Source organism: Pseudomonas sp. FW305-7 (assembly GCF_058786735.1).
Map to the genome: position 1 here is coordinate 158,618 of NZ_JBYSZA010000005.1, position 56,708 is coordinate 215,325.

Annotated in this window: 56 protein-coding genes (2 of these 56 running past the window's edge); 28 read left to right on the plus strand and 28 right to left on the minus strand. The window is 60.4% G+C overall.

The genetic code is table 11. From position 1 onward, the window contains the following. Together AC3WMT_RS09245 and AC3WMT_RS09250 are read left to right on the plus strand one after the other, a co-directional pair. A protein-coding gene (locus tag AC3WMT_RS09245) for a hypothetical protein (protein WP_103303695.1) crosses the window boundary here: on the plus strand, positions 1-755 show its final stretch. The gene continues 1,024 nt to the left of window position 1, outside the view; only the last 755 of its 1,779 coding nucleotides appear in the window; its start codon lies beyond the left edge, outside the window; it ends in the stop codon at positions 753-755. A 163-nt stretch (positions 756-918) separates the two neighbouring features. Beyond that, complete coding sequence (locus AC3WMT_RS09250) at positions 919-2,877, plus strand: hypothetical protein (protein ID WP_103303696.1); 1,959 nt, start codon at positions 919-921, stop codon at positions 2,875-2,877. Between the two features lie 62 nt (positions 2,878-2,939). Here AC3WMT_RS09250 and AC3WMT_RS09255 read toward each other — a convergent pair whose 3' ends face one another. From AC3WMT_RS09255 to AC3WMT_RS09275, 5 genes are all read right to left on the minus strand, one after another. Then, entirely contained in the window at positions 2,940-3,518 is a 579-nt protein-coding gene (locus AC3WMT_RS09255; RefSeq protein ID WP_103303697.1) for a hypothetical protein, read from the minus strand. A 77-nt stretch (positions 3,519-3,595) separates the two neighbouring features. Next, positions 3,596-3,826 (minus strand): hypothetical protein, encoded by a 231-nt coding sequence (locus tag AC3WMT_RS09260; protein ID WP_103303698.1) that lies wholly within the window; start codon positions 3,824-3,826, stop codon positions 3,596-3,598. A 114-nt stretch (positions 3,827-3,940) separates the two neighbouring features. Then, positions 3,941-4,531 (minus strand): LON peptidase substrate-binding domain-containing protein, encoded by a 591-nt coding sequence (locus tag AC3WMT_RS09265; RefSeq protein ID WP_103303699.1) that lies wholly within the window; start codon positions 4,529-4,531, stop codon positions 3,941-3,943. 10 nt (positions 4,532-4,541) lie between these two features. Then, positions 4,542-5,258, minus strand: a complete 717-nt coding sequence (locus AC3WMT_RS09270) for an LrgB family protein (protein ID WP_103303700.1) — start codon at positions 5,256-5,258, stop codon at positions 4,542-4,544. Beyond that, entirely contained in the window at positions 5,258-5,620 is a 363-nt protein-coding gene (locus tag AC3WMT_RS09275; RefSeq protein WP_103303701.1) for a CidA/LrgA family protein, read from the minus strand. Before AC3WMT_RS09275 ends, AC3WMT_RS09270 begins: the two co-directional genes overlap by 1 nt. 180 nt (positions 5,621-5,800) lie before the next feature. On the opposite strand from AC3WMT_RS09275, the gene AC3WMT_RS09280 reads away from it, so the two are divergent. From AC3WMT_RS09280 to AC3WMT_RS09290, 3 genes are all read left to right on the plus strand, one after another. After that, complete coding sequence (locus AC3WMT_RS09280; RefSeq protein ID WP_034153755.1) at positions 5,801-6,256, plus strand: MaoC family dehydratase; 456 nt, start codon at positions 5,801-5,803, stop codon at positions 6,254-6,256. A gap of 110 nt (positions 6,257-6,366) precedes the next feature. Beyond that, entirely contained in the window at positions 6,367-8,094 is a 1,728-nt protein-coding gene (locus AC3WMT_RS09285; RefSeq protein ID WP_103303702.1) for a C13 family peptidase, read from the plus strand. 27 nt (positions 8,095-8,121) lie between these two features. Continuing rightward, the gene (locus tag AC3WMT_RS09290; RefSeq protein ID WP_103303703.1) at positions 8,122-8,763 is read left to right on the plus strand and encodes an oxidoreductase; all 642 of its coding nucleotides are present in this window, start codon (positions 8,122-8,124) and stop codon (positions 8,761-8,763) included. 135 nt (positions 8,764-8,898) lie between these two features. Here AC3WMT_RS09290 and AC3WMT_RS09295 read toward each other — a convergent pair whose 3' ends face one another. The 4 genes from AC3WMT_RS09295 to AC3WMT_RS09310 form a co-directional block, all read right to left on the minus strand. Further along, on the minus strand, positions 8,899-9,183 hold the full coding sequence (locus tag AC3WMT_RS09295; RefSeq protein WP_103303704.1) for a YceK/YidQ family lipoprotein: 285 nt from the start codon (positions 9,181-9,183) through the stop codon (positions 8,899-8,901). Continuing rightward, entirely contained in the window at positions 9,176-9,823 is a 648-nt protein-coding gene (ubiX, locus tag AC3WMT_RS09300; RefSeq protein ID WP_003228582.1) for a flavin prenyltransferase UbiX, read from the minus strand. Before ubiX ends, AC3WMT_RS09295 begins: the two co-directional genes overlap by 8 nt. Beyond that, positions 9,820-11,169, minus strand: a complete 1,350-nt coding sequence (gene mpl / locus AC3WMT_RS09305) for a UDP-N-acetylmuramate:L-alanyl-gamma-D-glutamyl-meso-diaminopimelate ligase (RefSeq protein ID WP_103303705.1) — start codon at positions 11,167-11,169, stop codon at positions 9,820-9,822. Before mpl ends, ubiX begins: the two co-directional genes overlap by 4 nt. Before the next feature lie 266 nt (positions 11,170-11,435). Next, positions 11,436-13,355, minus strand: a complete 1,920-nt coding sequence (locus tag AC3WMT_RS09310) for a sigma-54-dependent Fis family transcriptional regulator (RefSeq protein WP_103303706.1) — start codon at positions 13,353-13,355, stop codon at positions 11,436-11,438. A 302-nt stretch (positions 13,356-13,657) separates the two neighbouring features. On the opposite strand from AC3WMT_RS09310, the gene exaC reads away from it, so the two are divergent. From exaC to AC3WMT_RS09370, 12 genes are all read left to right on the plus strand, one after another. Next, positions 13,658-15,178, plus strand: coding sequence for an acetaldehyde dehydrogenase ExaC (gene exaC / locus AC3WMT_RS09315; RefSeq protein WP_103303707.1), 1,521 nt, complete (start codon positions 13,658-13,660; stop codon positions 15,176-15,178). A 369-nt stretch (positions 15,179-15,547) separates the two neighbouring features. Further along, positions 15,548-16,918: an ethanolamine permease gene (eat, locus tag AC3WMT_RS09320; RefSeq protein WP_103303708.1), complete on the plus strand. Its 1,371-nt coding sequence runs from the start codon at positions 15,548-15,550 to the stop codon at positions 16,916-16,918. A 265-nt stretch (positions 16,919-17,183) separates the two neighbouring features. After that, a complete protein-coding gene (locus tag AC3WMT_RS09325) occupies positions 17,184-18,578 on the plus strand; it encodes an ethanolamine ammonia-lyase subunit EutB (protein ID WP_103303709.1) in 1,395 nt (464 codons plus the stop codon). Positions 18,579-18,583: 5 nt separating this feature from the next. Next, on the plus strand, positions 18,584-19,408 hold the full coding sequence (gene eutC / locus AC3WMT_RS09330; RefSeq protein WP_103303710.1) for an ethanolamine ammonia-lyase subunit EutC: 825 nt from the start codon (positions 18,584-18,586) through the stop codon (positions 19,406-19,408). 115 nt (positions 19,409-19,523) lie between these two features. Then, positions 19,524-19,985: a GNAT family N-acetyltransferase gene (locus AC3WMT_RS09335; RefSeq protein WP_074691599.1), complete on the plus strand. Its 462-nt coding sequence runs from the start codon at positions 19,524-19,526 to the stop codon at positions 19,983-19,985. Between the two features lie 375 nt (positions 19,986-20,360). Beyond that, complete coding sequence (locus tag AC3WMT_RS09340; RefSeq protein ID WP_103303711.1) at positions 20,361-21,011, plus strand: DedA family protein; 651 nt, start codon at positions 20,361-20,363, stop codon at positions 21,009-21,011. Between the two features lie 4 nt (positions 21,012-21,015). Then, on the plus strand, positions 21,016-21,828 hold the full coding sequence (locus tag AC3WMT_RS09345; protein ID WP_103303712.1) for a M90 family metallopeptidase: 813 nt from the start codon (positions 21,016-21,018) through the stop codon (positions 21,826-21,828). A gap of 112 nt (positions 21,829-21,940) precedes the next feature. Next, positions 21,941-22,468 (plus strand): inorganic diphosphatase, encoded by a 528-nt coding sequence (gene ppa / locus AC3WMT_RS09350; RefSeq protein ID WP_008052339.1) that lies wholly within the window; start codon positions 21,941-21,943, stop codon positions 22,466-22,468. 223 nt (positions 22,469-22,691) lie between these two features. Then, complete coding sequence (locus tag AC3WMT_RS09355) at positions 22,692-23,438, plus strand: S24 family peptidase (RefSeq protein WP_103303713.1); 747 nt, start codon at positions 22,692-22,694, stop codon at positions 23,436-23,438. 474 nt (positions 23,439-23,912) lie between these two features. Continuing rightward, positions 23,913-24,335, plus strand: a complete 423-nt coding sequence (locus AC3WMT_RS09360) for a DUF4952 domain-containing protein (protein ID WP_103303714.1) — start codon at positions 23,913-23,915, stop codon at positions 24,333-24,335. A 310-nt stretch (positions 24,336-24,645) separates the two neighbouring features. Continuing rightward, a complete protein-coding gene (locus AC3WMT_RS09365; RefSeq protein WP_103303715.1) occupies positions 24,646-25,815 on the plus strand; it encodes a GGDEF domain-containing protein in 1,170 nt (389 codons plus the stop codon). 154 nt (positions 25,816-25,969) lie between these two features. Continuing rightward, positions 25,970-26,401: a hypothetical protein gene (locus AC3WMT_RS09370; protein WP_103303716.1), complete on the plus strand. Its 432-nt coding sequence runs from the start codon at positions 25,970-25,972 to the stop codon at positions 26,399-26,401. Positions 26,402-26,410: 9 nt separating this feature from the next. On the opposite strand, the gene AC3WMT_RS09375 is transcribed toward AC3WMT_RS09370, so the two are convergent. The 6 genes from AC3WMT_RS09375 to AC3WMT_RS09400 are packed head-to-tail and all read right to left on the minus strand — an operon-like array spanning position 26,411 to position 36,593. After that, a complete protein-coding gene (locus tag AC3WMT_RS09375; protein WP_103303717.1) occupies positions 26,411-27,223 on the minus strand; it encodes a YfaP family protein in 813 nt (270 codons plus the stop codon). A gap of 3 nt (positions 27,224-27,226) precedes the next feature. After that, positions 27,227-28,846: a DUF2300 domain-containing protein gene (locus AC3WMT_RS09380; protein ID WP_103303718.1), complete on the minus strand. Its 1,620-nt coding sequence runs from the start codon at positions 28,844-28,846 to the stop codon at positions 27,227-27,229. 1 nt (position 28,847) lies between these two features. Then, positions 28,848-33,422, minus strand: coding sequence for an alpha-2-macroglobulin family protein (locus AC3WMT_RS09385; RefSeq protein ID WP_103303719.1), 4,575 nt, complete (start codon positions 33,420-33,422; stop codon positions 28,848-28,850). After that, positions 33,419-34,069, minus strand: coding sequence for a DUF1175 domain-containing protein (locus AC3WMT_RS09390; protein WP_064589422.1), 651 nt, complete (start codon positions 34,067-34,069; stop codon positions 33,419-33,421). The genes AC3WMT_RS09385 and AC3WMT_RS09390 overlap by 4 nt, the downstream gene beginning before the upstream one ends. After that, positions 34,054-35,766, minus strand: a complete 1,713-nt coding sequence (locus tag AC3WMT_RS09395; RefSeq protein ID WP_103303776.1) for a DUF2138 domain-containing protein — start codon at positions 35,764-35,766, stop codon at positions 34,054-34,056. Before AC3WMT_RS09395 ends, AC3WMT_RS09390 begins: the two co-directional genes overlap by 16 nt. A 35-nt stretch (positions 35,767-35,801) precedes the next feature. Then, a complete protein-coding gene (locus AC3WMT_RS09400; RefSeq protein ID WP_103303720.1) occupies positions 35,802-36,593 on the minus strand; it encodes a YfaP family protein in 792 nt (263 codons plus the stop codon). 500 nt (positions 36,594-37,093) lie between these two features. Here AC3WMT_RS09400 and AC3WMT_RS09405 point away from each other — a divergent pair, with 500 nt between their 5' ends. The 4 genes from AC3WMT_RS09405 to AC3WMT_RS09420 all read left to right on the plus strand — a co-directional run bounded on the left by AC3WMT_RS09405 (position 37,094) and on the right by AC3WMT_RS09420 (position 42,265). Beyond that, positions 37,094-37,336: an exodeoxyribonuclease VII small subunit gene (locus AC3WMT_RS09405; RefSeq protein WP_003228627.1), complete on the plus strand. Its 243-nt coding sequence runs from the start codon at positions 37,094-37,096 to the stop codon at positions 37,334-37,336. After that, entirely contained in the window at positions 37,333-38,220 is an 888-nt protein-coding gene (gene ispA, locus AC3WMT_RS09410; RefSeq protein WP_103303721.1) for a (2E,6E)-farnesyl diphosphate synthase, read from the plus strand. The genes AC3WMT_RS09405 and ispA overlap by 4 nt, the downstream gene beginning before the upstream one ends. A gap of 91 nt (positions 38,221-38,311) precedes the next feature. After that, positions 38,312-40,210, plus strand: coding sequence for a 1-deoxy-D-xylulose-5-phosphate synthase (gene dxs, locus AC3WMT_RS09415; RefSeq protein ID WP_103303722.1), 1,899 nt, complete (start codon positions 38,312-38,314; stop codon positions 40,208-40,210). 171 nt (positions 40,211-40,381) lie between these two features. Further along, positions 40,382-42,265 (plus strand): TonB-dependent receptor domain-containing protein, encoded by a 1,884-nt coding sequence (locus AC3WMT_RS09420; protein ID WP_103303723.1) that lies wholly within the window; start codon positions 40,382-40,384, stop codon positions 42,263-42,265. A gap of 150 nt (positions 42,266-42,415) precedes the next feature. On the opposite strand, the gene AC3WMT_RS09425 is transcribed toward AC3WMT_RS09420, so the two are convergent. The 12 genes from AC3WMT_RS09425 to nrdR all read right to left on the minus strand — a co-directional run bounded on the left by AC3WMT_RS09425 (position 42,416) and on the right by nrdR (position 51,347). Further along, positions 42,416-43,216, minus strand: coding sequence for a cobalamin-binding protein (locus AC3WMT_RS09425; RefSeq protein ID WP_103303724.1), 801 nt, complete (start codon positions 43,214-43,216; stop codon positions 42,416-42,418). Next, positions 43,216-43,635, minus strand: a complete 420-nt coding sequence (locus AC3WMT_RS09430) for an MFS transporter (protein WP_103303725.1) — start codon at positions 43,633-43,635, stop codon at positions 43,216-43,218. The genes AC3WMT_RS09425 and AC3WMT_RS09430 overlap by 1 nt, the downstream gene beginning before the upstream one ends. Next, positions 43,632-44,249 (minus strand): GTP cyclohydrolase II, encoded by a 618-nt coding sequence (gene ribA, locus AC3WMT_RS09435; RefSeq protein ID WP_103303726.1) that lies wholly within the window; start codon positions 44,247-44,249, stop codon positions 43,632-43,634. The genes AC3WMT_RS09430 and ribA overlap by 4 nt, the downstream gene beginning before the upstream one ends. A 245-nt stretch (positions 44,250-44,494) precedes the next feature. Next, positions 44,495-45,241 carry a substrate-binding periplasmic protein gene (locus AC3WMT_RS09440; RefSeq protein ID WP_103303727.1) on the minus strand — a complete coding sequence of 249 codons (747 nt, stop codon included), beginning with the start codon at positions 45,239-45,241 and terminating at the stop codon, positions 44,495-44,497. Between the two features lie 37 nt (positions 45,242-45,278). Continuing rightward, entirely contained in the window at positions 45,279-45,782 is a 504-nt protein-coding gene (locus AC3WMT_RS09445) for a phosphatidylglycerophosphatase A family protein (RefSeq protein WP_103303728.1), read from the minus strand. Then, entirely contained in the window at positions 45,779-46,744 is a 966-nt protein-coding gene (gene thiL / locus AC3WMT_RS09450; RefSeq protein ID WP_103303729.1) for a thiamine-phosphate kinase, read from the minus strand. The genes AC3WMT_RS09445 and thiL overlap by 4 nt, the downstream gene beginning before the upstream one ends. A 27-nt stretch (positions 46,745-46,771) precedes the next feature. After that, positions 46,772-47,272 carry a transcription antitermination factor NusB gene (gene nusB, locus AC3WMT_RS09455; RefSeq protein ID WP_103303730.1) on the minus strand — a complete coding sequence of 167 codons (501 nt, stop codon included), beginning with the start codon at positions 47,270-47,272 and terminating at the stop codon, positions 46,772-46,774. Continuing rightward, positions 47,269-47,745: a 6,7-dimethyl-8-ribityllumazine synthase gene (ribH, locus tag AC3WMT_RS09460; protein WP_003228649.1), complete on the minus strand. Its 477-nt coding sequence runs from the start codon at positions 47,743-47,745 to the stop codon at positions 47,269-47,271. The genes nusB and ribH overlap by 4 nt, the downstream gene beginning before the upstream one ends. A gap of 186 nt (positions 47,746-47,931) precedes the next feature. Further along, a complete protein-coding gene (gene ribBA / locus AC3WMT_RS09465; RefSeq protein WP_103303731.1) occupies positions 47,932-49,023 on the minus strand; it encodes a bifunctional 3,4-dihydroxy-2-butanone-4-phosphate synthase/GTP cyclohydrolase II in 1,092 nt (363 codons plus the stop codon). Between the two features lie 16 nt (positions 49,024-49,039). Further along, positions 49,040-49,705 carry a riboflavin synthase gene (locus AC3WMT_RS09470; RefSeq protein WP_103303732.1) on the minus strand — a complete coding sequence of 222 codons (666 nt, stop codon included), beginning with the start codon at positions 49,703-49,705 and terminating at the stop codon, positions 49,040-49,042. Between the two features lie 47 nt (positions 49,706-49,752). Then, positions 49,753-50,886 carry a bifunctional diaminohydroxyphosphoribosylaminopyrimidine deaminase/5-amino-6-(5-phosphoribosylamino)uracil reductase RibD gene (ribD, locus tag AC3WMT_RS09475; RefSeq protein WP_103303733.1) on the minus strand — a complete coding sequence of 378 codons (1,134 nt, stop codon included), beginning with the start codon at positions 50,884-50,886 and terminating at the stop codon, positions 49,753-49,755. Next, positions 50,883-51,347, minus strand: coding sequence for a transcriptional regulator NrdR (gene nrdR / locus AC3WMT_RS09480; RefSeq protein ID WP_003228656.1), 465 nt, complete (start codon positions 51,345-51,347; stop codon positions 50,883-50,885). Before nrdR ends, ribD begins: the two co-directional genes overlap by 4 nt. 128 nt (positions 51,348-51,475) lie before the next feature. Between nrdR and AC3WMT_RS09485 the strand changes: the two genes are divergently transcribed. The 3 genes from AC3WMT_RS09485 (at position 51,476) to trxA (ending at position 53,651) form a co-directional block, all read left to right on the plus strand. Continuing rightward, positions 51,476-51,940, plus strand: coding sequence for a YbaY family lipoprotein (locus AC3WMT_RS09485; protein ID WP_103303777.1), 465 nt, complete (start codon positions 51,476-51,478; stop codon positions 51,938-51,940). Next, a complete protein-coding gene (locus AC3WMT_RS09490; RefSeq protein WP_103303734.1) occupies positions 51,937-52,590 on the plus strand; it encodes a class I SAM-dependent methyltransferase in 654 nt (217 codons plus the stop codon). Before AC3WMT_RS09485 ends, AC3WMT_RS09490 begins: the two co-directional genes overlap by 4 nt. 188 nt (positions 52,591-52,778) lie before the next feature. Continuing rightward, positions 52,779-53,651, plus strand: a complete 873-nt coding sequence (trxA, locus tag AC3WMT_RS09495) for a thioredoxin (RefSeq protein ID WP_103303735.1) — start codon at positions 52,779-52,781, stop codon at positions 53,649-53,651. Between the two features lie 74 nt (positions 53,652-53,725). On the opposite strand, the gene AC3WMT_RS09500 is transcribed toward trxA, so the two are convergent. Beyond that, the gene (locus AC3WMT_RS09500; protein WP_103303736.1) at positions 53,726-54,082 is read right to left on the minus strand and encodes a hypothetical protein; all 357 of its coding nucleotides are present in this window, start codon (positions 54,080-54,082) and stop codon (positions 53,726-53,728) included. A 216-nt stretch (positions 54,083-54,298) separates the two neighbouring features. Between AC3WMT_RS09500 and AC3WMT_RS09505 the strand changes: the two genes are divergently transcribed. From AC3WMT_RS09505 to AC3WMT_RS09520, 4 genes are all read left to right on the plus strand, one after another. Then, complete coding sequence (locus AC3WMT_RS09505; RefSeq protein WP_103303737.1) at positions 54,299-54,865, plus strand: hypothetical protein; 567 nt, start codon at positions 54,299-54,301, stop codon at positions 54,863-54,865. Positions 54,866-55,023: 158 nt separating this feature from the next. Then, positions 55,024-55,617: a DUF2796 domain-containing protein gene (locus tag AC3WMT_RS09510; protein WP_103303738.1), complete on the plus strand. Its 594-nt coding sequence runs from the start codon at positions 55,024-55,026 to the stop codon at positions 55,615-55,617. Between the two features lie 139 nt (positions 55,618-55,756). Beyond that, a complete protein-coding gene (locus tag AC3WMT_RS09515) occupies positions 55,757-56,467 on the plus strand; it encodes an ABC transporter ATP-binding protein (RefSeq protein ID WP_103303739.1) in 711 nt (236 codons plus the stop codon). A 1-nt stretch (position 56,468) separates the two neighbouring features. Beyond that, a protein-coding gene (locus AC3WMT_RS09520; protein ID WP_103303740.1) for an ABC transporter permease crosses the window boundary here: on the plus strand, positions 56,469-56,708 show its start. The gene runs 1,026 nt beyond the window's last position; only the first 240 of its 1,266 coding nucleotides appear in the window; its start codon is at positions 56,469-56,471; its stop codon lies beyond the right edge, outside the window.

The window sequence follows — 56,708 nt, forward strand, 5'->3', positions numbered from 1 at the left end:
GCAAGGGCAACCCGAGCGGCACAACCACCAAGCGCGCGTTCAGCGCGACCTTCGGCCTGAAAAACGCCGAGAGTTATGCTGCATCATATGGTGGTTACTTTCACGAGCGGCACTACAACTCGCAGGCCAACCGTTACCCCGGCATCGATCCGGACGCGGGGACAAGAAAAAGGCCTTCGGGCGACGACGACAATGTCTCGCAAAACGGCGACGGGTCCGATGGCTACGACTCTGATGCCAGTATCGCTTCCCGTGGAGAACGTGAAGGTAACGAATCCGACTCTGACAGTTCGTTCGTTTTCGATGACACGCAAAACTACACCTCCAATCGCCGCAAGCAGACAACTTCTTTTGTGTATGCCATAGACACACGTGGCGTAGAAGTCGTCCCGGGGCACGAGGAACTAGCCTTCAATAACAAGAACAGATTCTGGTTCGACGAACTGGAAGGGCATATATCAATGCCGACTCGGGGCGTGAGTGCCGAACGAATCTGGCTGGTGCGCTCGGACCTCAGACGGGCAGCCCGAGTGGACGACATTTACGCAATGGCGGAGAGCAACGACAGTCTCGAATATTACGAGGAGAGCATTTGGGAGGGGACCGACTTCGACAACTATCACCGAAGATCCCTCTGCGACGGACTTATCGACGAAATCGCCAGTTCTGGCGGCGTAGTGCTTGAACTGCCGAAAGGTGAACTCACCTTCGCCGACGACATCGTCTGGCCGGTGCCTGAGCACTACCGAACCTGACTGCAACACTGTCGACCAGGCTCGCGCCGGCCTCCGATCATCGAGCCGACAACGGCCCCCGACCTGTTTAACGCGAAACGCCCGATGTGACGTCCATCATCACATCGGGAAACGTCAGTCAGCCATTGGATCGGCTGACTCATCGACATGGAGTCACACCTTAATGCGCAACAAACCCAAAGCCCCTCGATTAACGCCTGAGGCCGATACAGCCACGCTTTCGACATCCCGCCCCGTCACACCTGACAAGGGGCTGGAACACCTGGATTTCAATCTGCCCGGTCGCAAAAGACCCGGGGGGGCAAACCCGCTCTCATCAGAGGGCGCAGTGGAAGGTTCATCAGGAAGGACAGTGCACCCCGAGCCTGCCGTGACGGTATCGGTCACGCCGCTATCGGACACTGCCCCGGCGGCGCATACGGCGCCGGTTTCGCCACTGCAACCCTACGTACAAAAGCCCGGACGCGAGCTATCCGCGCCAGATGCAGCCGGACTGAGATCCTACAAAGGCCGGCAATTCGCCGAGGTGGCTGGGGATCATGCAGAAAGCGGCACTCAGACAGTAATGGTGATGTTCGATGAAGTTATGAAAGCCTGGCGGGCAAAGCTGCCGTCCGAACGCAATCCCTCCGGGCCACCGCTTTATCGAATCGCCAACGGCAACACCTGGAGCCTGAAAAAACCGGTTGAGTATTACGATCACCTCGACTACTCCATCCATCATTTACCCGACAGCCAAGGCTACTACGGCGTTTCCAGGCGGGACTTTTTCAATGCCAATCGATGGTTACCCACTGACCTTTGGGCTTTCAGGGATTCTCGCAATGGCAATTGGGTCAAGGTCGTGCGGGTCACCGCGCTGGGAGATTCATCTGCCACACCGCTTGCACACTGGACCGATGGCGAAATCTGGAGTGCGTACCGCCTGCACGGTGCCGAAGCTCAAGTCTTTCGCACCGAAGCACAATCCCTTGGCAGGGCACCTGACTGGGCCCGCCGTTTCGACGAACCGGATGTCTCCCGGTATTTGACCGACTCGTTGAAATGGCTGCATCCGCACAAGTCCCTGAGCGAACGCTCGGACCTCCTGCGCAGCTACAACTTGACGGCGGCCCAGCAAACTCGTTTGCGGCAGGACCTGAAAAACGGACCGTTCCCCGAATGGGCCGAACAGCACAAGCAATTGACCCAGAGCAATGACGAGCAGCGGTTCAAGCACATTGCCGAGGAACTGGATCCGTATTGCCTGCGATTAAGAAATGAAGGCGAAAACTTCAGCGACTCATTACCCGACGTTGATAAACGCTATGACCGTCAGTTTCTGGAGAGCTATCTGCAGCAAGCAGGTTACAAGCGCAATGTGCATGACTCGCTGTATCGAACTGATATCCCGGGGATGTTTCGCGCTGATCTGCGCACACCTTTTGAACTGGCCAGGGACAAACGCCTGGTAAAGTTGCGGGGCAATCCCTCCGACACCACAACCAAACGGGCTTTAAGCGCGACATTTGGTCTGGCCAATGCCTTGTCCTACATGAGTTTTGATTACTACTCCAACCCTCGGCATTACAACAGCCAGGCCAATCGCTACCCAGGGCACTTCAGTGACAGTGATTCGTCGACCGGAAATCGACACAGCACGGACGGGGAATCGGATACATCGTTTGAAATGGACGACTCGCGCGACTATCCACTGCTAAGGCGCAACCAAAAACTTGGGTTTCTTTATGTCATCGACACCCGCGGCGTCGAAGTCGTACCCCGGGTGGAAAACATTTATCTGAACAACATGGACTTTGACGGCGATACGCTCGAAGGCCGGATATCAATGCCTACGCGGGGTATCAGCGCCGAGCGGATCTGGCTGGTGCACTCGGACCTGAAGCGAGCTGCCCGGGTGGAAGATATCTTTCGACAAGCGGGCGACGACGCCGAGGAAATCGAGAGCGCAACGTGGGCAGGCGTCGATGCCGACTCCGTAGAACGCGTTGGCCACACTCCTTACGATGCATTGATCAATCAAGTAGCCGACTCTGGCGGGGAAATACTGGATTTGCCGAAAGGTAACGGTACATTTGCCAATGACATTGTTTGGTCCGTTCCCGAACATCACAGAACCTGATTCACAAATAAGTTGAACATGTGAAATACGCCATTCATTGCACAAATGAATGGCGTATACCCTCAAGCATCGAGAGGCAGCTTATCAATAAGCTTGAACACAAAAACTACCGGTTTATTGTTATAGGCGATATGCCCGGTCACATTGGGATCTACACTCTTGAAAATATTCATTCGATTAACTGTGTCACGATACAACGGCTTTTTATTCGACTCGCTCGCCAGTTCAATATAAGTCGGGCCGACTTCAAGTTCACCCAGCGTGGCGCGCATCACTCCGGTTTTACTGATTGAAAAGAACTCACTCTGTTCGTGCCGACTGACCAGCAGATTGTGCGTACGACTCTCTATAACCAAACGTGCGCCATCATTCACACCGCGCAGCACAATGTTAATCGCATAGCTGTCACCCTGTGGCGTGAATTTAAGCAGCAGCGGTTTATCATCCTCATGGTCGGCGAGCGTAATAAAGCTCGATTCGCGCGCGTCCGCCAGTGCAACTTCAGTATCGAGTTTTTCACGCTGGGTTATCCGCGAGTCGCGCAAGCGCTGCTTCAAGCGTTGTTGATTAAGCACCACCGGCAGCCCGTTGACATAGAGATTTGCAGTGAATGCAACGTTGTCGCTTTTATTTGTAGACATAAAACCACCTCCTAGCAGAAGTCTTGCCGCTTATCCATTCGCAGCACCTGATCATTCTGCATGACAAGAAAATTGATTCAGGCCGCAACCATCGGAGCGACAGACTCTGCCGTGGCGGAAACACGAGCAATTTCGTTGACAGGAATTTTGGCGGCCTTGCGTTTACGACGCTCAATGACCATCAAATCGGCGTAGACCGCCGCCGCTTCAATAACGTGATTGACGTTATGATCGCTACCGGCATGCTTGAAAATATACTTACCGGCAATATCGTCCCAGAACCCCCACTCATCTTCATAAACAGTCATGATTATTCCTTGCTCTTAATAAAAGTCACCCGCATCCTGCGGGCAACTTGAAATTAAGTTAAAGGAATAGCCAACACAATGCTGGCAAGTACCGCGAGTTGATTCAAAGTAAAACTAGGCGAACAGCTCACCTTGTAATTCATCGAGCAATGCTTGTATTGCATCCAGGCGTTGCTGAGGGTCGTCGAGTTGCAGCAGGTCGATCTTGTCTTCTTCCGCAAAGGGCAACAGATACGCCAACTGATTGGCCAGCGATTGCTGGCCGACCGCCTCGGTGCCCATGTTCAACGCTTCGACCATCGGGTGTTCCGCCAGCGCCTTGAGCAACGCCACCAAATCGGAGTCTTCATCCTGCAACGGTTGCTCGGGTTCGTCGTCCAGCCACTCGACGTCGGCGATGATCAGTTGATCGCGCTGCACTTCAGTGCGCAGCACGTGGAAGCGTCGCCCGCCCTGCACGCGAATCCCCAGCAGGCCATTGTCCTGCTGTTGGAAATCGGTAATGCGCGCCTCGCAACCGACCAGAGCAAAGCCTTGCGGCGCGACGCCGACTTCATGGCCATCGAGGATGCACACCACGCCAAAGCCGCCGCCTTGCTTCATGCAGCGGCCGATCATATCCAGATAGCGCGCTTCGAAGATCTGCAAGTCGAGGTTGCAGCCGGGAAACAGCACTGTGTTCAGCGGAAAAAGCGGCAGACTCATAGACATTTCCTTACACCACCATCGACACCGCCAACGGCAGGAACACCGCCGTGGCCACGCCCATCAGACTCATCGCCAGCGCCGCGAAGGCGCCGCACTCCTCACTTTCCTGCATCGCCACCGCCGTGCCGACCGCATGCGCGGTCATGCCCAGCGCCATGCCGCGTGCCTCGGGGCTGTGCACGCCGAGACGGTTCAACAACGCCGGGCCGAAGATCGCGCCGATCACCCCGGTGATCAGCACGAACACCGCTGCCAGCGCCGCGACGCCACCGATCTGCTCGGCCACCAGCATCGCAATCGGTGAGGTCACCGACTTCGGCGCCATGGTCATCAGGATCATGTGCTCGGCGCCGAACCACCAGCCCAGCGCCACACCCATGCCCGTGGCGACCACCCCGCCTATCACCAGCGTAGTAAAAATCGGCCAGAACAATTGGCGGATGCGCCGCAGGTTGAGATACAGCGGCACGGCCAGCGCCACTGTCGCCGGCCCGAGCAGAATGCTGAGAATCTCGGTGCTCTTGCGGTACTCGGCATAGGTCAGGCCGCAGCCCACCAGCACGCCGATCACCAACAGCATGGAGACCAGCACCGGTTGCAGAAAGATCCAGCGGGTTTTCTCGAACGCCGCCAGCACCAGTTGATAGGCACCGAGGGTGATGCCGATGCCGAACAGTGGATGGTGAATCACCGACGCCCAGGCGCCATGCCAGTCGAAGAGCATCAGGACTCCTCCGAATGCCGCGCGTGGCGCTTCACCAGACGCTGCATCAGCACACCGGCGAACGCCATCGACAGGATCAGCGACACCACCAGCGCACCGACTATCGCCCAGAAATCGGCGGCAATCGCCGTGGCATAGACCATCACGCCCACCGCGGGTGGCACCAGCAGCAACGGCAGATAACGCAGCAAACTGCCGGCGGCGAGGTTCAGCGGCTCGCCGACTTCACCGCGAATGATCAGGAATATCAACAGCAACAGCAGGCCGATGATCGGCCCCGGCAATACCGGCAACAGCAAATGATTGAGTGCCGTGCCGAGCAATTGGAACAGCACCAGCAGGGTCAGGCCACGTAACAACATCTGACATCTCCGACAGAAAGCGCCCGGCATTATAAGCACGCCTGCGCTATGGATCGGCATTCGCCAAAAGCATGGTCAGTTGACCGGAGCAAATTGCCATGATGATCTACAGTGGTTCGCAGGGCGGTCAAATCCCCCACCTGAAAAACTATAAAACCGATGAACCCAAGGAGAGTCTCAATGCCCTATGTTCCCGTTGCAGAGCTCAAAGATTATGTCGGCAAGGAACTCGGACGTTCCGAATGGCTCACCATCGATCAGGAACGCATCAACCTGTTCGCCGAAGCCACCGGTGATTATCAGTTCATTCACGTCGACCCGGTCAAAGCCGCGCAAACGCCATTTGGCAGCACCATTGCCCACGGTTTCCTGTCGTTGTCGCTGATCCCGAAATTGATGGAAGACATCCTCGTGCTGCCGCAGGGCGTGAAGATGGTGGTCAACTACGGCCTCGACAGCGTGCGTTTCATCCAGCCGGTCAAGGTCAATTCCAAAGTTCGCCTGAAGGTCGATCTGGGCGAAGTGACCGAGAAAAAACCGGGCCAGTGGTTGCTCAAAGCCACCGCAACACTGGAGATAGAAGGTTCGGACAAACCGGCCTACATCGCCGAGCCGCTGTCGCTCTGCTTCGTTTAAGCGCCGGGATGCGAAGCAGCGCACGCTGTTTCGCATCCGCTCACTTCCGGCGGCTGTATAAGGTCACATAGCTGCGGCATACTCGGTCGCCTAATTGCCCGGATCCCGCTATGCGCCCACTCGCTTCTCTTGCCCCTATTGCCTTGACCCTGATGCTTGCCGCTTGCGGCGACGGCGAATCGCTGTTGCCGCCGGATGCGCGCCTGCCGGACGGCGGACGCTATCGTGGCGAGTTGGTCGATGGCTTGCTGCAGGGCCAAGGACGCGTCGACTACCCTAACGGCAGTTGGTACGCCGGGCAGTTCGACAAGGGCCAGTGGCATGGCCAGGGCGAATGGCACGGCAGCAACGGCGAGGTCTATCGCGGTCAGTTCCAGCAAGGGCTGTTCGACGGTCAAGGCAGCCTGACCACCAACGCCAGCAGTTACACCGGCGGGTTCAAGCTCGGTCGACGTGATGGCGAAGGCACTCTCAAAGAAAACGCCATGACCTACCGCGGCGAGTTCAAGGCCGATCAATATTCCGGGCTCGGCCGTCTGGAAATGGATGACGGCAGCTCCTATCAAGGCCAGTTCGCCCACGGTAAACCGAATGGCGAAGGCCAGCGCGGCGACGCCAGCGGCAACTCGTTCACCGGCCATTTCGTCAACGGCCAACTGGAAGGCAACGGCACGTTCAACAGCGCCGACGGCGACATCTATGTCGGCGGCTTCAAGAACAATCAATTGCACGGCAAGGGCCGTTACGAAAACGCCGACGGTGATGTCTGGCTCGGCCAGTTCAAGGAAGGCGCGCTGACCGGCAAGGGCGAACTGATCGGCGCCGACGGCAGCCATTACATCGGCTCGTTCAGCGACTGGCGCTTCAGTGGCCAGGGTCGTTTGAACCTGCCCGACGGCAGCTTCTACATCGGCGGCTTCGACAGCGACAGTTACGCCGGACGTGGCACCTTGGTGCTGACCGATGGCAGCGTGCTCAGCGGCACCTGGGTCAACGGCCAGCGTGTGCGCGATGCCGACGGCAAGTTGCTACCCGACACCCTTGAACTCGGCTTGCTCGCCCAGGGCCGCCTGCTCGATGACGCACTGGCCGCCATCCCGGCCTCGACGCCTGCGGTCGAGTTGTACACCCTGACCCTCGGCGGCGACGGCAAGCAGAGCGTGTTCCTGCGCGAGTCCGATTACGTCGCCAACATGCTCAGCACGCGTTTCGGCGCCTATGGCCAGATCCGTCTGGTCAACCACCGCGACCACCTCGGCGACCGGCCGATGGCCACCCGCGAAAACCTGCGCCGCGCCGCGCAAACCCTGGCCGAACGCAGCGGCCCGGAAGATTTGCTGTTCATCTACCTGACCAGCCACGGCACCGCCGAACACGAACTGGTGCTCGACCAGCCGCGCATGGAACTGGCCGACCTGCCCGCCGACGAACTCGCCGCCGTGCTCGCACCACTGAAAAATCGCGACAAGATCATCGTGATTTCCTCATGCTATTCCGGCGGTTTCATCCCGGCCCTCAAAGACGAACGCACGCTGATCATGACCGCCTCGCGTGCCGATCGCGTTTCCTTCGGCTGTTCCGAGGAGGCTAACTTCACCTACTTCGGCGATGCGCTGTTCGCCCAAGCGCTGAACCAGACCGACGATCTCGAACAAGCTTTCAAACTGGCCAAGGCCACCGTCGCCGAGCGTGAACTGGCGGACAATTTCGAAGCCTCGGAGCCGCAAATCTGGGCGCCGAAAACCGTGCTGTCGCACTGGCAGTTGCTGCGCAAACAGCAAGCCAGAAAAGCGTTGCAAAGTGCTGCATTGAACGACGGAGCGACAAACAGCAACTAAGCTGAACAGTATCAAGGGAGAGACACTATGTACTTGACGCCTCAGCACGTATTGCTTGCCGGAGCCACCGGATTGACCGGTGAACATCTACTCGACCGTTTGCTCAACGAGCCAACGATTACCCGCGTGCTCGCCCCTTCCCGCCGGCCACTGGCCGAGCATCCGCATCTGGAAAACCCGGTCGGCGATCCGCAGGCGTTTCTGCCGCAGCTCAGCGGGCGCGTCGACATCGCTTACTGCTGTCTCGGCACCACGATCAAACAGGCCGGTTCGGAAGCTGCGTTCCGTGCGGTGGATCTGGACATGGTGGTGGCGTTCGCCAAGCGTGCGCGGGAGATGGGTGCGCGACATCTGATCGTGATCAGTGCGTTGGGCGCCGATCCGAAGTCGTCGATTTTCTACAACCGGGTCAAGGGTGAGATGGAAGAAGCCTTGCGTGCGCAGGACTGGCCACAACTGACCATTTGCCGGCCATCGCTGTTGCTGGGCGAACGCACTGAGCCCCGTCTGGCCGAGCAGTTGGCCGGGCCGTTGTCGAAGCTGATTCCGGGCAAGTATCGCGGCATCGAAGCGTGCCAACTGGCGCGCGCGATGTGGCGGCTGGCGCTGGAAGAGCAGGATGGCGTGCGGGTGATCGAGTCGGATGATCTGAGGAAGCTCGGCAAATAGTCTTATGGTGTCTGGGCTGGCCTCTTCGCGGGCAAGCCCGCTCCCACAGGGATCTTCAGCGAGTACAGAATTTGTGAGCGCCATCAAAACCTGTGGGAGCGTGGCTTGCCCGCGAATGGAGTGCGCAGCACTCCCCTACAATCCGCCGGTCGCCTGAAAACCTACGCCAAGCACCGTCAGCAAAGACAACGGTAACAGCAGCGTATCGAGCAAAGCACTCGCCGGCAGATCCACACCCGGATAACTCGGCGCCTCAGCGCCAAACCGATCCATCGCGCAACACCCGCCATTCATCGCATACAAATCCAGCCGCGTCCCCGAATACACCACTGGCGCTCCCGGTTTGGCCGCATCGAGCGTCCGCGCGGTGGCACACCCCGTCAGTTGCAGCGCCAGCAAAACCACCAGCAGCTTATTCATCGCTGCTCAGATGATGCTCGCCCCAACGCGGCAGCATGTCCTGAGGAATACCCAGCAGATTGAGAATCCGCGCCACGACGAAATCGATCAGGTCATCGATGGTCTGCGGCTGGTGATAGAAGCCTGGCGAGGCCGGCAGAATGGTCACGCCCATGTTCGACAGCTTGAGCATGTGCTCCAGATGAATGCTCGAATACGGTGCTTCGCGTGGTACCAGAATCAACTGGCGACGCTCCTTCAATGTCACGTCTGCGGCCCGTTCGATCAGGTTGTTGCAGGCACCGGTGGCAATCGCCGACAGCGTGCCGGTCGAGCACGGCACCACTACCATCGCTGCGGGTGCACCGGAGCCCGAGGCCACCGGCGACATCCAGTCTTCCTTGCCGTACACGCGGATCTGACCGGCGGCTGCGCCGGTGTATTCGGTGAGGAACGCCTGCATCATCTGCGGCTTGGGCGGCAGTGTGACGTCGGTCTCGGTGGCCATCACCAGTTGCGCTGCCTTGGAGATCAGGAAGTGCACCTCGCGATCTTCACGCACCAGACAATCGAGCAGGCGCAAACCGTACTGCGCGCCTGAGGCGCCGGTCATCGCCAGCGTGATGCGTTCCGGGCCGCCGTTCTGCGAAAAAGTGTTCATTGCAGCGCCTCGGCGAGTTTGCCGTGCAGGCCGCCGAAGCCGCCGTTGCTCATGATCACCACGTGGGTGCCGGGCTGAGCCTGGCTCTTCACGCGATCGATGATGCCTTCCAGCGAATCGCTGACAATCGACGGCACGCTACACAACGCAGCAGTCGCGCCCAGATCCCAGCCAAGATTGGCCGGCGCGTACCAGATCACCTGGTCGGCGTCGTTCACACTCTCTGGCAAACCGTCACGGTGCGCGCCGAGTTTCATCGAGTTGGAGCGCGGCTCGATGATCGCGATCAGCGGTGCATCGCCGATGCGCTTGCGCAGGCCGTCGAGGGTGGTGGCAATGGCGGTCGGATGATGGGCGAAGTCGTCGTAAATGGTGATGCCGCGCACTTCAGCGACTTTCTCCATGCGCCGTTTGACGTTTTTGAACGCACTCAACCCGGCAATGCCCATCGACGGCACGACACCAACGTGACGCGCCGCCGCCAGCGCGGCCAAGGCATTGGCGACGTTGTGCTGACCGGTCAGCTCCCACTCGACCGTGCCCTGGGACACGCCTTCGAACATCACCTCGAACGCCGAGCCATCGTCTTTCAGCAACTTGACTTGCCACTGACCGCCGACGCCGGTGGTCTGCACCGGGGTCCAGCAGCCCATCTCGATCACACGCTGCAAGGCCGGCTCGGTGGTCGGGTGAATCACCAGGCCTTCGCTCGGGATCGTACGCACCAGATGATGGAATTGCCGCTCGATCGCTGGCAGATCAGGGAAGATGTCCGCGTGATCGAACTCAAGGTTGTTGAGGATCGCGGTGCGTGGGCGGTAGTGAACGAACTTCGAACGTTTGTCGAAGAACGCGCTGTCGTATTCGTCGGCTTCGATCACGAAGAACGGCGTACCGCCCAGACGTGCAGATACCGAGAAGTTCTGCGGCACGCCGCCGATCAGGAAACCCGGGCTCATGCCGGCGTGCTCCAGCACCCAGGCGAGCATGCTGCTGGTGGTGGTTTTGCCGTGGGTGCCAGCGACAGCCAAGACCCAGCGACCTTGCAGCACATGATCGGCCAGCCACTGCGGGCCGGATACGTACGGCAGGCCTTTGTTCAGCACATATTCCACCGCTGGATTGCCGCGGGACATGGCGTTGCCGATCACCACCAGATCCGGCGCCGGATCGAGCTGGGCCGGGTCGTAGCCCTGAGTCAGCTGAATGCCTTGGGCTTCAAGCTGTGTGCTCATCGGCGGATAGACGTTGGCGTCGGAGCCGGTCACGTGATGGCCCAGCTCTTTGGCCAGTACGGCCATCGAGCCCATGAAAGTCCCGCAGATACCCAGAATATGAATGTGCATAGTCGACCTCGTAAAACATGGCCGCAGGTTAGCGTAGGGAGGGGGAAATCGCACTCTTTAGCTGATGGGGCGGGACGGTTGGGCATGGCATTCGGGCTCGGCTGTAGATAGTTGCCCCTCACCCCAGCCCTCTCCCGAGGGAGAGGGAGCCGATCGATGTCGCTTTCAGATCTTGAGTTCGACTCGATAATCCACGTCGGCGTAGCTCGAAATAACAACTCGGTCAGTCCCCTCTCCCTGCGGGAGAGGGTCAGGGTGAGGGGCTTCTAACTGACACACCGCTCAATCCCATGTTTGCGCAGCTTTCTATAAAGGGTGTTACGGCTTACGCCGAGCCGCAACGCGGTTTGGGTCATGTGCCAACGGGTCTGCTCCAAAGCATTGAGCAATGCCGAGCGTTCGGCGTCTTCCAGCGGATGATCGGATTGCATAACCTCCAACTCTACCGCCGGCCGTGCCTGACGAATCATCACCGGCAAATCCTCCAGCCCGATCCGCCCTTCATCACACAACGCCGCCAGCGTACGCAGCACGTTGCGCAACTGCCGCACGTTCCCCGGCCAATTGAACGCCAGCAATGCCTGCCGCGCCGGCTCTTCGATCAGAATCGTTTCGCCGCCCGCCTCCTCGGCCAGCAGGAAATCCAGCAACTGCGATTTATCACTGCGTTCACGCAACGCCGGCAACGCCACTTCCAGGCCATTGAGCCGGTAATACAGATCCTCGCGAAAACTGCCGTCCGCCACCCGCTCCAGCAGATTGCGGTGAGTGGCGCTGATGATCCGCACGTTGACCGCTTCCGGCTCGCCGCCGATCGGCACCACCTGCCGATCCTCCAGCACCCGCAACAAGCGTGTCTGCAAGGCCAACGGCATGTCGCCGATTTCATCGAGGAACAACGTGCCGCCATCGGCCTGCTGCAACTTGCCGCGCATGCCGTCCTTGCGCGCACCGGTGAAGCTGCCGCCGCGATAACCGAACAGCTCGCTCTCGATCAGGCTCTCGGGAATGGCCGCACAGTTGAGGGCGACGAAGGCTTTACTGGCGCGTTGGCTGGCCTGATGGACAGCCTTGGCGAACGCCTCTTTGCCGGAGCCGGTCTCGCCATTGATCAGTAGCGGCACATCGCGCTCGAACACGCGCAGGGCTTTGCGGAAGTCCGCTTGCAAAGCCGTATCGCCGAGGCAAATGCTCGATAGACGCGGCGCCTCCGCCACAACCGGCGACGAAGGAATGATCGGCGTCGACTTGCGCGACTCGCCGCGTAATACGGCAAACAAATGTCGCCCATCGCGGGTGCGCAACGGCCAACTGGCGCTGGCATTGGCACTCGCGCGGCCGAGCAATTCATCCAGCGAACAATCGAAAAACGCCTCCACCGGTTTGCCCAGCAATCCGCCGCGAATATGCCCCAGCAGATTCAGCGCACTCTGGTTGACCGCACTGATCCGCCCTTCCCCGTCGAACGCCAGCAAGCCCTCACTGAACAGCCCGACCGACTCGGCCTGCAAGTGAAAACGCAGCAACCACTGGTTATCGAAGCAACGCAGGAAATAGCAGCTCTCGATCATCTTCGCCGAGAGGTTGACCAGCGCCATGGTGTGAAACTGGCTCTGCCGCGAGACGTCGTGGCGCGCCGAGGACACGTCGAGCACCGCGAGCAGTTCGCCATGCGGATCGAACACCGGACTCGCCGAACAGGTCAGGCCGGTGTGGCGTCCGCGAAAGTGTTCGTCCTGGTGAATGGTCAGCGCCTGACGTTCGACCAGGCAGGTGCCGATGCCATTGGTGCCTTCACAGGCTTCGCTCCAGTCGGCGCCGAGCCAGAGGCCGGCACGTTCGAAGATCTTGCGTTCGGCAGGTGCAGTGACACAGTTGAGGATCACCCCGCGCGCATCGGTCAGCAAAACTGCATGGCCGGCGCCGGAGAGTTGTTGATGCAGGCTGCTCATTTCGTTGCCGGCAATCTGCAACACCTGTTGCAGGCGCTCGCGGCTTTCAAGCACGCGCCCGTGCTCAAGCACGGTGGGCGCCATGCTCAGGGCCGGATCGAGGTGATAGTCCTCGAGACAGCGCAGCCACGAGCGGGCAATCGATGGATCGGCTCCCGGCCCGTGCAGGTGCGGTTTGCCCTGGGTGGCGGTAAGAACCTGTTGGGCATGGCGACTCAAATGGTTGTCGTGCATTTCTTATTGTTCTCCCCGAGGCGCGGCGGCCTAATGCTTGAGGTGACGCCCAGCATCCTCCAGCCGCTCCGGCAATGCAATGCTGGCAAGACTGCCCGGTCACCGGCTGTACCGAAAACGGTACAAAGTGTCACGCCACCTGTACCGAAACCGTCACAGATGCGATCCGCTTGTCCGACACAAACCCCGCAACGCCTTGATTTACTTGAGCTGCACGGCAGTGGCCCGACCTTTGCTCTACGCTTATAGCAAGCGCACTTGCGCGTTTCTCTAATAAGTACAAAGCCAAGGAGAACATCATCATGCGTTACGCTCACCCCGGTACTGAAGGCGCCAAAGTCTCGTTCAAGAGCAAGTACGGTAACTACATCGGCGGCGAGTTCGTCGCGCCTGTCAAAGGTCAGTACTTCACCAACACCTCGCCAGTGAATGGCCAACCGATTGCCGAATTCCCCCGCTCCACTGCCGAAGACATCGACAAGGCACTGGACGCCGCCCACGCCGCTGCCGATGCCTGGGGCGCGACCTCCGTGCAGGCGCGCTCGCTGATCCTGCTGAAAATCGCCGACCGTATCGAACAGAACCTCGAGCTGCTGGCGATCACCGAAACCTGGGACAACGGCAAAGCCATCCGCGAAACCCTTAACGCCGACATCCCGCTGGCCGCCGACCATTTCCGCTACTTCGCTGGCTGCCTGCGCGCCCAGGAAGGCAGTGCTGCCGAAATCGACGGCAACACCGTGGCCTATCACATTCATGAACCACTGGGCGTGGTCGGCCAGATCATCCCGTGGAACTTCCCGATTCTGATGGCCGCGTGGAAACTCGCTCCGGCACTGGCTGCCGGTAACTGCGTAGTACTCAAACCAGCCGAGCAAACCCCGCTGGGCATCACCGTGTTGCTGGAACTGATCGGCGACCTGCTGCCACCGGGCGTGCTGAACATTGTTCAGGGCTACGGCAAAGAAGCCGGCGAAGCGCTGGCGACCAGCAAACGCATTGCCAAGATCGCCTTCACCGGCTCGACCCCGGTCGGCTCGCACATCATGAAATGCGCTGCCGAGAACATTATTCCGTCCACCGTTGAGCTGGGTGGCAAATCGCCGAACATCTTCTTCGAAGACATCATGCAGGCCGAGCCGACTTTCATTGAGAAAGCCGCTGAAGGTCTGGTGCTCGCGTTCTTCAACCAGGGCGAAGTCTGCACCTGCCCGTCCCGCGCGCTGGTGCAGGAGTCGATCTACGACGAATTCATGCAAGTTGTGATGAAGAAAGTCCTGCAGATCAAACGTGGCGACCCGCTGGACACCGACACCATGGTCGGCGCCCAGGCGTCGGAACAGCAATTCGACAAAATCCTTTCGTACCTGGAAATCGCCAAGGGCGAAGGTGCCGAGCTACTGACCGGCGGCAAGGTGGAAAAACTCGAGGGCAGTCTGTCGACCGGCTATTACATCCAGCCGACCCTGCTCAAGGGCACGAACAAAATGCGTGTGTTCCAGGAAGAAATCTTCGGCCCGGTGGTGAGCATCACCACCTTCAAGGACGAAGCCGAAGCGCTGGCCATTGCCAACGACACCGAGTTTGGCCTTGGTGCCGGGCTGTGGACCCGCGACATCAACCGCGCCTACCGCATGGGCCGCGCCATCAAGGCCGGTCGTGTATGGACCAACTGCTACCACCTGTACCCGGCGCATGCCGCGTTCGGCGGATACAAGAAGTCCGGCGTCGGCCGTGAGACGCACAAGATGATGCTCGATCACTATCAGCAGACCAAAAACCTGCTGGTGAGCTACGACATCAATCCGTTGGGCTTCTTCTAAAAACATGGGGCGACACTGATGTTTCGGTGTCGCCCATTCGACCGCCATCGCTGGCAAGCCAGCTCCCACAGGATTGTGGGTGAATCCACTTTTTGAGTTCGACTCAGATCACTGTGAGAGCTGGCTCCCACAGGGTTGTGGGTGAATCCACTTTTTGAGTTCGACTCAGATCACTGTGGGAGCTGGCTTGCCAGCGATGGCGCCCTGACTGACACACCACCAATGAGCTGGCCGCTCTGGCACGGCACTTGCGTACCCGTCATTCAGGATTTGCACTGAAACCGCCGCTGCGTGAACAGCACCTATCCACTTCAACCGCCACACCCGAAAGTCCAACAGATCAAACAATAAAAAAGACAGCGAGGATTTATGACTTCCACCACACAGCTCAAACCCACACTTGGCACCCTGCACCTCTGGGGCATTGCCGTCGGCCTGGTGATCTCCGGCGAATACTTCGGCTGGAGTTATGGCTGGGGCACCGCAGGCACTCTGGGTTTTCTGGTCACGGCGCTGATGGTCGCGACGATGTACACCTGCTTCATTTTCAGCTTCACCGAACTGACTACAGCAATCCCACATGCCGGCGGGCCGTTTGCCTACAGCCGTCGGGCGTTCGGCGAGAAGGGCGGACTGATCGCCGGGATCGCCACGCTGATCGAGTTCGTCTTTGCGCCACCGGCGATTGCCATGGCCATCGGCGCCTATCTGAATGTGCAGTACCCGGAGCTTGATCCGAAGATCGCGGCGGTTGGCGCGTATTTCGTGTTCATGACCCTGAATATTCTAGGCGTCAGCATTGCTGCGACTTTTGAACTGGTGGTCACCGTACTGGCCGTCGCCGAATTGCTGGTGTTCATGGGCGTGGTTGCGCCGGGCTTCAGCTTCAGTAACTTCGTGCTTAACGGCTGGTCGGGTTCGAACGAATTCACCATGGGCTCGATCCCCGGGATCTTTGCGGCGATACCGTTTGCGATCTGGTTCTTCCTTGCCATCGAAGGCGCGGCCATGGCCGCCGAAGAAGCCAAAGACCCGAAACGCACAATTCCCAAGGCCTATGTCAGCGGGATTCTGACCCTGGTGTTCCTCGCCATCGGCGTGATGGTGATGGCCGGCGGTGTCGGCGACTGGCGCCAACTGTCGAACATCAACGATCCACTGCCACAGGCGATGAAAGCCGTGGTTGGCAACAACTCGACGTGGATGCACATGCTGGTGTGGATCGGCCTGTTCGGGCTGGTGGCGAGTTTCCACGGCATCATTCTTGGCTACTCGCGACAGTTCTTCGCCCTCGCTCGCGCCGGTTATCTGCCGAAAAGTCTGGCCAAGCTCTCACGCTTTCAAACGCCACACCGGGCTATTCTGGCCGGCGGCGTGATCGGCATTGCGGCGATCTACAGCGACGGTCTGGTCAATCTGCAAGGCATGACGCTGACCGCTGCGATGATCACCATGTCGGTGTTCGGCGCGATCGTGATGTACATCATCAGCATGCTCAGCCTGTTCAAACTGCGTAAAACCGAGCCGAACCTGGAGCGCACCTTCCGCGCTCCGGGCTACCCGGTGGTGCCAGCGATTGCGCTGTTTCTGGCGCTGGTGTGTCTGGTGGCGATGGCGTGGTTCAACACGCTGATCGGTTGCGTGTTCCTGGGCTTCATGGCCGCTGGTTATCTGTACTTCCAGCTGACCGCCAAACAACGCGCCGAAGCGCCGGCAGACGCTATGCTCGAAGGTATTTAGTTGCACCGGCACCGGGCTTCGAACCCGGTGCCCGCTATATAGAAGTGCATACACCTCCCTTGTGCGGGAGATGAACCTGTGGCGAGGGGATTTATCCCCGATCGGCTGCGAAGCAGTCGTAAACCCATTTATCGCTGTGTAGCTGATACTCCGCGATCTCAGGGTTTGCGGCCGCTGCGCGCCCCATCGGGGATAAATCCCCTCACGACGGAGTCCGCTCCCACAAGGAACTGAGTTATCCACAGAATCAAGAGGACACCGCCCCATGGCCGCATTTGCCCATTCCGTCGGCGCCCAGACCTATCGCTTCGACAGCCTCAAGGACGTCATGGCCAAGGCCAGCCCGGCGCGCTCCGGGGATTTCCTGGCCGGCGTCGCCGCGCTCAATGACGGCGAACGCGTGGCCGCACAAATGGCGCTGGCCGACATCCCGCTGACGCATTTTTTGCAGGAAGCGCTGATTCCTTACGAGTCCGATGAAGTCACCCGGCTGATCATCGACACCCACGACAAACAGGCCTTTGCCGTGGTCAACCACCTCACCGTCGGCGGTTTTCGCGACTGGCTGCTCAGTGACGCCGCCGATGAAACCAGCCTGCGTTCCCTCGCCCCCGGACTGACCCCGGAAATGGTCGCGGCGGTGTCGAAGATCATGCGCGTGCAGGATCTGGTGCTGGTCGCGCAGAAAATTCGCGTGGTGACGAAATTTCGCGGCACCCTCGGCCTGCGCGGGCGTCTGTCGACCCGCCTGCAACCCAATCACCCGACCGACGAGCCGTCCGGTATTGCCGCAAGCATTCTCGACGGCCTGCTATACGGCAACGGCGACGCCATGATCGGCATCAACCCGGCCACCGACAGCATTGCCTCGATCTGCGCGATGCTGGAAATGCTCGACGCGATCATCCAGCGCTACGACATCCCGACCCAGGCTTGCGTGCTGACCCACGTCACCACCTCGATCGAGGCAATCAACCGTGGGGTGCCACTGGACTTGGTGTTCCAGTCCATCGCCGGCACCGAAGCGGCCAACGCCAGTTTCGGCATTAACTTGAATGTCTTGCAGGAAGGCTACGACGCCGGGCTGAGCCTGAATCGCGGCACCCTCGGGCAAAACCTGATGTATTTCGAAACCGGTCAGGGCAGCGCCCTGTCAGCCAACGCCCACCACGGCGTCGATCAACAGACCTGCGAGACACGGGCCTACGCCGTGGCGCGACATTTCAAGCCGTTTCTGGTGAACACAGTCGTAGGATTTATCGGCCCGGAATACCTCTACAACGGCAAACAGATCATCCGCGCCGGCCTCGAAGACCACTTCTGCGGCAAGCTGCTCGGCGTGCCGATGGGCTGCGACATCTGCTACACCAACCACGCCGAAGCCGATCAAGACGATATGGACACCCTGCTGACCCTGCTCGGTGTCGCCGGGATCAACTTCATCATGGGCATCCCCGGCTCCGACGACATCATGCTCAATTACCAGACCACTTCGTTCCACGACGCGCTCTACGCGCGCCAGACCCTGGGTCTGAAACCGGCGCCGGAGTTTGAACAATGGCTGGCCAGGATGGGCATCTTCACCCAAGCGGATGGCAAGGTGCATTTCGGCAATAACCTGCCGCCGGCCTTTCGCCAGGCCTTGGCGCAACTGGGATGAGTCTTATGGAAAAACCGCCTGTCGACCCGCAAAACCCATGGCTGGAACTGCGCCGGCTGACCCCGGCACGCATCGCCCTCGGCCGTACCGGCACCAGCCTGCCGACCAGTGCCCAGCTGGATTTTCAGTTTGCTCACGCGCAAGCGCGAGATGCGGTGCATCTGCCGTTTGATCACGCCGGACTCAGCGCGCAACTCAGCGAGCGCGGGCGCGAGAGCCTGTTGCTGCACAGCGCGGCGACCGATCGCAACAGCTACCTGCAACGCCCGGATCTGGGGCGCAAGCTCAGCGATGACTCGGCGCAAACCCTGCGCGATTACGCGCAAGCGCATCCCGGCGGCGTTGACCTGGCGATTGTCGTGGCTGACGGCCTGTCGGCACTGGCTGTGCATCGGCATACATTGCCGTTTCTCACACGCCTGGAAGAGCAGATGAGTGCTGACAACTGGTCCATTGCCCCCGTCGTTCTGGTGGAACAGGGGCGGGTCGCCGTCGGTGATGAAATTGGTCAACTGCTCGGCGCAAAAATGGTCGTGATGCTGATCGGTGAGCGCCCGGGCCTCAGTTCGCCGGACAGCCTCGGTTTATATTTCACCTACAATCCAAAAATCGGACTGACCGATGCCTACCGCAATTGCATTTCCAACGTGCGGCTGGAGGGCTTGAGCTACGGGATGGCGGCGCATCGCTTGCTGTACCTGATGCGCGAGGCCTGCCGGCGGCAGCTGTCGGGGGTCAATCTGAAGGACGAGGCGCAGGTTCAGACGCTGGAAGCGGACGCCGGTGCAGACATGAAAGGAAACTTCCTACTCGGTCCGCCCCCAACCTGAACCGTTTCCGCATTGCGTTTCTGCGCAGGTTTCAGGCAGGATCGATACACGGCCGCCAGGGTTTCCCATCGCCGTCAGAGCAGTTGAAGACAGCCACTTGAAGACGAGACCTATCATGCGGATTATTCAAGCGACCCTCGAACATCTGGATTTGTTGACTCCGTTGTTCGTCAAATATCGCGAGTTCTACGGTTCCCTGCCTTATCCGGATTCCTCCCGCGCGTTTCTCGAAAAACGCCTGCGCCGCAAGGAATCGGTGATCTATCTGGCCTTGGCCGATGATGACGACAAAAAACTGATGGGTTTCTGTCAGCTGTATCCAAGCTTTTCCTCGCTGTCGCTCAAGCGCGTGTGGATCCTCAATGACATTTACGTCGCCGAAGATGCCCGCCGCCAATTGGTCGCCGATAACCTGATCCGCACCGCAAAAAAAATGGCCAAGGAAACCCAGGCCGTGCGCATGCGCGTGTCCACCAGTGCCGATAACGAGGTGGCGCAGAAAACCTATGAATCGATCGGATTCAAGGAAGACACCGAGTTCAAAAACTACGTGCTGCCGATCAGCGAAGAGCTCTGAACACCTGCATCAACGGCATATTTGTGGGCAGTTCCTGTGGCGAGGGAGCTTGCTCCCGCCAGGCTGCAAAGCAGCCCCAAGCCCCAACACCTCGATCCTGCAGGCTCACCGCATGCCTGCCGGTTCGGGAGTGCTGCGCCCTCCAGCGGGAGCAAGCTCCATCACCACAACAAAGCGCTCGGCACGACAATCCATGCTTCCCTGACAAATCCTCACACCACGACATCCCCCGCTACAAAACCAACGCGCTTTTCATCTTTCAGACCGTATAATCCCGATCTTTCCGGCTTGTAAGAAAAACTACACCCCGTTGTAGGCTTACACCAAGTCATCCGCACAGGCCTGCCGAGTCGGGCCATCACCACAGGTGCCTCCATGGATTTCAACCCGCTCGACCTTATCCTGCATCTCGACGTCTACCTCGATTTGCTGGTGAACAATTACGGGCCATGGATCTACGCCATCCTGTTCCTGGTGATTTTCTGCGAGACAGGTCTGGTGGTGATGCCGTTCCTGCCGGGCGATTCGCTGCTGTTCATCGCCGGCGCCGTTGCGGCGGGCGGAGGCATGGACCCCGTGCTGCTCGGCGGCCTGCTGATGCTGGCGGCAATCCTGGGCGACAGCACCAATTACGTGATTGGAAGAACGGCCGGAGAAAGGCTGTTCAGCAACCCGAACTCGAAAATCTTCCGCCGCGATTACCTGCAACAGACCCACGACTTCTACGACAAGCACGGTGGCAAGACCGTGACCCTGGCGCGCTTCCTGCCGATCATTCGTACCTTCGCGCCATTCGTCGCCGGCGTGGCAAAGATGCCCTACCCACGCTTCTTCGGTTTCAGCGTCTTCGGTACCGTGCTGTGGGTCGGCGGTCTGGTGACGCTGGGTTACTTCTTCGGCAACGTGCCGTTCATCAAGAAGAACCTGTCGCTGCTAGTGGTGGGCATCATCCTGCTGTCGCTGGTGCCGATGATCATCGGCGTCGTGCGTAGCCGTTTCGGCGGCACCAAAGCGCAATCGCACTAAGCCGATGTGGTCGCTGAGCGCCTGGCGACGCCGGCGCATTCTGGCGAAGCACCCGATTGCCGATGACATGTGGCAACGGGTGCGCCATCACCTGAGCTTTCTTGACGGCATCACCGCCGCCGAAGACCAGTGGTTGCGCGAAGCCTGTGTGCTGTTTCTCGAAGACAAACACCTGACCGCCCTGCCCGGCGTCGAACTGCATCAGGAACAACGCCTGCTGCTCGCCGCCCAAGCGCAATTACCGCTGCTCAATCTCGGTGATTTGAACTGGTATCAGGGTTTCCACGAAATCGTCCTCTATCCCGACGACTTCCTCAGCCCGCAACGCCATCGCGATGCCAGCGGCGTCGAGCATGAATGGGATGGCGAACACAGCGGCGAAGCCTGGCAGCAGGGGCCGATCATCCTCGCCTGGCCCGGCGTGATGGCCAGTGGTGGCTGGGAAGGTTACAACCTGGTGATTCACGAACTGGCGCACAAACTCGACATGCTCAACGGCGACGCCAATGGCCTGCCGCCGTTGCACGCCGACATGCGCGTCAGCGACTGGGCCGAGGTGATGCAAAAGGCTTACGACGACCTCAACCATCAACTCGACCGCAACCCTGACGCCGAAACGGCCATTGACCCGTATGCCGCCGAGAACCCGGCCGAGTTCTTCGCCGTCACCAGCGAGTACTTTTTCAGCGCCCCGGATCTGCTCGACGAAGCTTATCCACAGGTCTACGCGCAACTGCAGCTTTTCTATCGTCAGGATCCGTTGGGCAGACTGCGGCAACTTCAGGCCACGGACCCGGTCTATCAGGCGCACGACTAAGCTCTGCACGACTTTCGGTACATGGCGCGCCCGGCAGAATATGCCTATAATCGCCGCCACTTTTTGGTCAATCCGGCCAAGTGTTTTTGGTCAACTACGGGGGCAACGCCCAATGAGCTACAGCAAGATTCCGGCTGGCAAAGACCTGCCGAACGACATCTACGTCGCGATCGAGATCCCGGCCAACCACGCGCCGATCAAATACGAAATCGACAAAGACAGCGATTGCCTGTTCGTTGACCGTTTCATGGCCACCCCAATGTTCTACCCGGCCAACTACGGTTACATCCCGAACACCTTGGCTGACGACGGTGATCCCCTCGACGTGCTGGTTGTGACCCCTTACCCGGTTGCGCCAGGCTCGGTCATCCGCGCACGTCCAGTCGGCATCCTGAACATGACCGATGACGGCGGTGGCGATGCCAAAGTCATCGCAGTTCCACACGACAAGCTGTCCCAGCTGTACGTCGACGTGAAGGAATACACCGACCTGCCACCACTGCTGATTCAGCAGATCGAACACTTCTTCGCGAACTACAAAGATCTCGAAAAAGGCAAATGGGTCAAGATCGAAGGTTGGGCCGGTGCAGACGCCGCTCGCGACGCGATCACCAAGTCGGTTGCTGCCTACAAAGGCTAAGCACCTGCGCTATGCGTGATGCTTGAAGAAAACCCCGGTTGATCCGGGGTTTTTTGTGCCCGGGAAAAACCGCCTTAAACAGAGTGTTTATGGAGGCCTACAAAAAAGTTTTAGTCTGTGTAATTTCCCACAAGGACGTCTTACATCCCGTCGCAAAATTCAGCCCATTTTTGAACGCCCGGTTTATTCAAACTGCTCTGGCACGGCCGTAGACTCCGTGTTTATGAGAAAGAACACTAGCGGTCCAAGATTCAAGGCACTCCTGGAAGCTGCGAACATCTCGACGACGGGTTTCGCAAAGTTCTGGGGCACGGAAGCCCAAAATGTCCACAACTGGTACACCCGGGGCGTCCCGGCGTATCGCATGGAAGAAGTCTCACGCCTGCTGTCCGTCAACAGCGAATGGCTGAAAACCGGCGAAGGCACAAAAGAGGTGCCGAGCCTGACTCCGCCTGCCAGCAACGGCGACAGCTATGACGCCCAAGATCCCCAGGGCGCCTATCGATTCATCCACCCCAACGACCTCGAACTGGCATTCTTCAAAGAAACACCCCTCGCCAACGGCTCCGACAAAACCCACGTCATTCAGGACCCGGACTTCTCCATCCGCCTGCTACGCGCGCACCTGGATCAACTGGAAATTCGCCCCGCCGACGCCATCTGCGCGCACATGATCGGCAACAGCATGGCCGAACGCATCGAAGACGGCTCTATCGTCGCCATCGACCGCAGCCTGACCCAAGTCGTTGACGGCGAAATCTACGCCATCGAACACGACGGCATGCTGCGCATCAAATACCTGCACCGCATGCCCGGCAACGGCCTGCGACTGCGCAGCCACAACAACGCCGAATACCCGGACGAAGTCTTCCACCCGGCGCAGATTGAAGAGCAAAGGATCCATATATTGGGTTGGGTATTCTGGTGGTCGACCCTGAGCAAACGCCGGCCAGTGGTGCCGTTTCTCTGAGTTGTTTTGACTGACGCCGGTTCACATAGAACCCTGTGGGAGCGCACTTGCCCGCGCAGAGGCCCTGAGAAACAGTACAAAATCCTGATTTGTACCGCTGCAGTCGCTCTAAACCGCACTTCAGGCTGGGAATCCCGGGCAAAACTCAGTATCCTGCGCCCCACATTTGCGCATCGACCCGCTCCCAGCGGCTGCGATGACGCCCGACGCGGCAGACCAACGTCTGACCAAGTCCCACAGCCGGACGCAGATCCGGGTGTACGTTTTGAAGGCTGGCGCGGTTTACCAAAAATAAACCAAGCCAGTCCCCGAGAAGCCGGCCACAAGCCGGCTTTTTAATGTCTGAAATAATCTTCCTGATAACTTGAGCAGTGTGACGCTGTATCAATAGGCGCCCAATACATGGCCTCGCCGCCTGATCGTATGAGAGAAGCACGAGGAAAATACGTTGGCGCACTTATCGTGGATAACTACATGAGCAGACTGATTAGCGGACTTGTCTTCGCTGGCTTATCCCTGTTGGCTGGCAGCGCGATGGCCGGACCGCAATGTGGGGATTTTCTGGCGAAACTCAGCGACAAGCCTGCCTTCGTCGAATTTCTGGAATGTACTCAAGACAACGAACAGTTGGGCAAACCGCTCAATGCTCGATATCGCGTCAAAGGCTCGGATGCACTTGCGGCTGAACGCTACATGAGCGGCAGCTTCGCAATGCCCAAGCTGCGGTATATCTGTTGCGGCTGGGATTCATCATTTTTTTCTTATCGTGATAACAATACGCAGCTTTGGTATGTGTTAGGAATGGGCTCCGAAGAAACGCCCGTAAACAGGCGTGAATCTTGGTCAGAAATAACATTCTTTTATATCAATGCGTCAGTTACGACCGAAGATTTCTAAGCCGTATTTGAGGCGCAACGCCAGTAAGCGTCAGCGTGACGCCCGCAGGTTGTGTCGATGCGGCGTCAGGACCAGGCGACGAGCATTTCGGCGTTTCCTTGATGCCCCAAATCTCCAGTACCGATACCACGCCGTGAAACGCGGAAACAGGGTTGAGCCTGGAGGGATTCCGGTGAATCCCTGCGCAGCCAGCACTTGCCAATTCCACCGCCTCGGTGCTAAATCCCGGCCCAATCACCACCCCTCTGTAATTACCCGCATCCCCTTCACCGGCCGGATTCCGGTATTGAGCCCCACGGGAATCCATGGAATGGTCCTGCATATCCCGACCCTGCTGGTCGTTTCGGTCTTCGTCTTCTTTTTGATGGGACTGCTGACCCTGCACGCCTGGTATCGCGAAACCCGTGAACCTTCACTGGCCTACCTCGGCGGCATGATGTTGCTGGGGGCGCTGGGTGTGGTGCTGGTCAGTTGGCGTGATCGGGGCGCCGATTTCATTCCGATCCTTTTCGGCAACGTTGTTCTGCTGCTCAGTGCAGCGTTCAACTGGACGGCCATGCGCACACTGGTCGGTCGCAAGCCTTGCTTGCCGGGGATTCTGGCTGGCTGCGTGATCTGGCTGCTGATGTGTCTGATACCGGCCTTCTACCATTCGATGCCGAACCGTGTGTTGGTCTATTCGCTGCTGGCATTCGGTTACGGCGTATTGACGACGCTGGAACTCTGGCGCAGCCGCCACAGCCTGGACGTCGCATTCATGCCAGCGTTGCTGCTGACGGTTTCGCATACCGTGTTCTACGCCGTGCGCAGTGCCACCGATGACGGCTTGCCGGTGACCAAAGCCTTGCTCGGCAACGGTGAAGGCGTACCGTTCTTTTCGTTCATGCTGTTTGAGTCGATGTTGTATGTCATTGGCATCGCTTACATCACTCTGGCGATGGTCAAAGAGCGCGCCGAGCTGAAACTCAGGGCTGCGGCGTTCAGCGATCCATTGACCGGCATCGGCAATCGTCGAGCCTTCATGCTGCACGCCACCCACTTGCTGGACGACAGTCAGCAGCGGGCCGAACCGGCGGCGTTGCTGCTTTGCGATCTGGATCACTTCAAGCGTTTGAACGACACCTACGGCCATCCTGTCGGCGATCAGGCGTTGATCGCGTTCAGCGGTGTCCTGATGGATAGCCTGCGTGAGGAGGATGTTTTCGGGCGCATCGGCGGCGAGGAGTTTGCCTGCCTGCTCGGTGCATGCAATGAGCCGACTGCGCTGGAGATTGCCGAGCGAGTCCGCCACGCCTTCGCCCGGCTCTCCATTCTGGAACCGGGTCTGCTCAGCGTCAGTATCGGCGTGGTCACCACCCATGAATCGGGTTACGACCTGTCGCGGCTGCTTTCTGAGGCGGATCAGGCGCTTTATGGCGCCAAGCATCAGGGACGCAATCGGGTGCAGACGTTGCGTTCGTTGTATCTGGGGCTGGCGTAGCGCGTCCGTAGCAGAAACCGAAATCCTGAAAAGCGCCATCGCCAGCAACTCGACAACCACATTGCCATTGGTTTGCTGGAAACCCTTTAAGTAGCCGTCCAACGTAGTTGGCCAAGCTATAAGTCCGAGAATCACTCCACAAGGAAGTTAGAAATTGATCCCCCGCACTTTGAGTTCACAACTGAAATCCGCCGCCGCAATAACGCTGTACCTCTGTCTTTCCGCATGCGTCGGAGTAGGCATCTCCCTCCCGGAAAAAGTCACACTGAAAACCGATGCCTACAGAGCGCAAAGTTACCGCTCGATCACCCCGCAAATCACCCGAACAGCAACATCAACTCCCACCCGCGAATGGTGCGGGATCACGGTCTGGGCGCTGGTGATCCCGGTGCCGTTGAAGCTGCCGGTGTGCAGTTCGTACTACGAGCAATCCTTTGGCAGCGACGAATTCGGCAGGGAAGTCGTTCTGCTCGACACGCAACAAACAGTGTCATCCCCGCTCTACGCCTGCGGCCCACTCATGGTGCTGGGGCCGATTGTTCACGGTTACGAAGGCAATGCCCTGTGCGGTGTTTTTCCTAAATGATTAGGTGATTCACGGGTAGCTGAAGGACTTCACCAAGGTCAACTCCCCCACCGCCCGCATCGGCACCAGGAAGGTCTCCATTTTCTCGCTTGGAGTTCCTTCCTCCGTGATCACCGTGACTTGCGCGGTGGTCAGCGGTTGCACCGCTTCATCGCTGCCGTCTTCATCGCTGCGATAACCACCGCCGAAGTAGTTTACGTACACCAGATACTGCCCCTTGATCGGCGCCGGCATCGCGAAGATTTCCGGGCCGTAACCCGTGGTCACGTCAACGTCGAGCGCTGCGCCGTTGGCGGCGGTGCGGTCGCCGTACCAGATGTGCGCGCCGTCGGGGGTGATCAGGTGCAGGTCGAGGTCGGTGCCGTCGCTGTCCCAAGCCAGCAGTACGCGCAGCTTGGCCGGGGTGGCGCCGCCGCTGGTGTTGAGGAACTGAGTGCGGTGACGTTGTTGGCCGTCGGGGCTGCGCACTTCGACGCTGTTGCTGCCGTTTGGGAAGGAGAACGGGCGGTCGAAGCGCCCGCTGTCGTCGATTTTCAACGGCATGCTGACGCCGTTGACGATCAAGCGGCCGGGCTCGCGGCTCTTTGGCGTGGCTTTGATTTCGCCGCTGATGCGGGCGGTGTTGGCCTGGCCGACCGGGGTATTTACCGACGAGGCCGGGTAGTTAACGGTCTGGCGGAAGCTTTCACCCTCGCCTTCGGGGGCGCCGCTGCGCCAGCCGCCGATCGGGGTGTCGAGTTTGACGCTGTCGGCGGCGATTGCCGGCGATAGCGCGGTCAACGTGCAGAGCAGCAGCAAGACCTGTGGATAACGGAGTGTCATGGCCTATTCCAGCAAGAGGTGACGGGCGAGCCCTTCAATGTAGGTTTCATCCTGGCCATTGGGATGTGCCTCAAAGGCCAGGTGCAGATATTCGTGAGTCAGGTCGAGGCGATCCTGCAACGTCAGGACGCCGCGCACGTAAATGCGCTGGCGTTCGCGGTCGACGAAGGGGCGGCCGAAAGCGAGTTTGCACACGGCGAATGTGCTGACTTCGTTGTAGCCGGTTTCGCTTTCCAGCGTCGGGCGCCAGCCGCGTCGCTGTTTTTGCAACCAGTCTTGCGCGGCGGGCAGCGCTTCGCAGGAGGCAACCGGGTTGTCCCAGCGGCTGAGGCTGGCGCGCGGATAGGCGTGCAGCAGAATCGCGTCGTAACGCTGACCGGCGTTGGCTTGCTCGACCGCTTGTTGCCAGGCGAGTTTGTCCGGGCCGGGCTGATCGGAGTGATAGGTGACGGTGCTGCCGGCCAGGACCAGATCGGCGGTCCAAGCGGCGATATTGCGCGACTCGGTCGAAGCTGGACGTGGGGCGACGCGCTGGCGGGTGCTGCTGTCATCGATGCTCAGGCAATCGCCGTTGCGCGTGGCGTTTTGCAGCAGATAAGTGCGGATCGCCACGGCCAGAGCTTTAGCGGCTTCGGCCGGCTCGGGTTTGGCTTCGCGCTCCAGCACCCGGGCGACGTATTCTTCGCGATCCAGTCTGGCGACGAGTTTGTCGTTGAGCAGAAACAGTTCGCCGGCGCTGTGGATATCCAGCGCATTGCCGTTGGCGAATTCAACGCGGTAGTCGCCCTGTAACGGGCCGGAAGTTACGACCCGGTCACCCGCCAGAACCCGGGTGACGGGGTAGCGCGAGAACAGCCCGACCTCGACGCAGCGCCCCGCCTCCGCCGGCCATGCCGCTGGCAGCACAGTCGCCAACGCCTGGCCGTAATGACGCAGAACCATCTGACTGGTGCCGCGTCCACCAGCCCAAAGCGGCGAGCCATCAGCCGTCCAACCAGCAAAACCACCCTGCCGCGAATGCCGATCCTGATCGCCGAGCCAGCTCCAGGTTTTCACCCGCAGGCGTCCGCCGAGTTCACCGACGACATTGCCGTCGGCAGCGTTCAGCACCACATCGAGCAACACCCGGCGCATCTGCTCCTGCGCTGGCAGCGAAGCCAACACCTTGAGCAAGTCAGCCACAGAAACCCGCATGGCCGGCTGCACGGAAGGCAATTCCAGCAACCACGACGGCGCCTGCCGAGCCTGCCAATACGTGCGCCAATCGGCAGAAGAAATGCCCAATCGCGCCGGTTCAAAGTACAACCCGCAGGATTTCACCAGTGCCTGATCACGCTCGATCTTGCCGCCCGCCGAGCAGCAGTAGACTTCCTCTTTCGACTGCCCGCGACATTCATAAGCCGGTTCGCGTGCACCGGTATCCACCAGCCACGCATAAACGAACAACTTCCACAGACTGCCCAGCGGTGCATCCAGCGAAGACGGTAACGGTTCGCGAGCAATCAGCTGCGTTTGACTCAACGACAACAACTCACCCTTGTACGCCACGCGCAACAGCTCATCCTGCGCCGTCGCCAGCGCAGGAATCAGCCATAACAGCAGCCACAACAGCGGCCGGGTCATGTCAGTTGACCGTGACCTGACCGAGGGCGGCTTTCGCTTCCTGAGCCTGATGTTGCGGCGCGTAGACCTGGGTGAAACGCACCGGCGGCAGGTTGAACTGCCCCTTCTGCGAGAAACGCACCAGATGACGCAGACGCAATTCACCGCTCAGCGCATCCACTGGCACCGCGTAAGCCAGTTGCCCCGGTTCGAAGCGCGCTTTTTCCAGCGCGGTCGGCTCGGTGCCGTCCTTGCCCTGCAACTTGATGCCCCACGTGGTGCGTTCGACATCGGCACCCGGTGGCAGCGGCACTTCGAGCATGCCGTAGCGCAGCGGCTTCGGCGCTTTGCTGGTGAGGATCACTTCGTCCAGATACAGGCTGTCGCTGGACAGAGGCTTGGTGCCGACCGCCTCCAGTTTGAAGGTGAACGCTTCGTCGCCCGGCACCAGCCGCGACAGACGCCGGGTGATGGTCACGGCCATTGGATCGACGGCCGGTTGCTGGGTCTGGAAGCTCAGCGCGGCGCGCAGCGGACGCTCCTGAGTGCCGGACACCGACAACACGCTCGGCACCGGCGTCGCGCCCTGCCATGTCCAGAACATCTCGCCGGTCGCGCCGTAATTTTTCTTCCAGCCTTCTCCCGGGGTCAGCGCGATGGTCGGCGACGCTTGCGCGATGCTGCGTTGCAACCAGCTCAGCGCCAGCGCCCGCTCAAGGGTCGATTGCTGCGGCAGCAGACGTTGCAGCAATGCCGTCGCACGCGCCTGATCAAACGGTTGCAGCGACAGATTCAGCGCCTCGGCGAAGGGCTGCGAGCTGACCGACAGACGTTGTTGCGCCGCACCTACCTGACGATTGAACGTTTCGGGCAATGCCACTTTCGATTGCGTGGCCAGCGACGCGGTCAAGACTCGCGCCGCAGCCAGACCGAGTGCCGATTGCGGATCGCTCATCACCAGACTGTCTCCGCCATCGTCCATCAGGGTTTCGGCGTTGCCTTCACCAGCCTTGGCCAGATCGTCCATCAAACCGCTGAGCAGCGTGTTCACCGGCAGATGCATCTGCTTGGCGAACGACAGAATCAGCGCCCGTTGCAGCAGCGGCGTGTTCGGCGCCTGCTTGGCATAGACCTCCAGCACCCGCTGCCAATGCTCCGGCGGCAGGGTCAATTCCAGCACCTGGCTGGCGTTCCAGTCGGCGTAATAGGCGTACGCGGTAAGGAACGCGTCAGGCTCACCGTCGTAACCCCACCAGGTGAAGCTCGCCGACGGCCCGGCCATTTGCACCAGACGCAAACGGCTGTTCTGCATGATCAGACGCAAGCGATCGCGGATTTGCGGGTTCGACGCCAGCGATGGATAAGCGATGCTCAACGGCAACAAACGACTGGCCGTCTGCTCGACGCCGCCGTACGGGTAGCTGAGCAGATCATCGAGGGCGGACCGGAACAGCGCTTGCGGACTGTCATCCAGACGCAGGCGAATGTCAGTGGCGTCCGTCGGCAGGCTTAGCGGTGTGTCGCCGCTGGCCACGTCGAGGCTCTGGGTCTGCGTTACTTGCCAGCCGTCACCCGTCGCACTCAGGCGTACAGCCAGGGCATCGGCAGTTTTGCCGTCCTGCACCAGCTCCGCCGTCCACTCGCCGGAGGCCAAGGCAAACGCCGGCAGCGGCAGGTAGTTGATGCCGTTGTTCAGGGTCACCGGCAGGCGTTGTTCGGCGCCCGCGTAGTGCGTGACGAGTTCAGCCTTGACCGGTTTCTCGGCCTGGCTGAACGCGAACACGCCGAGTTGCGGCTGATCGCCCTTGCGGAATTTGCTCGGGCCGCTCCACTTCAGGTACAGCGGTTTTTCCGAGCGGACGAATTGCTTCTTCTGCCCGACCTGACCGTCATCGGCAATCGCCCGCGCGGTGATGCGCCAGCGGGTCAGCGAGTCCGGCATCTTGAAGGTGAAACGGGTTTTGCCGTCAGCACCGGTCAACAACTCTGGTTGCCATGCGGCGGTGTCGACGTCTTCGCGACGCGGACGCTCCAGCACTTTCACTCCGCGCTCGCTGCGGTTGGCCTTGCCCGGCGCGCCGGGGCTGCCCGGCAACGCGACGTCGTAACTGATGAACGACAGGCTGGCGCTGGTACGCACGTTGTTGCGGCGTGGGTGGTAGAAGAACTGGTCGATGGTCGGCGCAACTTCCGGTTGCAGCGCGTAGACCATTTCATCGACCACGCTGACGGTCAGGTGCGCCGGTATCGCTTTGCCGGCGAACTGCGTGGTCAGGTCGACGGTGACGGTATCACCCGGCAGATAAACCGCTTTGTCAGTGCTGATCGCCACGTCGATTTGCGGGGCAATCACCTTGATCCCGGCGTTCTGGAAGCTGTACTGGCCACCCTTGGTGTACAGCACGGAGAAGGTCAGGTTCGGCGCAAAGTTGTCCTTCACCGGGATGCGCGCGCGGTATTGGGTGTCGCTGAGTTTTTCCAGTTTCAGCCAGTCGCCACCCTTGGCCAGCAGCGCGGTGGCTTCGACCTTGTCGCGTTCCAGCGACAGCAGTGCATCGCTCACTGGCTCCGGGAAGGTGATCAACGCCAGCGCTTCATCGCCGGACTTGTACTCCGGTTTGTCGAGGACGATTTCCACGGTGCCCGGCACCGCTTTGACGCCATCGCCAGTGACCGAGTGGCCGGTGGCACCGAGTACGCGACCGTGTTGATCCTTCAATGTCAGGTTGTAAGTACCCGGACGCTCGAAGGCAATGCTGAAACCTTTGTCCTTGGCCGCAAGCTTGCCCTCGCCGGTGCTCTGGTCTTCCAGACGCACCCAGGCGTAACTGCTCGGCGTGACCGCTTTGCTCTGCTCGGTGCCGCCCTCGTTGGCGTAGCTGAACGCAACCTTGTCATTGACGGCACTGAAGCGTTGCGGCGCGCTCAAGCGGAAGCTTGCCGCGCCCCGGTCGATGAGGATTTCCTTGGTGGTCTTGACCCGATAAGCCGCGCCATCGCTGGCAAACACGGTGAGCATGTAGCGGCTCGGTTTATCGGCCGCCGGCAGGTCGAGGGTCGCGTTGCCCTTGCTGTCGGTGGTCAGTTCGGTGCTGGTCAGTTCCACCGGGAATTGCCCAAGGTATTGCAGCTCGTTGTCGACCATCGACAATTGCTGGGCACGCAGACTCAGGGTCAGCTTGGCGTTGGCCACCGGTTTACCGTCTGGGTAGAGCAGCACCAGGCTGCCCTTGACCGGTTCGCCCGTGCGGTATTCCTGCTTGGCCAGATTCAGCGAAATTTCAAAGTGCGGCTTGATGTACTCGGCAACGCGGAAGGCGCTGCTGTAGGCCTGATCCTTATAGTTGAAACGAATCTCGTAACCACCGGCCACGGCGTTATCCGGCAACTGGAAACGGCCCTGAGTGCCGGCCTTCGAATCGAGTTTCAAATCGAGACGCTGCAATTCGGTACCCGTCGCATCCAGCACGCTGACAGTGACATCGGCCGCCCCCGGCAACACCGAATCCCGTGCATTCTTGAACTCGCGACCGACAATTTTCAGCGACACCCAATCGCCCGGGCGATACAGCGGCCGGTCGGTGAAGGCATAGAGTTTGGTGTCGTAGATTTCGCTGTCGTAATAGAAGTTCTCGGAGACGAACACCCCGCCCTCTTCGTCTTCGCCGATCACAAACGAACGCTCAGGGCTGACGTGTTTCAGGCGCAGCAAACCATCGGCATCGGTGGCGCCGCTGCTCATCACGCCGAGTCCATCGGTCCACAGCACATTGACCTTCGGCACCGAACTGCCTTCGTGTTTGCGCGCAGCCCAGACCAGCAACTCATCACCGGCAATCTTGCTGACGGCAACGGTGTTGGAGACGAAAACCATGGTGGTCGCGCGGTACTTGCCGATCAGTGCTTCGACCAGATACAGACCCGGCTTCAGGTTGCCCAGAGGGATGTAGACGTTGCCCGGCGCGACGCTGACGAAGTCGCTGGAAGAGCCGGCCAGATTGACCCCGGCCGGCGGCTGAATCGGCTTGGCCTGCCACAGCGGATAACGGAACTGGCTGACCACCGGCAGACCCGGGATCAGCGCAAATTGCGGCTGTGCGTCGTACGGCGTCGGCGCGGCGATGGCATTCCCCATCTTCAGTTCCGGCACTTCCTCGGTGACCTGTTTGCGCGATTCGTAGGAGAACGCACGCTGCATCACCCGACGGGATTTGCGGTACCAGTTGTCCCACAGATACGCGAGGGTATTGGACAGGCCTTCACCCTTGAACTGACCGTCACTGACCACGCGGTGCAGGTTCTTCTGGCGCTTGAGGAAGTCCAGCGGCTTGTCGATGCGATACACGCGAATGTCCGCGCCGCCGTACGGTTCCATGCGGAACCGGCGGTAGTCGCGGCCCGGCGCTTCAAGGCGCACCATCGCCTGTTCGTCGGCGGCGAAACTGCTGTCGGCGAGCAGGAAGAAGCTTTCACCGGAGACCGGCGTGTAGCCGCTTGGCTCCACCGAGTCTTCAGCGTTGACGGTCGCCAATGGCAACAACAGCGCCAGCAGCAGGGAAATTCGAGCGCAGAGTCGCAGCATGCGGGCACCGGTCATTGGGAGAGAAAGTTCAGTCGATAGACGCCGATGAAGTTGGGGTTGGCTGCGTCGGGTATCCATCGGGTGTCCTTCCATGTCATGAGTTGCTGCAGGCTTGCCGAACGCATGCCGTTGTCAGTGGGGGTGGTCGTGCCGGTGTGATAGGCGATGTAGCGGCCCATCCAGATCATCAGGTGCTGGTCGTCGCCCTGATCGAAAAACATCAGGTCGCCGGGGCGTGCCTGAGACACGTCACGGCTGACCAGATGGCTGTTGAACTGAATCAGTTTGATCGCGTTGACGTACGGCCCGACCTTGCCGCCGCCCTGCTGCCATTGCTGGGCGAGCTTGCGCTGCTCATCGCTGAGCGTCAGCTCTGGCGGCAGGTAGCGATTGGACAGGCCATTGCTGCGCAGCCACTTGTCGTCGTGAACCTTCAGCGCTTCGTTGGCGGCGAAACGCACCAGCCCGGCGCAGTCCTGCTGATACCAGCGCGGGCTCGGGCCTTGACTCAGTTGCTCCTGAGCGATGCGCACGAACCAAGCGCGGAACACTTGGGATTGCGCCGGATCCAGTGCAGGCGCCTCGACGGCTCGGGCACCCGCGCTGAGCAACAGCGCGAGCAGGCCGAGGCTGCGGATCAGTGCCGTCACAGCGCTTTCCATTCCAGCGGCAACCACTGCCAGTGGCCGTCAGGCTCGCTGCCTTCGGGCAGGGTCAGGGCATATTTGCCGTAGCCACCGAGGGTGCGCAGTTTCGGGATCAGGTAGGTTTGCGCGGCGTTGTAGAACACCGGTTCCATGTCCTGCGGCAGGCTGTCGAGGGTTTCCTGCTGCATCAGTTGCGCCATCGAATCCGGGCCGAAGTAGATCGGCATCAGCACGTCTTTGGGCAGTACGTCGGCCATCGGCGGGAAGCGTTTGTCGAGCGTGCCGAGAGCCTTGTCGACGAGTTTGTCGTCGAGAGAAAACAGCAGTGTCGAGCCGTGGCGGGCGAGGCTGACTTTCATGAACGCCTTGCCGCTGATCGCGTCCGGATTCTCGGCAGTCTTCGCCGCATAGGGGCCGAAATTGGAGCTGACCTGACGCTGCCAGACGTGGCTCTGACCTTGTTGTTTCTCGACCACCGGGAAGACGTTTTCTTCAACGTTGGACTCGAATGCACCGACCATCGAGCCGAACAGTTTGCCGAGGTCGCCGTCGAGTTTGCTGCTGTCCTCGTCCTTCAGACTGGCGACCAGCAATGGCGTGTACAAACGTGAATCGGCGTACCAGCACAGGCCCGCAGCACCAGCCACATGCTCGGTGAGGGTCTGCGCGACGGCTTCTTCGGCGCCGAGTTTCACCAGCAACGGCTTTTGCGGTTCAGCCGCGACCGGCAAGGTCACGCAAGCACTGGCGCCCAGCGGCATCGCTTGCCACACCGGTTTGAAATCGAAGTCCGGCTGGTTGTCCAGTTCGTCCATGGCCAGGTAGCTGTGCCAGCCCTTGTCGTCCATGTCGAAACGCAGCCCGGCGAAGTTCGGGATAAAGCGCTGATAACCCATGGCGAGGACGCTGGAGTTGACCGAGAGACGCTGTTTGGTCTCAGGGGTTTTTGCTGGCAGGCCGAAGGCTTCCGGGAACAGTTTTTCACCGTTGAGCAGGGCCGCCAGCGCTTGCGGCGAAACATGGCCCGACTCTTCGGAGACGCCACTTTCGGGGTCGTAATACTTGGCCGGATTGGACAGCACCACCAGTTTGTCGCCGTGGGAGGCGAACAACAGGGCTTTGCTGGCGTTGTAGGTCAGTTGATACAGGGGCACGGTATCGCCACCGACCTTGAGTTCACCCATCTGGCTAAGCTGCGTGTCATCCAGCGCGACTTTCGCCAGTGGCTCCAGCAGTTTCGCCAGCCCGCCGCGATCCATCACCAGCAGGAAATCCTTCAAGCGGCCATCAGCGCCGCGCCACAGCGCAACGTCCGCGGGTTGATCGAAAAGCTGTTCGATCAGGCTGTCCTGCAACTTCAGATCATGCTCGTAGATGATCCGGCGCAGACTGCCGATCAGGCCCAGGCGGTCGGCGTGGGTTTCGTAATAGAAGACGAAATCTTCGGTGAGCGTGGCCTTGAGGAACGGCACCGTCAGCAGGTCTTTGGGCAACTGGCTCAGGGAGCGGGTTTCGAGCAACGCATCCGGACGGCTCAGGCCAAGCTTGTCGCTGGCCAATTCCGCCGGCGGTGCCTTGGGCTTGAGCAGCAGCCAGCCAAAGCCACCCGCCACGCCGGCCACCAGGCACAACCCGGCCAGCAGCAAAGGCCAGCGCCGCGAAGGTTTGGCCGCTGGCGTGTCGGCAGCCGAAGTAACAATGTTATCGCTCATCTTCTCAAAGCCCGATTTCATCCGTGGCGGGATGCTTAATAGTTGAAAGTCTTGACCAGCAGCAGATCACCGATCGCCCGCAGGGGCACGATGAAGGTCTCGCGTTTTTCGTCGACGGTGTTTTCGTTGAGCACCAGCGTGATTTGCGAGGTAATCACCTCGTTCTGGTTGCTGGTCTCATCAAAGTTATAGCCGCCGTTACCGTAGTTGCCCCAATAGTTGACGTAAACCAGATAGGTGCCATGCAGCGGCGCGGTCATGGTGAACATCTCCGGACCGGGACCATCGACGCCATCCGGGTCGAGACCGCCGCCGTTGCTCAGCGCCGGCCGCGCCCAAAAGGCATGCTGGCCATCGGGCGTGACAATGTGCAGATCAAGTTCGGCTTTCGGATCGTCCCATCCCAAGACAAGACGAATTTTCGCCGGCGTGCGCAGGTTATTTGCTTCATAAAATTGCACGCGCTTGAGCGACTGGCCTTCGGCGCTGATCACCTCGACGCTGTTCGACCCCGCGCCAAACGCATACGGGCGGGCAAATCGCCCCTGGTCGTCGGTGTACAGATTCAGGGGATTGCCGTTGACGGCGAGGCTGTGCGGCGGGCGCATATGGCCGATGGCTTTGAGCTGGCCTTCGATCATTGTGCGATTACGCTGGATGCCGCGATCGATCGGCGGCGTCGGGTAGGCGACTTGCGGGTTTTCCGTGCGGTCGAGCAAACCGTGATAACGCCAGCCGCCCACCGGTTCCGCCAACTCGGCAGTCGGCGCGGCCAGCAGCGCGGGCGCGCAGGCCAACCCGATCAGCAGCATAAGAAATGAACGCATGTAATGCCTCCTGCCATGCCTGAACGAAACCTTGCACCTGATCCTCGGTACTTCACAGCGGTGAAAACTGCGTTTCGTCTGAAAGACCCGTGACTGTCGGGTCGTAGAAGGCGCGAAGATTAGCCATTCGGCAGTTTTTTAACAATCGGATACATCTGGATTTGCGGTGAGAATCACGCAGTGTTGTTGAGCGTGAGCAGAATAGCGCTCTTATTCGGCTCACAAAATGAGCCGAATAAGCCTTAACCTTCATGAATCCCTAAAAAACCTGTGGCGAGGGGATTTATCCCCGATCGGCTGCGAAGCAGTCGTAAACCGTTACCCACGGTTTTCCCTGAAAAAACCGGTCGGCTGTTTTTGGGGTTGCTGCGCAACCCATCGGGGATAAATCCCCTCGCCACAGGGTTATGTGCACGGCCTTGGACCAGGTACCTCATTTGCCCATAACCCCCCTATCTGCTAGTGTCGCGCCGGTTTAACGTCAACCGGAAATCGCCGCCATGGCCCGCAAAAAAGCTGCACTGGATTTCGAACAGTCCCTCGCCGACCTGCAAACACTGGTCGAGCGTCTGGAGAATGGTGAATTGTCGCTGGAAGACTCGCTGACCGCTTTCGAGCAGGGCATCGGTCTGACCCGTGACTGCCAGGCAGCGCTGGCGCAAGCCGAGCAGAAGGTGCAAGTGCTGCTGGAGCGCGATGGCGAACTCGCCGAGGAACCCTTCGACGCGGAACAGCCAGAATGATTGCAGCGTATTCGGCGACCAGTCAGGCGCGGGTCAACGCGGCCCTGGAAACCCTGTTCAACGCCCCGCTGCCGGAACTGGCGCGCCTCTACGAAGCGATGCGCTACAGCGTGATGAACGGCGGCAAACGCGTGCGTCCACTACTGGCCTATGCCGCATGCGAAGCCCTCGGTGGCAAGCCCGAGCAGGCCAACGGCGCGGCCTGCGCCGTTGAACTGATCCACGCCTATTCGCTGGTGCACGACGATTTGCCGGCGATGGACGACGACGATCTGCGTCGCGGTCAGCCGACCACCCACAAGAAATTCGATGAAGCCTGCGCGATTCTCGCCGGTGACGGCTTGCAGAGCCTGGCCTTCAGCGCCCTGCTCGACCCGCGCCTGAGCGATCTGAGCACAGACATTCGCCTGCAACAGGTCACAACGCTGGCGCATGCGGCAGGCCCGGCGGGTATGGTCGGCGGTCAGGCCATCGACCTCGGCTCGGTTGGCCTGAAGCTCGATCAGAAAGCCCTCGAACAGATGCACCGGCACAAGACCGGCGCGTTGATCGAGGCCAGCGTCAAACTCGGCGCCCTGGCCAGCGGCCGGGCCGAGCAGGAGGAACTCAAGGCCCTGCAGACTTATGCACAGGCCATCGGCCTCGCCTTCCAGGTGCAGGACGACATCCTCGACGTCGAAAGCGATACCGAAACCCTCGGCAAACGCCAGGGCGCCGACATTGCCCGCGACAAGCCGACCTACCCGGCCCTGCTCGGTCTGGACGCCGCCAAGGCCTATGCCCTGGAACTGCGCGATCAGGCCCTGCACGCCCTGCGACCGTTTGACGCGGCAGCCGAGCCGTTGCGCGAGCTGGCCCGGTATATCGTCGAGCGCCGCAACTGACGGCGAATCAGCCAAAAAAGACCAACGCGTGGGCAGGGGGCGATGCATCAGGTAAACTGCCGCATCTTTTATACCTATAACGATTCGCCTGATGCCCACGACGTTTCATGAGATTCCCCGCAAGCGCCCGACCACGCCCCTGCTCGACCGCGCGAATACGCCGGACGGCCTGCGCCGGTTAGGCGAAGCCGAGCTGGAAACCCTGGCCGATGAGTTGCGCCTGGAATTGCTCTACACGGTCGGCCAGACCGGTGGGCATTTCGGTGCCGGCCTGGGCGTCATCGAGCTGACCATCGCGTTGCATTACGTCTTCGACACCCCGGACGACCGGCTGGTGTGGGACGTCGGTCATCAGGCGTATCCGCACAAAATCCTCACCGGTCGCCGCGAGCGCATGGAATCCCTGCGCCAGAAGAATGGCATCGCCGCTTTCCCGCGCCGCTCCGAGAGCGAGTACGACACCTTTGGCGTCGGCCACTCCAGCACCTCGATCAGTGCAGCGCTGGGCATGGCGATTGCCGCCCGCCTGCAAAACAGTGATCGCAAGGCGATTGCCGTGATCGGCGACGGCGCACTGACGGCGGGCATGGCCTTCGAGGCGCTGAACCATGCGCCGGAAGTCGACGCCAACATGCTGGTGATCCTCAACGACAACGACATGTCGATCTCGCGCAACGTCGGCGGTCTATCGAACTATCTGGCGAAGATCCTTTCCAGCCGCACCTACGCGAGCATGCGTGAGGGCAGCAAGAAAGTCCTGTCGCGCCTGCCAGGCGCCTGGGAAATCGCCCGTCGCACCGAAGAATACGCAAAAGGCATGCTGGTCCCCGGCACGCTGTTCGAAGAGCTGGGCTGGAACTACATCGGCCCGATCGACGGCCACGACCTGCCAACGCTGATCGCTACGCTGCGCAACATGCGTGACCTCAAAGGCCCGCAGTTCCTGCACATCGTCACCAAAAAAGGTAAAGGCTTCGCCCCGGCGGAAGTCGACCCGATCGGTTACCACGCAATCACCAAACTCGAACCGCTGGACGCCCCGGCCGCTGCGCCGAAGAAAGCCGGCGGGCCGAAGTATTCGGCAGTGTTCGGCGAGTGGCTGTGTGACATGGCGGCGGCTGATCCACGCTTGGTCGGGATTACCCCGGCAATGAAGGAAGGCTCGGATCTGGTGGCGTTCAGCGAACGCTTCCCGCTGCGCTACTTCGACGTGGCGATTGCCGAACAGCACGCGGTGACGTTCGCTGCCGGCATGGCCTGCGAAGGCGCGAAACCGGTGGTGGCGATCTACTCGACATTCCTCCAGCGTGGCTACGATCAACTCGTCCACGATGTGGCGGTGCAGAACCTCGACGTGCTGTTCGCCATTGACCGTGCAGGCTTGGTAGGCGAAGACGGCCCGACCCACGCCGGCAGTTTCGATCTGTCGTACCTGCGTTGCATCCCGGGCATGCTCATCATGACTCCGAGCGATGAGAACGAATTGCGCAAAATGCTCACCACCGGCCACCTGTACAACGGCCCGGCGGCGGTGCGTTACCCGCGCGGCAGCGGCCCGAATGCGACCATCGAGAAAGATCTCGAGCCTATCGAAATAGGTAAGGGCATCGTCCGTCGCCAGGGCAGCAACGTCGCTCTGCTGGTGTTCGGCGTGCAACTGACCGAGGCGCTGAAAGTCGCCGAGAAGCTGGATGCGACGGTGGTCGACATGCGTTTCGTCAAACCGCTGGATGAGGCACTGGTGCGCGAGATTGCCGGCAGCCACGAGTTGCTGGTGACGATCGAAGAGAACGCGATCATGGGCGGCGCCGGTGGCGCGGTCAGCGAATTTCTCGCACGCGAGAATATTCTCAAGTCGATGCTGCATCTGGGCTTGCCGGACAGCTACGTCGAGCACGCGAAACCGGCGCAGATGCTGGCGGAGTGCGGGCTGGATGAGGCCGGAATCGAAGCGTCGATCCGCGAGCGTCTGGAACTGCTCAACCGCTAAATCGCTGGATACATGCAATACCCCATGTGGGAGCGGGCTTGCCCGCGAAGGCGTCGGCACAGTCAACATTGATGTTGAATGTGCCGGCCTCATCGCGGGCAAGCCCGCTCCCACAGTGTTTTGTAGAACTCCAAAAATTTGTGAACACCTGAAACACCATTGGACTGCCCGATGAAACTCTCGCGCCTCGCCCTGCCCTTCCTTCTGCTGCCAGCCGCCAGCGCCCTCGCCGACACCTTCGAACGCGATCAAGCGCTGAAGCTGCCTGACACGCTGATCAGCGCCAACCGCCAGGTCGAAACACGCAACGACAGCAGCGCGGCCAACACTGTATTTACCCGCGAAGACATCGACCGCCTGCAACCGAGCGATGTGCCAGACCTGCTGCGTCGGGTGCCGGGCGTGCAGGTGGCGCAGGCCGGCGGGCGCGGCAGCCTGCCCGGGATTTATATTCGCGGTACGCAGTCGGCGCAGAGTCTGGTGCTGGTCGACGGCCAGCGCATCGGCAGTTCCACTTCCGGCGACAGCAACCTGCAACACCTGAACATCGAGCAGATCGAGCGCGTTGAAGTGCTGCGCGGTTCGCGTTCGGTGATTTACGGCAGCGACGCGATTGGCGGGGTGATTCAGATCTTCACCCGGCGCGGCACTGAGCAGGGTTTGCAGCCGCGCCTGCATGCTGGCGTCGGCAGCAACCAGACCTTGGAGCGCAGCCTCGGCTTGTCTGGCGGCGATGACAAAACCCGCTTCAACCTCGGCGCCAGTCTCGATGAAACCGCCGGCATTGATCGCACCCACGAGTCATATCCCAGCGATAGCGATCACGATGCTTACCGCAACAAGTCTCTCAGCCTGAGTCTCAGTCATGCACTGACTGATGACATCGAAGTCGGTGCCAACCTGCTGGATAACCGTGGCAAGAGCGAATTCGACAACCCATTCGGTCGTTTTGACATGAATACTTTCGAATCGGTGCAGCAGCAGCCTTACAGCGATTTCAACGTCAGCAGCGTCAGCAGTTACGTCGATGCCCGGATCAACGAAACCTGGAAAACCCGCGTCGAATTCGGCCATACCGAGAACCGCGAGAAGACCCTCGACAAGCTTAGCGATGAACGCACGGTGTTCAACACCTACCGCGACTCGGTGAACTGGCAGAACGACCTGACACTGGATGCACGTAACAGCCTGATCCTTGGTGGCGACTGGTATGAAGACCGGGTCAACAGCAGCACCGCGTTCGATGAGGACAGCCGCTGGAACCGCGCCGCGTTCATCCAGCATCGCTATCAGGCCGACAGCTTCTCCACCGAACTGGGCCTGCGTCACGACGACAACCAGCAATTCGGCAGCCAGAACACCTGGAGCGGTACGTTCACTCTGCCGCTGAACCCAGACAACGACCTGTTGCTGAGCTACAGCGAAGGCTTCCGCGCGCCGACCTTCAACGATCTGTACTACCCGGATTTCAGCAACCCGAATCTGAAACCGGAAACCTCGAAAAGCTACGAGCTGCAATGGCGCAGCCAGTTGAACGACAGCAGCCGTCTCGAAGCCTCGATTTACCGTACGGACCTGGAAGACGCGATCATTTTCGGCAGCAATTCACGACCCGAGAACGTCGCCTCAGCGCGGATCAACGGTTTTGAAGCGGCGCTGAAACAGCAACTGTTCGGCTGGCAGAGCAACCTTGGCGTATCGATCATTGACCCACGCGACCGCGATACTGGCCATACCCTGGCGCGGCGTGCGCGGCGGACCTTGAGTTGGGATCTGGATCGGCAGTTCGACCGTCTGAGCCTCGGCGCCAGTTGGCAGGTGGTAAGCAGCAGCTATGACGACCGGGATAACCGGCAGTCGTTGGGCGGCTATGCATTGTTCGGCTTGCGCAGCAGCTGGGCACTGAACCGCGAGATCAAGCTGGATCTGAAGGTGGATAACCTGCTGGACAAGGGCTACAGCCGGGCGAACTACAGCTATGACGGCAGCCAGTATGGTTATCGCGAGGAAGGTCGGGCGTGGATGTTTGGCGTCACTTGGACGCCGCAACTCTAAGATCAACCTCGATCAACTGTGGCGAGGGGATTTATCCCCGATGGGTTGCGAAGCAGCCCCAATACAGACACCTCAGTGAATCAGCCAGATTGAGCTCACCGGTTTACGGCTGCTACGCAGCCGGTCGGGGATAAATCCCCTCACCACAGGTTATCGGTCAGGCGCGATGAGGTGGCAGAGCTTGGCTGTCGCATCGATCATCTGCCAGCTGGGCCTTTCCAGGCCCTTGTCAGTGACAAGCAGCAGTTTCCCCTGCGTCACCGCCGCCACCTGCGGCCAGGATTTCCACGCATCGAGCTGCGCCTGATCACTCGCCAGAATCACCTCGGGATTGCGCTGCAACACGGCTTCAATACTCACCTGCGGCGCCGGCAGACTCAGGTCGGCGAACACGTTGCGCGCCCCGCACACCTGCAGCGCATCGCTGATGATCTGCCCTCCGCCCACCGTATACAGCGGCTTGTCCCAGACTTGATAGAACACCTTGAGCGGCGTGTCGCGACGATAGCGCTGGCGCAGGCCATCAAGTGTCTTGCGCAGATCCGCCGCCAACTTCAGCCCCCGCTCAGGCCGACCCAGTTGAGCGGCAATCGCTTCGATCTGCCCGGAAAGCTGTTCAAGGCTGTGCGGTTCGGCGACGAATGTGGGGATGTTTAACCGCTTGAGCTGATCACGCTGTGCCGGGCCGACACTGCCGGGCCAGAGCAACAACAGATCGGGTTTCAGGCTGAGCAGTTGCTCCATGTCGAGCTGGCCATAGCGGCCAACGGAAGGCACCCCGGCAAGGGCCGCCGGACGCTCGCCGGCATCCAGCACGCCGACCAGCAGGTCGGCTGAATCCAGTTCAACGACGATTTCCGACAGAGACGGCGCGAGGCTGACCACGCGCAGACTCGCCAGCGCCGGAGCATTGGCGGCCAGCAGCAGAACCGCCAGCCAGAGTTGGCGCATCAACCGAGTTGACGCGGAATACGGTAGAGGTAGAACAGCACTGCCGTGGACAACGCCAGCAGCATCAACGGCACTGCTTCGAGGCCGACGAACACCGCTAGCGCTCCGATCCACGCCGGCAGCGCAGCCACAAGGAAGGCGCTGCGACGACGCGCCGCGAGAGCGATCCACGCCGCAGGTTCTTCAGGGGTATCGAGGGCTTTCTGGGTGGCGATCAGTGCGTGTTTATAACGGCCGAAAAACTTCAGGCTGACAAACATCGACGCCACGCCGGCGATAAAGAACGGCATCGCCAGCACCGGCATGATCCCTTCGCCCTCACCGAACAGTGCGTTGAAGACAAACAACGGCACCAGCGCCAGCGCCAGGTATTTCCACCAGTCGACGCTGAGGCGACGGCGCACCTGACCGCGGGTCACGCGCGGTCGACCTCGCCCTGATGCTCGTTGCCCATCATGTGGTCGAGCTTGCTGGCCTTGGTCGCCAGGTAGAGTTTGTTGTGCGGGTTGTGCCCGGTGTGCAGCGGCACGCGCTCGGCGACGGTGATGCCCATGTCGGTCAAGGCTTTGACCTTGCGCGGGTTGTTGGTCATCAGTCGCAATGACTTGACGCCCAGATGCTCGAGCATCGGCAGACACATGGCGTAGTCGCGCTGGTCGGCGGCGAAACCCAGACGCTCGTTGGCTTCAACGGTGTCGGCGCCGCCGTCCTGCAATTCGTAGGCGCGGATCTTGTTCAACAGCCCGATGCCACGACCTTCCTGACGCAAGTACAGCAGCACGCCACGACCTTCACGGGCGATGGCTTTGAGCGCGCCTTCGAGTTGCGAGCCGCAGTCGCAACGCTGACTGAACAAGGCATCGCCCGTCAGGCATTCGGAGTGCAACCGGCCGAGTACCGGGGCACCGTCGGCGAAATCACCCAGGCTCAGCACAACGTGCTCGCGGCCGGTGGCTTCATCGAGAAAACCGTGCATGGTGAATTGCGCAAAAGGCGTTGGCAGCTTGGAAGCGGCGACAAAAACGACAGGCACCGGTGTGCTCCTGATCTAAAAAAGTCTGAAGATTCGCTGGGCGGCATTGTAACAGCAGCTTTGGGCAGGCGCTTAGGCTGAATTATCGGGCATAACGATCAAAAAGTTTGATAACTAAGCCAAGAACACGGCGTTCCCTGTGGGAGCTGGCTTGCCAGCGATGGCGTCATATTTGCCACCACTGCGGTTACTGACCCAGCGCTATCGCTGGCAAGCCAGCTCCCACAGGGTTCTTTACCAGCCGGTCAATCGTGATCCGTCGAGACGAACGGATACGGCTGCTTCCACTTCTCGAAGATCGGCTTCAGCTCGCCGCTCTTCACCAACTGGTCCATGCGCTGGTCATACAACGCCATCAATGTGCGGGCCTGTGGCGTATTGGCAAAGCACAGGTACAGCGGCAGTTCGGCGATATGGGTTTTACGGAACTGCGACGGATCCCTGGCCCGGCCGACCACGTAATCGACTTCAGTCTGCGCATCAATGTAATAGTCGGCACGGTTGTGGGTCAGCATCGACAGAATCCCGGTGCGCCGAATGACCTCGTTGTAGCTTTTCACGTTGGGCAAATAATTCTGGTAGTCGTAGCCGCGTACCCAGGCCAGTCGATAGTTGCCCAGGGTTTCCGGACTCGGTGCCGGATTGCTGGCGAGGCCCAGCGCGTAGATATGATCGGTGTCGAAGTTCCAGCGCGGATAGAGCAGATCACTGGTCTCTTCATGATAAGAGCCGACACAGGCATCGACTTCGCCGCGTTGAGCCAGCCCCACGGAACGCGTGTAAGGCTCGGTACGAATGTCGAGTTTCACCCCGGCCGGCTCGAACACCTTGCGCAACACGTCCCAGCCGAGGCCATGACCATCGGCGGCGGTGTAATCTTCCCAGTCTTCGCTGGCCAGATGAATGACCGAAGGCGTCGGCGCGGCGTCCTGCGCATTGGCGACAGTGCCCAGCAGGATAAAAAACACAAGCGCCCACCAACGTCGAGCCATCCCCAGTCCCCTCACGTAACCCTGACGCCCCTTGGGATCAGGTGAACAGCCACACCAGCCCCTGCATCGCCAGCCAGGCAAAGACACCGGCCAGCACGTCGTCGAGCATGATGCCAAAGCCGCCATGGACATGCCGGTCGACCCAGCGAATCGGCCACGGCTTGAGAATGTCGAAGAAACGGAACACGAGGAAACCCGCGAGCAACCAGTACCAACCTTCCGGCACCAGCCACAGGGTGATCCACATCCCGACCATTTCGTCCCAGACGATGCCTTCGTGGTCGTGTACCCGCAGATCGTCGGCGACCTTGCCGCACAGCCAGAAGCCGAACAGCATGGTGATCCCGAGCATCAGCCAGTATCCCCAATCGGGCAGCATCTGCCACAACGGGATAAAGGGTAGCGCAACTAGCGAGCCCCACGTGCCCGGCGCTTTCGGCAGCGTGCCGGAACCAAAGCCGAACGCGAGGAAATGCCAGGGATTGCGCCAGACCGACGGCGGCACGAATTCGGCCGGAACCTGTTTCGGGTGATCTGTCACGGTGTCTCCTGAAAATGTTGATAGCCCCGGATTTGCGGAGTGATGTCACGCCCCTCGCGATCCAGCAGCGCCACGCCCTGCCCCTTGGTCACACGGCCGATCACGTGAATCGGCCAACCGCCGACCAGCAGCTCCGGCAACTCGACGGACGGTAAGGTGAACGCCAGCACATAATCATCGCCGCCGCTCAACGCTGCACGTTCGGCACCGCGCTGCCCGAGAAACGCCACTAATGCATCCGACAACGGCACGCGCTCGCGTTCAATCTCGAGTCGAACCTTCGATGCCAGCGCGATATGACCGCAATCGGCGAGCAAGCCGTCGGAGATATCCAGCGCTGACGTGGCTTTGCCGCGCAAGGCCTGACCGAGGGCCAGTTGCGGTTGCGGCGACCAATAGTGGTCGAGCAATGGCTGGCCAATCTCCGGCGCGGCGTCGCGCTGGCCCAGCACCAGCGGCAATGCGCCGGCGGCATTGCCCAGCTCGCCGCCGACGCACAACAAGTCCCCCGGTTGCGCGCCGCTGCGGGTCAAGGCTTGTCCGGCGGGAACTCGACCGAACACGGTGACGGTCAGGCTCAACGGCCCACGCGTGGTATCGCCGCCCACCAACGCAACGCCGCAGCTCTGCGCCATGCGGTTCAAACCACGGGCATAGGCTTGCAGCCAATCGGCGGTCACCGTCGGCACAGTCAGGGCAAGGGTAAAGGCAACGGGCGTGGCGCCCATGGCGGCCAGATCGCTGACCGCGACGGCCAGCGAGCGCTGACCGAGCAGAAACGGATCGCAGGGGTCAGCGAAATGCACGCCGGCCACCAGCGTATCGGTGGAAATCGCCAGCTGTTCCCCGGGAGGAACCGCCAGCAGGGCACAGTCATCGCCGATTCCCAGTGCAACGCCCTCGCCGCCCTGCGCACAAGGCGCGGCGGCGAAGAAATTGCGGATCAGCTCAAACTCGCCCATGGCTGAGACAAAGAGTTCAAGCGCCGATCAGCGCTTGAACGCCTTCACTTCAGCTTCACGCAGGCGCGGAGCCAGCTTGTCGAGTACGCCGTTGACGAACTTGTGGCCGTCGGTCGAACCGAACACTTTGGCCAGCTCGATACCTTCGTTGATCACAACGCGGTACGGCACGTCGACGCGCTTGAGCAGCTCCCAGGTGGACAGGCGCAGAACGGCCAGTTCAACCGGGTCCAGCTCTTCGATCGCCAGATCCAGGCAAGGCGTCAGGGCGTTGTCGATTTCGGTCTTGAACTGCGGAACCCCGTGGAGGATTTCGCGGAAGTAAGCACCGTCGACATCAGTGAAATCGTTATCAACGCGGAACTGCGCTTCGATCTCGTTCAGCGATTGCCGAGCCATGTGCCACTGGTACAGCGCTTGAGTCGCGAGCTGACGGGCTTCGCGACGCTTGACGCTTTTCGAGGGCTTGCCGGCATCCGCAGGTTTTGGATCGCGCGGGTTGAAACGATCGCTTTCGTCGCTAATCACTTGGCCTCCAACTGCGCCAGCAGGCTGACCATTTCCAGAGCGGACAGGGCAGCTTCGGCACCTTTGTTACCGGCCTTGGTGCCGGAACGTTCGATGGCTTGCTCGATGGAATCAACGGTCAGGACGCCGAACGCGACCGGTACGCCGAACTCCATGGACACCTGGGCCAGACCCTTGGTGCACTCGCCTGCTACGTATTCGAAGTGCGGAGTGCCGCCACGAATGACTGCGCCGAGGGCGATGATGGCTGCGAACTCACCTTTCTGGGCGACTTTCTGCGCGACCAGCGGGATTTCGAAGGCGCCAGGTGCGCGGATGATGGTGATGTCGCTTTCGCTCACGCCGTGGCGAACCAGGGCATCAACTGCACCGCTGACCAGGCTTTCAACAACGAAGCTGTTGAAGCGGCCCACTACCAAAGCGTAGCGGCCTTTAGGGGCGATGAAGGTACCTTCGATGGTCTTCAGGGTCATTCGTCAGTTCTCTTAAAGAGCCGGGACGCGTCTCGTACGCATCCCTCAGTGATATTAGCTGTGGCGAGGGGATTTATCCCCGATGGACTGCGTAGCAGTCCCAAAACAGGGGCCGCTGCGCAGCCGTCGGGGATGAATCCCCTCACCACAAGAATCCATGTCAACAATGCCGGAAACAACCGGTCATTATTCGGAGGGCACGTATTCTACAACTTCCAGATCGAAACCGGATATCGCATTAAATTTCATTGGCGCGCTCATCAAACGCATTTTGCGCACTCCGAGGTCACGCAGGATCTGCGAACCGGCACCGACGATGCTGTAGGTGGTCGGTTTTTTCGGCGCGGCCTGATCACCGGTTTCACGGATGTGCGCCAGCAACACGTCACCATCGAGCGGGTGACCGAGCAACAGCACCACACCGCTGCCCGCTTCGGCAACCGCAGCCATCGCGGCGCGCAGGCTCCAGCGGCCCGGTTGCTTGACCATCAGCAGGTCGCGCAGAGGGTCCATGTTGTGTACGCGAACCAGGGTCGGTTCTTCGGCGCAAACAGTGCCCAACGTCAGGGCCATGTGCACGTCGCCTTCCACCGAATCACGATAGGTCACCAGGTTGAATTGGCCCAGTTCGCTGTCCAGCGGCTGCTCGGCAATCCGCTGAACGGTACGTTCGTGGATCATCCGGTAGTGAATCAGGTCGGCGATGGTGCCGATCTTGATGTTGTGTTCGGCAGCGAAAGCTTCCAGTTCGGTGCGGCGGGACATGGTGCCGTCGTCGTTCATCACTTCGCAGATCACGCCGCTCGGCTCGAAACCGGCCATGCGCGCCAGGTCGCAAGCGGCTTCGGTGTGGCCGGCGCGAGCCAGGGTGCCACCGGCCTGCGCCATCAGCGGGAAGATGTGGCCCGGGCTGACGATGTCTTCAGCCTTGGCGTCTTTGGCGGCAGCGGCTTGCACGGTGCGTGCACGGTCGGCGGCGGAGATGCCGGTGGTCACGCCTTCGGCCGCTTCGATCGACACGGTGAACTTGGTACCGAAACCGGAACCGTTACGCGGGGCCATCAGTGGCAGCTTCAACAGTTCGCAGCGCTCGCGGCTCATCGGCATGCAGATCAGGCCACGGGCGTGCTTGGCCATGAAGTTGATGTGCGCAGCCGTGCAGCATTCGGCGGCCATGATCAGGTCGCCTTCGTTCTCGCGGTCTTCGTCATCCATGAGGATGACCATCTTGCCTTGGCGGATGTCTTCAACCAGTTCTTCGATGCTATTGAGCGCCACAAGGCACCCCCTTCAGTCAGGATTTGAGGTAGCCGTTGGCGGCCAGAAAGCTTTCAGTGATCGTACCGCCAGCGCTCGGCTCTGCGGCCTTGTCGCCCAAGAGCAGACGCTCCAGATAACGCGCCAGCAAGTCGACTTCCAGATTCACCCGGCGACCTGGCTTGTAGGACGCCATGATGGTTTCGCTCAGGGTGTGCGGAATGATCGTCAGCATGAATTCGGCGCCATCGACCGCGTTCACGGTCAGGCTGGTGCCGTCGACGGTGATCGAGCCTTTATGGGCGATGTACTTGGCCAGTTCTTTCGGCGCGCGGATGCGAAATTCCACAGCGCGGGCATTGTCGGCGCGCGAGACGATCTCGCCGACACCGTCGACGTGGCCGCTGACCAGATGCCCACCGAGACGGGTGGTCGGCGTCAGGGCTTTTTCCAGATTGACCGGGCTGCCGCTTTTCAGGTCATTCATGGCAGTGCAGTCGAGGGTTTCGCGGCTGACGTCGGCAGCGAAACCGTCGCCCGGCAATTCAACCGCCGTCAGGCAGACGCCGTTGACCGCGATGCTGTCGCCGAGTTTGACGTCGCTCAGGTCGAGCTTGCCGGTTGCAACATGCACCCGTACATCGCCGCCCTTTGGGGTCAGTGCACGGATACTGCCGATGGATTCGATGATGCCGGTAAACATGGGGTTCTCCTTGAGAACGAAGCCAGCGCTAACGCGATGGTCGGGAATTATACGCTCGCCGATGGAACAGGGATGGCAGTGACTCGCCAGTCATCGCCAACCGCGCGAATTTCAGTGATTTTCAGCTCGGGGGCGTCCTTCATGAAGGACAGCGGCCAGTCCAGCAGCGGACGTGCCGAGGAACCCAGAAACTTGCCGGCGATGAAGATCACGAACTCGTCGACCAGACCGAGCTGAGCAAACGCACCGGCCAGACGCGGGCCAGCCTCGACCAACACTTCATTGACGCCACGGCCGGCCAGTTCGATCAGCAGTTGATGCAGATCGACCTGACCGTCATCGCCCGGCACGATCAGGCATTCCGGACCGTTGGCGTATTGCTCTTCGACCGCCATGCAGGTGGCAACCAGCGCCGGCCCAGCCTTGAAGAATGGCGCGTCGAGCGGCACCCGCAGACGGCCGTCGATCAGTACGCGCAATGGCGGGCGACTCATGGCCAGCGCAGTTTGTTCGGCATCGAGGCCCAACTCGTCAGCGCGCACGGTCAGGCGGGCGCCATCGGCCAGCACCGTGTCGGCACCGGTCAGCACCACGCTGGCCTGGGCGCGCAAACGCTGCACGGCCGAACGTGCGGCCGGGCCGGTGATCCATTGGCTCTCGCCGCTCTCCATCGCCGTGCGACCGTCGAGGCTCATGGCCAACTTGACCCGCACGAACGGCAAGCCGTGTTCCATGCGTTTCAGGAAACCTTGATTGAGCTTGCGCGCATCACCTTCCAGCACGCCGCTTTCGGTGGCGATACCGGCATCTGCCAAACGCTGCAAGCCACGGCCGGCCACTTGCGGGTTGGGATCGCGCATTGCTGCGACCACACGCCCAACGCCGGCATTGACCAACGCATCGGCACACGGCGGCGTGCGGCCATGGTGGCTGCAAGGTTCCAGCGTCACGTAAGCGGTGGCGCCCCGGGCCAGTTCACCGGCGGCGCGCAAGGCGTGGACTTCGGCGTGCGGTTCGCCGGCACGTTCATGCCAGCCTTCGCCGACAATCTGCCCGTCCTTCACAATCACGCAGCCCACACGAGGGTTGGGGTGCGTGGTGTAGTGACCTTTGCGCGCCAGTTCCAGCGCGCGGGCCATGAAATGGGCGTCGAGGATGGCCTGCTCGGCGGCGCGGGTCATTCTTTCACCGGTTCGCGGGCGAGGCGGTCGATCTCTTCGCGGAACTCGTTGAGGTCCTGGAAGCGTCGGTACACCGAGGCGAAACGGATGTAGGCCACTTCATCGAGCTTTTGCAGCTCGGCCATCACCAGTTCGCCGACCACGAGGGATTTGACCTCGCGCTCGCCAGTGGCACGCAGCTTGTGCTTGATATGGACCAGGGAGGATTCGAGGCGCTCGACGCTCACCGGACGTTTCTCCAGGGCGCGTTGCATACCGGCGCGGAGTTTTTCTTCATCGAACGGTTGGCGGCTGCCGTCGGTTTTGATCAGGCGCGGCAACACCAGTTCGGCCGTCTCGAACGTCGTGAAACGTTCGCCGCAGGCCAGGCATTCACGCCGGCGGCGCACCTGTTCGCCCTCGGCGACCAGACGCGAGTCGATGACCTTGGTGTCGTTGGCACCGCAGAAGGGACAGTGCATGGTGGCTGGCAACAAAAAAAGGGAGGGCCATGGTAGCGCATCCCGGTGGCAAGACAAGCCATAGGGTTTGCGGTATACAGACGGGCATGATCGTTTGATCCATGGATTTCATTTTGCCGGAGCCGCCAATGCCTTTACGTCCGCTCGTTTTGCTCAGTCTTTTCAGCCTGCTGGTGGCCTGTGGCAGCGATGCGCCCAAGCCGCAACCGCCGACGCCGGGACCTGCGCCTCAACAGGCACAGAAAAAAGCCAAGGAGGCCGCCGACCTCGGCCCGCTTCCCGCCTATCAGCGCGAATTGAGCGGCACCCTGCAAGGCGTACCGGCGGGCGCCGAAGTCGAACTGGCACTGCTGGTGATCGATGAAAAGGATCGTCCGCAACAATTGCTCGCCAGTTCCAGCCTGATCGGCAACAACCAGATCCTGCCGTTTCGCCTGCGCTTCAACCCGGACGCGTTTCCGGCCGGGGCACGGGTTGAGCTACGCGGCCGCGCCAGCCAGTCCGGCCAGTTGATCCTGCACCTGCCGTCGCAGACCATCACTCAGCCGACCACACAGGCGCTGGGCCAACTGCAATTTGTCAAAGCACCATGAATGCACCGCTCGACCTGCAACAGGCCTTAGGTGAATTGCTCGGCGACGCCAGACTCAAGGCCTGTGCGTTGCCGGACACCGATTTAAAGCTGTGGCTGATCGACGGCGACAACATGGCCCGCGAATTCAGTCAGGAAGAAACCCAGCGAATCCTGCACGAACCGCCGTACTGGAGTTTTTGCTGGGCCAGTGGCCTGGCAGTGGCGCGTTATCTGGCCGAGTTTCCAGAATGGGTTCGTGGCAAACGCGTGCTGGATTTCGGCGCAGGGTCCGGCATCGCCGGGATTGCCGCAGTGAAGGCCGGGGCACTGGAAGTGGTGGCCTGCGATCTCGATCCGCTGGCGATCGCCGCGTGCCGGGCGAATGCCGAACTCAACGATGTGCAGATGAGTTATTCGACGGACTTTTTTGCCGAAGCGGATCGCTTTGATCTGATCCTGGTGGCGGATGTGTTGTATGACCGGGAGAATCTGCCGTTGCTTGATGCGTTTCTCAGCCGTGGCCGTGAAGCGTTGGTGGCGGATTCGCGGGTTCGGGACTTTCAGCATCCTTTGTATGAGCGGATTGAGATGCTTGAGGCGATGACCTTGCCGGATCTGGCGGAGCCTGAAGAGTTTCGCCATGTCAGCCTGTACCACGCCCGGCGCTGACTAAAAAGCATCGCGGGCAAGCCCGCTCCCACAGTGACCGAGTCGAACCGAGATTTTGTATACGACACAGAACCCTGTGGGAGCGGGCTTGCCCGCGATGGCGTCCTCCCTGACAACTCATCTCTAACTTTCGGCCACACCCAACCAAGCCGTATAGTTGCCCCATCCACGCTTTGACGAGATCCCCCATGAGTGAGCCAACGCCGTATATCTTCGACGCCACGACTGCCGATTTCGACCAGTCGGTAATCGAAGCCTCTTTCAACAAACCTGTGCTGGTGGATTTCTGGGCCGAATGGTGTGCGCCGTGCAAAGCGCTGATGCCGATGCTGCAAGGCATTGCCGAGAGCTATCAGGGCGAACTGCTGCTGGCCAAGGTCAACTGCGACATCGAACAGGACATCGTCGCCCGTTTCGGCATTCGCAGTCTGCCGACCGTGGTGCTGTTCAAGGACGGGCAACCGGTCGACGGTTTTGCCGGGGCACAACCGGAATCCGCCGTACGCGCCTTGCTTGAGCCGCATGTGCAGATGCCGGCGCCGGCCGCTGCCGATCCATTCGAACAGGCTCAGGCCTTGTTTGATGACGGCCGTTTCGCCGATGCCGAAGCGGCGCTGGTGGTCATGCTCAATGAAGACAACACCAACGCCAAGGCGCTGATCCTCTACGCCCGCTGCCTGACCGAACGCGGTGAACTGGACGAAGCGCAAACCGTGCTCGACGCGGTCAAGAGCGATGAGCACAAGGCCGCTCTGGCCGGGGCCAAGGCGCAGATCAAGTTTCTCGGCCTTGCCCGCGACCTGCCGGACGCTGCCGACCTGAAAGCGCGTTTGGCGAAAGATCCGCAGGACGATGAAGCTGTCTATCAACTGGCGATTCAGCAACTGGCTCGTCAGCAGTACGAAGCCGCGCTGGAGGCACTGCTGAAGTTGTTCATCCGCAACCGCAGCTATGGCGAAGGTTTGCCGCACAAGACCTTGCTGCAAGTGTTCGAGTTGCTCGGTAACGATCATCCGTTGGTGAATGTGTACCGTCGCAAGGTGTTTGCCGCGCTTTATTAAGATCAAGAGATCGCAGCCTTCGGCAGCTTACGTCCCTCCTGTAGGAGCTGCCGCAGGCTGCGATCTTTTACGCTCTACTCGATCCAGCTGTAGAGCGGCGTATCCCCGCCGCTCACCACTTTCACGTCCGAACTATGGCGCAAACGCACCAACAGGCGCTTGCCTGAAACCGCGCTGCCCGTCAGCCCTTCCAGTTGTTCGAGCAGATCCGGCCCGCTGAGCTGGCCAGCCTTGCGCAGCAAATCCCTGGCGACCTGCCACAAGGCATCGTCCTGATTCAGCGGTTTCGCCACTGGCGCCGAAGCGGTTGCCGCTTGAGCAATCTGCGGCTGCGCGCCAAGGGCCGAGCCCAGCTTCGCCCAATCGCTGTCATCCAGTTCCACTGTCAAATCCACCGGCACGTCACCGACGGTTCCGCGTATCCGCAGCATTGAGTTCGCTCCCGCACATTTCTAACCTGCATGCTCCCACGGGACTTGTGTAACGCCAAGCGCACCTGCATCACATGCGTCTGACACTTTTCACGCAATCATCTACATTGCTCTCTTTCCCTTGGAAAGGATGCCCATGTCTTCAGGACGAAAACTGGCCTCGAAGGGAGGCCCAATCTGATGCAGCCACAAAGGCATCAAGTGTCACCCGCTCAAATGAACCGCCTGTTTTGGGTACTCCTGACAATTGTGCTTCTGCTGATCGCGGGTTGGCGTTTTTGGTCGCCTGTCGACCTTTCATCGTGCCAACGCGACGCGACTACATCAGGGCCACTTACCGCATTCATTCGTGACTACTTTGAGCACAACGCTCGTATCGACTGGCGGGACATGGATGACCGTTTCGACATACTTTCCACTGCCGAAGGCCAAAAGATTGCTGGCCAATCACAGCTGTACACCTGCGAAGCGCTGCAGATACTGCAAAGCCCGGCGTTCAGTCAGAGTGAAAAAATATTCACTACGGCGTTGATGTTCCATTTGCCGATCAGTCAGTACATGGGTTTCATGGATCGCAGCCATCAACTCTACAAAGAGCACAGCATCGATCGGGAAGTGATGAAGCTTGTGGTACTGCCGCGCGGAACAGCAATCAACTACTGGTGGCTTCCGGCTTGGCGCCAGCGCTTCACTCGCGATGCCCCGCACGTACTCGATGCAAATCTGACCAGGCATGTGCTCTCGGGCCATTACTGGTTCGACTATCCAGGTGCAGGCTTCTGACTCTACAAGCATGACCTGCAATCTACGCACCGCTCTGGAATCTGTCCCGGGCGGAGCTCAGTCTTGCCTTGCGCAAAACGGAGCGCACGGGCAAACTCTGCGCACTTTCGTTATAAGATTACATAACAAACTCTTCACTTTACTTCCCGGAGACCGCCATGCGTCGTCTGCTGCTCGCTTTGCCGTTTGCCCTGTTGCCGCTGGCCATCGCCCATGCTGCCGATGAGCATGATCACGACCATGAACACGGCAGCCTCGGCGCGCATGAACACGGTGTCGGTCGCCTCAATGCCGCACTCGATGGCCAGACCCTGGAACTGGAGTTGGAAAGCCCGGCGATGAATCTGGTCGGATTTGAACACGTCGCCAGCACTGACGCCGACAAAGCCAAAGTCGCCGCCGCCCGCGCTCAGCTTGAGAAGCCATTGGCCCTGTTCAATCTGCCGGCCGCTGCCGGTTGCAAAGTGGTCAGCCAGGAACTGGAAAGCCCGTTGTTCGGTGACAAGCCGGATGCCGACGACCATGACGACGATGAAGCGGCCAAGGACGGTCACGAACATCACCACGACCACAGCGAAATCCATGCGCACTATCAGTTCAACTGCGCGGCCCCGGGTGCACTGAAGACGCTGGATCTGGCGAACATCTTCAATACCTTCCCGGCCACCCAGAAGATTCAGGTACAACTGATCAGCGCGAGCGGCCAGCAAGGCACCGAAGTGACGGCCAAGGCTGCTGCGCTGAAATTCTGAATCCTATAGAGATCCCCTGTAGGAGTGAGCCTGCTCGCGATGACGCTGGCACATTCGGCAACCATGCTGACTGACCCACCGCCATCGCGAGCAGGCTCACTCTTACACAAGGGCCACTCAACTATCCGACCGGTTTCAAATGACTCAAGCACTCATCGAACTGTCCGACCTGGGCTTCAGTTGGCCCGGTCACCCGCCGCTGCTGGACATCCCGGCGTTTCGTCTGGAGCCGGGTGAAACCCTGTTCCTCAAAGGCCCCAGCGGCAGCGGCAAGACCACCCTGCTCGGCCTGCTCGGCGGCGTGCAGAAGCCCGATCGCGGCAGCATTCGCCTGCTCGGCCAGGAGCTGACCGAACTCTCCGCCGGCGCCCGCGATACCTTCCGCGTCGATCACACCGGCTACATCTTTCAGCAATTCAACCTACTGCCCTTCCTCTCGGTGCGCGAAAACGTCGAGTTGCCCTGCCACTTTTCCAAACTACGCGCCGAGCGGGCGAAACAGCGTCACGGCAGCGTCGATCAAGCCGCGGCCACGTTGCTCGCCCACTTGGGTCTGAAGGATGAAAGCATCCTCAGTCGTCGTGCCGATTCGCTGTCGATTGGTCAGCAACAACGAGTCGCCGCCGCCCGTGCATTGATCGGCCAACCGGAACTGGTGATCGCTGACGAGCCGACTTCGGCACTGGACTACGACGCCCGGGAGAACTTCATCCGCCTGTTGTTCGCCGAATGCCGCGAGGCCGGTTCCAGTCTGTTGTTCGTCAGCCACGACCAGAGCCTGGCGCCACTGTTCGACCGTCACCTGTCCCTGGCCGAGCTCAATCGCGCCGCCACGTCTGCCGAGGTCTGAGATGTATTTGTTTCGTCTGGCCATGGCCAGCCTGGCCAACCGCCGTTTTACTGCGTTGCTCACTGCCTTCGCCATTGCCCTGTCGGTGTGCCTGCTGCTCGCCGTAGAACGGGTGCGCACCGAAGCCAAAGCCAGTTTCGCCAGCACCATCAGCGGCACCGACCTGATCGTCGGCGCCCGTTCCGGCTCGGTGAACCTGTTGCTGTACTCGGTGTTCCGCATCGGCAACGCCACCAATAAC

What these genes read in the sequence shown, in the direction of transcription:
- AC3WMT_RS09250 (WP_103303696.1), top strand. Translation starts at nt 919, where the DNA reads ATGCGCAACAAACCCAAAGCCCCTCGATTAACGCCTGAGGCCGATACA.
- AC3WMT_RS09255 (WP_103303697.1), bottom strand. Translation starts at nt 3,518, where the DNA reads ATGTCTACAAATAAAAGCGACAACGTTGCATTCACTGCAAATCTCTAT.
- AC3WMT_RS09260 (WP_103303698.1), bottom strand. Translation starts at nt 3,826, where the DNA reads ATGACTGTTTATGAAGATGAGTGGGGGTTCTGGGACGATATTGCCGGT.
- AC3WMT_RS09265 (WP_103303699.1), bottom strand. Translation starts at nt 4,531, where the DNA reads ATGAGTCTGCCGCTTTTTCCGCTGAACACAGTGCTGTTTCCCGGCTGC.
- AC3WMT_RS09270 (WP_103303700.1), bottom strand. Translation starts at nt 5,258, where the DNA reads ATGCTCTTCGACTGGCATGGCGCCTGGGCGTCGGTGATTCACCATCCA.
- AC3WMT_RS09275 (WP_103303701.1), bottom strand. Translation starts at nt 5,620, where the DNA reads ATGTTGTTACGTGGCCTGACCCTGCTGGTGCTGTTCCAATTGCTCGGC.
- AC3WMT_RS09280 (WP_034153755.1), top strand. Translation starts at nt 5,801, where the DNA reads ATGCCCTATGTTCCCGTTGCAGAGCTCAAAGATTATGTCGGCAAGGAA.
- AC3WMT_RS09285 (WP_103303702.1), top strand. Translation starts at nt 6,367, where the DNA reads ATGCGCCCACTCGCTTCTCTTGCCCCTATTGCCTTGACCCTGATGCTT.
- AC3WMT_RS09290 (WP_103303703.1), top strand. Translation starts at nt 8,122, where the DNA reads ATGTACTTGACGCCTCAGCACGTATTGCTTGCCGGAGCCACCGGATTG.
- AC3WMT_RS09295 (WP_103303704.1), bottom strand. Translation starts at nt 9,183, where the DNA reads ATGAATAAGCTGCTGGTGGTTTTGCTGGCGCTGCAACTGACGGGGTGT.
- ubiX (WP_003228582.1), bottom strand. Translation starts at nt 9,823, where the DNA reads ATGAACACTTTTTCGCAGAACGGCGGCCCGGAACGCATCACGCTGGCG.
- mpl (WP_103303705.1), bottom strand. Translation starts at nt 11,169, where the DNA reads ATGCACATTCATATTCTGGGTATCTGCGGGACTTTCATGGGCTCGATG.
- AC3WMT_RS09310 (WP_103303706.1), bottom strand. Translation starts at nt 13,355, where the DNA reads ATGCACGACAACCATTTGAGTCGCCATGCCCAACAGGTTCTTACCGCC.
- exaC (WP_103303707.1), top strand. Translation starts at nt 13,658, where the DNA reads ATGCGTTACGCTCACCCCGGTACTGAAGGCGCCAAAGTCTCGTTCAAG.
- eat (WP_103303708.1), top strand. Translation starts at nt 15,548, where the DNA reads ATGACTTCCACCACACAGCTCAAACCCACACTTGGCACCCTGCACCTC.
- AC3WMT_RS09325 (WP_103303709.1), top strand. Translation starts at nt 17,184, where the DNA reads ATGGCCGCATTTGCCCATTCCGTCGGCGCCCAGACCTATCGCTTCGAC.
- eutC (WP_103303710.1), top strand. Translation starts at nt 18,584, where the DNA reads ATGGAAAAACCGCCTGTCGACCCGCAAAACCCATGGCTGGAACTGCGC.
- AC3WMT_RS09335 (WP_074691599.1), top strand. Translation starts at nt 19,524, where the DNA reads ATGCGGATTATTCAAGCGACCCTCGAACATCTGGATTTGTTGACTCCG.
- AC3WMT_RS09340 (WP_103303711.1), top strand. Translation starts at nt 20,361, where the DNA reads ATGGATTTCAACCCGCTCGACCTTATCCTGCATCTCGACGTCTACCTC.
- AC3WMT_RS09345 (WP_103303712.1), top strand. Translation starts at nt 21,016, where the DNA reads ATGTGGTCGCTGAGCGCCTGGCGACGCCGGCGCATTCTGGCGAAGCAC.
- ppa (WP_008052339.1), top strand. Translation starts at nt 21,941, where the DNA reads ATGAGCTACAGCAAGATTCCGGCTGGCAAAGACCTGCCGAACGACATC.
- AC3WMT_RS09355 (WP_103303713.1), top strand. Translation starts at nt 22,692, where the DNA reads ATGAGAAAGAACACTAGCGGTCCAAGATTCAAGGCACTCCTGGAAGCT.
- AC3WMT_RS09360 (WP_103303714.1), top strand. Translation starts at nt 23,913, where the DNA reads ATGAGCAGACTGATTAGCGGACTTGTCTTCGCTGGCTTATCCCTGTTG.
- AC3WMT_RS09365 (WP_103303715.1), top strand. Translation starts at nt 24,646, where the DNA reads ATGGTCCTGCATATCCCGACCCTGCTGGTCGTTTCGGTCTTCGTCTTC.
- AC3WMT_RS09375 (WP_103303717.1), bottom strand. Translation starts at nt 27,223, where the DNA reads ATGACACTCCGTTATCCACAGGTCTTGCTGCTGCTCTGCACGTTGACC.
- AC3WMT_RS09380 (WP_103303718.1), bottom strand. Translation starts at nt 28,846, where the DNA reads ATGACCCGGCCGCTGTTGTGGCTGCTGTTATGGCTGATTCCTGCGCTG.
- AC3WMT_RS09385 (WP_103303719.1), bottom strand. Translation starts at nt 33,422, where the DNA reads ATGACCGGTGCCCGCATGCTGCGACTCTGCGCTCGAATTTCCCTGCTG.
- AC3WMT_RS09390 (WP_064589422.1), bottom strand. Translation starts at nt 34,069, where the DNA reads ATGGAAAGCGCTGTGACGGCACTGATCCGCAGCCTCGGCCTGCTCGCG.
- AC3WMT_RS09395 (WP_103303776.1), bottom strand. Translation starts at nt 35,766, where the DNA reads ATGAGCGATAACATTGTTACTTCGGCTGCCGACACGCCAGCGGCCAAA.
- AC3WMT_RS09400 (WP_103303720.1), bottom strand. Translation starts at nt 36,593, where the DNA reads ATGCGTTCATTTCTTATGCTGCTGATCGGGTTGGCCTGCGCGCCCGCG.
- AC3WMT_RS09405 (WP_003228627.1), top strand. Translation starts at nt 37,094, where the DNA reads ATGGCCCGCAAAAAAGCTGCACTGGATTTCGAACAGTCCCTCGCCGAC.
- ispA (WP_103303721.1), top strand. Translation starts at nt 37,333, where the DNA reads ATGATTGCAGCGTATTCGGCGACCAGTCAGGCGCGGGTCAACGCGGCC.
- dxs (WP_103303722.1), top strand. Translation starts at nt 38,312, where the DNA reads ATGCCCACGACGTTTCATGAGATTCCCCGCAAGCGCCCGACCACGCCC.
- AC3WMT_RS09420 (WP_103303723.1), top strand. Translation starts at nt 40,382, where the DNA reads ATGAAACTCTCGCGCCTCGCCCTGCCCTTCCTTCTGCTGCCAGCCGCC.
- AC3WMT_RS09425 (WP_103303724.1), bottom strand. Translation starts at nt 43,216, where the DNA reads ATGCGCCAACTCTGGCTGGCGGTTCTGCTGCTGGCCGCCAATGCTCCG.
- AC3WMT_RS09440 (WP_103303727.1), bottom strand. Translation starts at nt 45,241, where the DNA reads ATGGCTCGACGTTGGTGGGCGCTTGTGTTTTTTATCCTGCTGGGCACT.
- thiL (WP_103303729.1), bottom strand. Translation starts at nt 46,744, where the DNA reads ATGGGCGAGTTTGAGCTGATCCGCAATTTCTTCGCCGCCGCGCCTTGT.
- ribH (WP_003228649.1), bottom strand. Translation starts at nt 47,745, where the DNA reads ATGACCCTGAAGACCATCGAAGGTACCTTCATCGCCCCTAAAGGCCGC.
- AC3WMT_RS09470 (WP_103303732.1), bottom strand. Translation starts at nt 49,705, where the DNA reads ATGTTTACCGGCATCATCGAATCCATCGGCAGTATCCGTGCACTGACC.
- ribD (WP_103303733.1), bottom strand. Translation starts at nt 50,886, where the DNA reads ATGACCCGCGCCGCCGAGCAGGCCATCCTCGACGCCCATTTCATGGCC.
- nrdR (WP_003228656.1), bottom strand. Translation starts at nt 51,347, where the DNA reads ATGCACTGTCCCTTCTGCGGTGCCAACGACACCAAGGTCATCGACTCG.
- AC3WMT_RS09485 (WP_103303777.1), top strand. Translation starts at nt 51,476, where the DNA reads ATGCCTTTACGTCCGCTCGTTTTGCTCAGTCTTTTCAGCCTGCTGGTG.
- AC3WMT_RS09490 (WP_103303734.1), top strand. Translation starts at nt 51,937, where the DNA reads ATGAATGCACCGCTCGACCTGCAACAGGCCTTAGGTGAATTGCTCGGC.
- trxA (WP_103303735.1), top strand. Translation starts at nt 52,779, where the DNA reads ATGAGTGAGCCAACGCCGTATATCTTCGACGCCACGACTGCCGATTTC.
- AC3WMT_RS09500 (WP_103303736.1), bottom strand. Translation starts at nt 54,082, where the DNA reads ATGCTGCGGATACGCGGAACCGTCGGTGACGTGCCGGTGGATTTGACA.
- AC3WMT_RS09505 (WP_103303737.1), top strand. Translation starts at nt 54,299, where the DNA reads ATGAACCGCCTGTTTTGGGTACTCCTGACAATTGTGCTTCTGCTGATC.
- AC3WMT_RS09510 (WP_103303738.1), top strand. Translation starts at nt 55,024, where the DNA reads ATGCGTCGTCTGCTGCTCGCTTTGCCGTTTGCCCTGTTGCCGCTGGCC.
- AC3WMT_RS09515 (WP_103303739.1), top strand. Translation starts at nt 55,757, where the DNA reads ATGACTCAAGCACTCATCGAACTGTCCGACCTGGGCTTCAGTTGGCCC.